Here is a 43,714-nt window from a genome sequence, read left to right on the forward strand (position 1 = left end):
GCCTGTATTTAATTTCTCGACAAATACGGGATCAGTTATCTTTGCTTCTGTCAAACTGTTACCATTCGCTGTTGTAATTGTGCCACGCCACTCAAAATTTCCTTTTGAATTTTCTTTTTGATATACTCTAAAACTCTGCACTTGAATCAACTGGAGAGTATAACGTTGATTGAAATTAAGGTTTTTCAAATAAGAAGGATTAACATATTTAATTGAATTGTGCAGTATTTTTGTTGGGGTTCTACAATACTTTCCCAAATTATTGATATTGAATCTACCTACACATTTCCACTCACCGGGTAAAACGGAAAAATTTTCCGATTCAAACCCAAAATCATTGCCAGTATCAGCCAGGGGAATTTCGAGAATATCTAAAACTTTTGGTTCTTTACCAGAAATTAGTCTAACTGCTCGTGGAACCCTGCCATCTTCTGGATAAAGAGAATCACACACAGGACGAACCCAATTTCCTGAACCAATATCAATTCCAGCGATACAGCGTTCATTTAATTTCCATGAATTAGCAAGACAGACAATTTTTTTCAGAGATGACATATATTGACATTCCCCCATTTCTCCTTTAAATATTCGGCCACTAAACGACGGTGACAATTATGAGGTTTTGCCTCACTACAGAGTAAACAAGCGTTATTAATTACATCTGGAGAAACTTTTGTTTCAATCCTCCGGCTACTAATAAGTTGTCTAAATTTTTGTTCGTATATTGTCCAATCAACTTTTTTCTTTTTATATTCATCAAGAATATCTTGAGTTGGAGCTAAGTCTAAAACATGAACATAGTCAATGCCACCGATGACTTTTAAAAAATATTCTAGGTCAGCTTTTTTACTAAATCCTGCTAATTGGGAAACATTATTTAAACGAGTATCTATAACTCTCTTAACACCAGCTTTTTGTAAGTCATCAAAGAACTTCTGTGCAGTCTTTTGAGTAAAGCCAATTGTAAAGAGATTGATTGTCCTGTTCATCATAATTACCACTTGTTTCTATATAAGCAATTGCATCACCCTGAAGCTTATAAGCTTTCTCCAAACATTCTGCTTTTGTGAGAAGATTGCTATTTGGCTCGACAAATAAAGAAAGCTGAATTTCTTTTTGACTACTGGCTGAAAAATCGGTCAAACTATGTTTGAACAGCATTCTTTCTTCCAAATGGTCATGAGATTCCAAGTCACCATTTTTTAGAATATGATAAATATCTAAATCGCAATGACGTAGATGTTGACAAACCAGAATCGCTCTATGACATTCAATCGGGTCTTTCTCCGCACACATAAGGGCAATTCGATGTTTTTTCACTCCCTGTAAAATTCGTTCAATTCCATGATTAAAATCAGATGTTTTAGCAATTTTTTCGTATAAAGCCTTACCATTGACATAACATTCTTCGCTGCTCGGTCTGGCTCCTAATTCTTTGCCCAAAAACACATAGTAAATGCCTTCACTTTTTAAAGCATTTGACAATATTGACTGATTAAAATGCTTGAGAAATCGGCTATAAGGATGAGAACGAACATCAGCAAGGGCAGTTATATTATGCTTCTTAAGTAGAAGCATAAATGAGGCAATTTCGTGATTAGAGTGACCGATGGTGAATAACTGCATCAATATTATTATTCCTTCGATGAAAGCCTACAATAATCATTGTAGATCAACGATTGCCTAGAGAGGGGAACAGACCATCGGGCTAGAAGTGACTCTATAGGCAGAATATCCCAACTTTTAACCCTGATTATCGGTCAGGGGTCGATGTTTCTCGATCAAATCGATCGCCTGGGTGACACTTTCCGGGAAAATTACCACTAAACCACCCTCGGAAACCGTGCTTAAAGCCTTCTCTAAAGCTTCCGTTTCATCGAGAATAACTTCTGGTCGCAAACTGGCATTTTCTTGGCTAATTCCCCGGAGAATTAAATCGGCCACTTCTCCTCGGCGGCGACCGCGAGTATCGTTATCTTCCTTAACAATAATTCGATCGAACATTTGGGCCGATAATTTCCCTAATAAAATTAAATCATCATCGCGTCGATCGCCCGGCCCCCCAACCACGCCGACTTTTTCCCCGGACCAATTGCCGACAAAACCGCCGACGGCTTCGTATCCGGCGGGATTATGGGCATAATCGATTAAAGCGTGATGGTGTCCCAAGTCAAACAGGTTCATCCTGCCGGGGGTCTGGGCCACGGAAGGTTTAAAAGTCCGCACCCCTTGGCGAATTAACTCGATATCGATACCCTGCACAAAAGTGGCTAAACAGGCGGCCAGGGCGTTAGCAATCATAAAAGGAGCCATTCCCTGCATAGTCACGGGAATATTGACCGCTTCCTCGATTCTCAGCGTCCATTCTCCCTCTAGAATCGACAGATAGCCATTCTCATAGATGGCGGCCATGCCACCGCGACGGATATGGTCGTGAATAATCGGGTTATCGGGACTCATGGAAAAATAAGCGACTCTTCCCTTGACTTTTTCGGCCATACTAGCGGTCAAGGGGTCATCGGCATTTAAAACCGCGTAACCCTCGGCGCTAACCACCTCGGCCACAACGCTTTTTACCTTCGCCATTTGTTCGATGGTGTCGATATCGCCGATACCCAAATGGTCGGCGGCCACATTTAACACCACTCCCACATCGCACTGATTAAAAGCTAAACCCGATCGCAGGATACCACCCCGGGCCGTTTCTAGCACGGCAATCTCCACCGTGGGATCCTTCAAAATCATACTGGCACTGTAGGGACCGGTGTTATCGCCCTTTTCTACCAGATAATCATCGATATATACGCCGTCCGTCGTGGTAAATCCGACTACTTTCCCCGTTTGCCGGCAAATATGAGAGATTAAGCGGCTAGTGGTGGTTTTGCCGTTAGTTCCCGTAATCGCCAGAATTGGCACGCGACTGGGAGTACCGGGGGGGAATAACATATCGATAACTGGAGCGGCGATATTGCGGGGTAAACCGCGACTGGGGGCGACGTGCATCCGAAAACCGGGAGCGGCGTTGACTTCTACGATTACCCCGTCCACTTCTTTCAGGGGTTTGCGGATATCATCTGTGACCACATCGATCCCGGCAATGTCTAAACCGATTAATTTTGCCACTCTTTGGGCGATCCAGACGTTTTCGGGGTGAATTTCGTCGGTACGATCCACGGCGATGCCGCCGGTGCTTAAATTAGCGGTGGCCCGCAGATAGGCGATTGCACCTTGGGGTAAAATGCTGGTTAATTCATAGCCCTGTTTCTCTAGCACATTAAGGGCGGTTTTGTCAATAGTTATTTTAGTTAAAACGTTGGCATGACCGTCACCCCGGTTGGGATCTTGATTAGTAATTTCGATTAATTCTTCTATAGTTGAGCGCCCATCACCGACGACGTGAGCGGGAATCCGTTCGGCCACGGCGGCAACTTTGCCATTTATGACTAAAATTCGGTGATCACTGCCTTTATAGTATCTTTCTACGATCACGCTGCGGGTTTTCGAGGCGGCACTGGCTAGATCATAGGCTTCCTCTGCTTCCTGTTGAGTTTTAACATCGATGCTGATGCCCCGGCCGTGGTTGCCATCGAGGGGTTTAATCACGATGGGAAACCCTCCCACTTCCTCGATTGCCGCTGACAACTCATCCAAGTATTGAATCACCGTACCCCGGGGGACTGGAATCCCACCATCCTTGAGGATAGTTTTTGTGCCTTCCTTGTCACAGGCCAACTCAACGGCTAAAATCCCCGAAAAACTGCTTAAAGTGGCTTGAATGCGCTTTTGGTGAACGCCATAGCCCAATTGCACCATGGCACGAGCGCTCAGGAGTAACCAGGGGATATTTCTAGCTTGTGCTTCTTTGACGATGGTTTCTGTACTCGGACCGAGGGAGGCATTATTGCATAAATCGCGTAAATCGGCTAAATCTTGGGCTAATTCTTGCTTAGGATAGGTTCCCGTATCGACAATCGATTGACACAACCGCACGGCAGCCCGACCCGCATAACGTCCCGCTTGCTCCTCAACGTATTCAAACACCACGTTATAGACTCCGGGGGTGGAGGTGCCTCTCGTGCGACCAAACCCGACGGGAGTTCCTGCCAATTCCTGCAATTCTAGGGCGATATGTTCAATGATGTGGCCCATATAAGTGCCAGTGCGGACTCGTTCAAAGAAACCACCGCGATAACCGGGGGAGCAGTAATGTTCGACTAAACTGGGGAGAACGTCGATTAATCCCTCGTAAAAGCCTGGGATTTCATTCGATGGCTTCTCTGCGAGATCTTCGAGATCTAGACGCATAACAATGAGCTTGTCGCGACGAATACTCCAGTAGTTGGGACCGCGCAGGGTTTGGGTTCTGAGAATTTTCATGATATAGCTGATGTTCGCTGTTGAGAAGCACAAAGAAGCCGTTGTTTATTGTCTGGTTTTCCGAGATGGGTAAACTGTTCATCGTGAACAGTTTTTCAGGAGTTTTTTTACCCCAATTTAGGGATCACTTGCTGTTTTTTGAGATGATAGCCATCACCGTAGGCAAGAATATGTACCCGCAGATTATGCAGACTCAGAGGTTCGTTTGCGGTGACGTGATGGTGGTTGGTGTGGGACATTTCCCTAGCATCAATTACCGTTACTGTACCGCAGCCGATTACCGTCATCGTGCCATCCCGTTCAAACATAGCGCAGGTATCCTCATCGATGCCAATTCCTAAACGTTCGGGATAACCAGAGATAGCGCTCATTAACCGAGCCATGCGGTTGCGATTGTGGAAGTGTTGATCGACAATGACTTCAGGAATGAGACCTAATCCCATGGCCATATCCACTAAGGCCCGATTAGGTGCTTCCCCGCTGCTGCCCCCAGCAATCATGTGATGACCCATAACGGCGGCCCCGGCGCTAGTTCCAGCTAGGGTTAATTCTCCCTGTTGCACTCTTTGTCTGATTCTTTCCATCAGGGGAGTATCGGAGAGCAAACCGCATAAACGCAGCTGGTCGCCTCCGGTCATAAATACACCTGTACATTCTTCGATGTAGGCCTGGAATTGGGGGTCTTCTCCCTGTACGCGATCACGAATATCGATAACTTTGACGTATTTTGCCCCCATTTCCTCGAAAATCTTCTGATAGCGATCGCCGATTAAAACTGGTTCTCTGGAAGCGGAGGGAACAATAGCGATCACTGCTTCGCTACCCCCAGCGCGATTCCAAAAGGTGTGCAGTATCTCTTTACCGTGGACTTTATCCTCGGCACCTCCAATGACTAAAATCGCCGTTTTGAGAGATATGGGGGCAGGATTTTCGTGGTGTTGGGTTTCTAGCTCGATGATCATGTCACTGAACGAATAGACATTTTTAGGGATGGAAGGTTTTTCGGGAAGATGGACAAGTATCTTGATGTTATTTTCCCTGAACGGTTGACGGAAAAAAATGCGGTTTGGGGATATTTTTCGGGACATCAAGCAATAGTAGAGGCGATTTTAGCAATTTTCTTCGATCCACTGGCAATCACGGACTTTTAGTTAACTTTAAGTCTAGGCTAGACTTCGATCACTCAAGCTAGAGCCAGAAAAACCCCTAGACAGTACAGCATAGTCTATCATGTTATTGAGATAGACTATCGCAAAATTAGCAAGATTTTAACCGATCGAGCCGTGACAAAATGATACATTAAACACTATTCCAGTCTAGGCCTTAATTTTTCCCGTGCAGTTTGACATTGTTACTCTCTTTCCCGATTTTTTTACTTCACCGCTGCAGTCGGGGTTGTTGGCAAAAGCTCTCGAACGCGACATCGCTAGGGTAAATTTGGTCAATCTCCGGGATTTTGCCCACGATAAACACCGTCGCGTCGATGATGAACCCTACGGTGGTGGTGTGGGAATGTTATTAAAACCAGAGCCAATTTTTGAGGCGATCGAGTCTTTAGAAATTTTACCACCCCGGGAGATCGTGCTGATGACTCCCCAGGGGGAACCTCTCAATCAAGCTTTACTGAAAACTTGGGCCAGTAGTTATCAGCAGTTAATTCTCATCTGTGGGCATTATGAAGGGGTAGATGAGCGGGTTTGTGAGCATTTGGTGACTAAAGAGGTATCTTTAGGGGATTTTGTCCTAACTTGTGGGGAAATTCCTGCTTTAGCGATTATTAACGGGGTGACCCGGTTGTTACCCGGTACAGTAGGTAAGGCGGAATCGTTGAAATTGGAGAGTTTTGAGGCGGGTTTATTGGATTATCCCCAATATACCCGGCCCCCAGTCTTTCGCGGTTGGCAAGTGCCGCCGGTTTTGCGATCGGGTAATCATCAGGATATCGCTGATTGGCGCTATCAACAACAACTCGATCGCACGAAGGAGCGTCGTCCAGATCTCTGGCAAAAATGGCTAGAGGAAGGGGATTAATCCCCAAAAATGCTCGCGTGGGAATTATGAATTATGAATTATGAATTATGAATTATGAATTATGAATTATGAATTATGAATTATGAATTATGAATTATGAATTATGGCTCTTCTGGTTTCTAGACTTTGATGGCAACGTTTCCAATCCACTTTCGGCATTTTAGGTCTCTTTTTCGTTCCCAGTCTCTAGAGTCTATCTGCTCTTGCCAAAAAATTCTAGTTCTCTAGCTGGTGGGGGTTTAATAGGCGCAACCATAGACAAAAGGTTATATAAATTCAACTAATCATTTACTTGAGTAATTGGTATTTTACAAATCGCTGAAAGCAAGTCACCATAGGAATTAAGCAAATGCAGTTCCGAATCAAATCCTGTGGGAGATAGAAATTATGGTGGCTTTAATCACTCCAAAACCCGCTAAAACCAGCCGTTTAACCACACAAATCCAAGAAATCGCCGAAAATACTTTTACCTTACGCTGTTTGGATTGGGACCGCGATCGTTTTGATATCGAGTTTGGTTTAGAAAACGGTACGACTTATAACTCTTTTGTTATTCAAGGGGAAAAAACCGCCCTAATTGATACATCTCACCGCAAATTTGATCGCCTTTATCTGGATGAATTAACTAAACTAATCAACATCAATCATCTTGATTATTTAATTATCAGTCACACCGAACCCGACCACAGTGGTTTAGTCAAAGAAGTTTTGGAATTAGTCCCAGAAGTTACCGTGGTGGGGGCAAAAGTTGCCATGCAATTCCTCGAAAACATGGTACACAGACCCTTTAAACAGTTAATCGTTAAAAGTGGTGATACTTTAGACTTAGGTAATGGTCATGTTTTAGAATTTGTTTCAGCCCCTAATCTTCATTGGCCTGATACTATCTTCACTTTTGATGCTAAAACTGCCACCCTTTTTACCTGTGATGCCTTCGGAATGCACTTTTGTGATGATCAAACCTATGATCTAGAAAAAGACCTGCTAGAAGCCGATTTTCAAACCTATTATGACTGTCTGATGCGACCGAATGCTCGTTCAGTTTTAGGGGCAATTAAAAGAATCGAGAAATTCGAGATTAATCTCATTGCCACCGGTCACGGTCCCCTATTAAAACACCATATTTCTGATTGGGTGGGACGCTATCAAGCTTGGAGTCAAGAACAAACTTCTGCCGATACTTTAGTGGCTATATTCTTTACCCAAGATTACGGACAAAGCGAACATTTAGCTACTATGATTAGTCAGGGTTTGACTAAAACTGATGTGGTGACAGAATTAGTCGACATGAATAATGCTGATCCCCACGAAGTCAGAGAATTAATCAATCAGTCTAAAGGAGTTGTCATCGGAATGCCTCCCCAATCTTCCCCGATTAACCAGACGATTTTAAGCACGATTCTTGCTTCGGTCAATGGCAAACAAGCGGTAGGATTATTTGAGTCAGGAGGTGGGGAAGATGAACCAATTTTTCCCTTAAGAAATAAATTACAGGAAATGGTCGTGATCGAAGCTTTTCCTCCTCTTTTAGTTAAAGATAATACCAATCAATCCCTCGATTTTATTGCCGATGAAGCAGGAACCGACCTCGGCCAATGGTTAAGCCGAGAAAAAACGATTAAACAAATTAAGTCGATTAACAACGACTTAGAAAAGGCTTTAGGCCGTATTAGTACCGGATTGTATCTAATTACTTCCCAAAAAGCCGATTTATCCAGTGCCATGATTGCCTCTTGGGTGACACAAGCAAGTTTAAATCCTTTAGGTGTGGCGATTGCAGTGGCCAAAGATCGGGCAATGGTATCATTTTTACAGCCTAGCGATACCTTTGTTTTAAATGTTTTGGCTGAGGATAATTACCAGAAATTAATGAAACATTTCCTCAAGCGTTTCTCTCCCGGTGCCAATCGTTTTGAAGGCATTAAAACCTATACTGCCAATAATGGATCACCAATTTTAGCCGATGCCTTAGCTTACATAGAATGTGAAGTCACCAGTCGTTTAGATTGCGGCGATCATTGGGTAGTTTATTGTACCGTTAATAGTGGACGAGTTGCCCGTTTAGATGTCTTAACTGCTGTCCATCATCGCAAAGTTGGCAACCATTATTAACAGTTATCAGTTATCAGTTATCAGTTATCAGTTATCAGATTTAAGTTTTCAGTGGATAGTGTTAAGTAGGAAGTTGCCGCTTTATTTTCACTGATTACTGTTTACTGCTCACTGATAACTGAAACATCCAATTCTATCAATCTTAGGAGGAATAAAATGTACGAACCAATTAAAAAACCTTCCCCAATGATGGTGCGGGTAGTGCAAGTCTTAGAAATGATTCAAGATTTAATTGTCATTTCTCTCTGTATTGGTTTATTTAGCTTCATGGTGTTAGAAGTCAGAGAAATGTTTATGTCGCTGCTGCCACCGATTCAATTTCGGATTATTACCGCCGATATTTTATTCCTCTTAATTCTAGTAGAATTGTTCCGATTGTTAATTATTTATTTGCAAGAAAAACGAGTTTCTATCGGTGTTGCCGTGGAAGTTTCTATCGTTTCGGTTTTGCGAGAATTAATTGTCAGAGGAGTCCTAGAAACTAATTGGACACAAGTATTAGCCGCCTGTGCTTTTCTAATAGTTCTCGGTACATTAATGGTGTTAAGAGTTTGGCTGCCTCCCACCTTTGAAGGTATCGATCCTGAACAAAAAGTTTCTGAACGTTATCGTCAACATTTAGTTAAAGAATTAACTGAAATAAACAGCAAAACTTAATCAGTTATCAGTTATCATTTATCAGTACAGCTAATAAACAACTTAACAATTATGACCACTAATACTTTAATTTCCAATCCTGCTATTAATAATCGCCCCCGCGATGTTCAAACCGCCGAAATTGCCGAGCAAACGTGGGTTTTTCGCTCGCGTACTTGGGAAAGATTAAAATTTGAAATAGAATATGCTCGTCAACGGGGAACCACCGCGAATTCCTATCTTATCCGGGGCGATAAAACCGCCTTAATCGATCCCCCCGGAGAATCCTTCACCGAAATTTATTTGGAAGAAATTCGTCAATATGTCCCCTTACATCGTCTCGATTATCTGATTCTCAGTCACGTTAATCCCAATCGTATCGTCACTTTAAAGGCATTATTAGACCAAACCCATCAAATCAGCATCCTCTGTTCTAAATCTGCCGTCAATACCCTGAAAAATGCTTTTCCCGATGCCCAAATTTTGGGCATACGAACCGATGAAATCCTTGATTTAGGGCAAGGTCATCAACTCAGTTTTATTAATGTCCCTACCCCCCGCTGGCCTGATGGTATCTGCACTTTTGACCAAAAAACCCAAATTTTATACAGCGATAAATTCTTTAGTGTGCATCTGTGCAGTGACGATATTTGGGATAAAAATTGGAAACAATTAGACGCAGATCGTCGTTATTATTTTGATTGTCTCCATGCCGTGCAATCCAAAGCGGTAGAAACAGCCCTCGACAAAATTAAAGAATTTCCCGCCCAATATTATGCACCCGCCCACGGTCCGATAATTCGCTATAGTCTTAGTCGTCTTGCCCACGATTATCGTTATTGGTGTCAAGAACAAAAAACTCGACCTCTACAAGTGGCTTTATTATATGCTTCTGCCTACGGAAATACTGCCACCTTGGCCCGCTCGATCGAACGAGGATTATTAGAAAATGATCTGGCCGTAGAATCAATAAATTGTGAGTTTGCCACCCCTGCCGAAATTAGTCAAGCGATCGAAAATTGTGACGGATTTATTATCGGTTCTCCCACCTTAGCCGGTCACGCTCCTACCCAGATCCAAACTGCTTTAGGAATCGTTCTTTCCACGGCAGCAAAAACTAAATTAGCTGGGGTTTTTGGTTCCTACGGTTGGAGTGGGGAAGCGGTAGATTTAATTGAAACTAAACTCAAAGATGCCAATTATCGCCTTGGTTTTGAATCCTTGCGCGTGCGTTTTAACCCCACAGAAACCAGTTTACAAGCAGGTTATTTAGCCGGAGAAACTTTTGCCCAGACCTTGAAAAAAACCAAAAAATTGCGGGTTCCCCAACAGGGAATGACCGAAACACAAATCGATCGCACTGCCCAGGCCGTTGGTCGGATCGTCGGTTCCCTCTCTGTTCTCACCACTCGTCAGGGCGAGGATCATGCTGGTTTCTTGACCTCTTGGGTATCCCAAGCCAGTTTTAACCCCCCGGGGCTAATTATCGCCGTTGCTGACGAGCAAGCCGCTGATCGCCTAATTAACTCGGGAACCGTCTTTATCTTGAATATTCTCAAGGAAGGGCGCAATTTACGCCGCCATTTTTCCAATCGCATCAAATCTGGCGGCGATGTCTTTACAGGATTAGAAACCCAAGTCGGGGAAAATGGCTGTCTGATTTTAAGCGAAAGTCTCGCCTATCTAGAGTGTACGGTCAAAGAGCGACAACTCTGCGGCGATCGCTGGTTAGTCTATGCTACCGTCGAGCGGGGTCAAGTTTTGGATAGTAACGGTGTCACCGCCATCGGTCATCGTAAATCCGGTAGTCAGTACTAAAACTGGACTAGCGGCGCAAAATTCCTGACTTTTCCCCTATCATCGGCCTAGATTTCTGGAAAGCATAGGTTATGTTAGTATGTGAGGCTGTCCGACCGGGCTATTTTGTCTTTGTTTCCCCATGAAAAAATTGCCGCTAATCCTATCGGTGGGGAGTGTCGCTTTATTGTTGGTGGGATGTCCAGCTTCTAACCAAGCTAATCAATCCCCACCGATTACCCAAGAAACCCCCACCCCCACCCCCTCTCCTAGTCCCCCAGCTGCCCAACCTCCTGCCTTTAGCGGTGCTGTGCAACCGGCTACCAAACCAGCCACCCCAAAAGTACCTGGATTGATTCCCGCCACCGATCCTGACCAAAAACGGGCGGAAATTAATCGCGGTCGCAGCGATCCCTTTGCCCCTTTTACCCTACAACCAAATATTACGATTACAGTGGCGGAAAAACCCCCGGCTGGGACTCCGGCGGCTACCGCACCCGCAGCAATGGGCAATCGTTCCACCCCCGCAGCCGCAGCCACAGGCAATCGTTCCACCCCCGCAGCCGCAGCCGCAGCCACGGGCAATCCTCCCACCCCCGGAGGATCGATAGTAAAAGCTCCACCACCACCACCGCAACCGACGGAAGCGGAAGAAGTGCAAGTATCGGGCATCTTCCAGTTACCTACCACTGCCATGGCGATCGTGAAAGCCCCCGGAGAAGCCACGGAACGCCGAGTTATCCCCGGTTCTACCCTCTCTAATGGTTTAATTTTAGTTAAAGCGATCGATACTAATCCCGATAACCTCTATATTGTCTTAGAACAATACGGTCAAACTATTACCCGTCGCTTAGGGGATGATGTCCCCAGACCAGCCGCAGCACCGCAAGCCTCGATCAGCTATAATATTTCCGAATCAGGAGAATAAAACCCGTGCGATCGATTGCTATTCAACAAAAACAAACCATTATTTATCCCCAAATGCCCTTGGCTATCTATCGAGAGTTAGCCAGCCATTTACAACAGGTTCAGGGTGTGGAAACCCATCTCACTCCCCAGCAGTTCCAACAATTCGATTATCACCAAAGTCAGATCGGTAGTCTAGAAATTAACTATACCGAGACTTTTCAGGAAAGCGATCGCGCTCTGGTGACGGCAATTCTCGATTATTATGCCCAACGTCACGGCTCCTATCAGCTTTCCTAAGCTTTCTCTCTTCACCTTTTCTCCGATTACCGACTTTCTTCTTAAAAACTAAAGGTATTTTATAGGAGTTATCTTAATGCTGGGGATGATGCCAAATCCCGTCACACTTCATCTATTAAGGGTAGGGTTGATTCATGAATCAACCCTACTATGAATCAACCCTACTATGAATCAACCCTACCTTTTATAAAAATTAAAATCTTTCTGATTTTAAGTCACCGACGACCAGAGGTAGTCACTGATAACTGATAACTGATAACTGATAACTGATAACTGAAATGACCCTACCCAATTCCCTAGAAGAAACTATCCTGCAAGCGAAAGCCGCCACCCAACTGGCTCTAGAATCGGGAGCTAGACGCATACAAGTGGAATTAGTCATCCCAGAAATTGCCCTGCAAGCGCAAGCTTTAGCCCTTGATTTTGCCTCTATTTTTGACAGTTATGGTTCTGGTTTAAGGGTAATTTTTCCCGATACTGGGGCTGCCATGTTAGCTCGAAGGGATTGGGGAGAAACAGTTTTTCAACTGGGAGATTTAGGTAGTCGTTTTATTCCTGTCGAAAACAAAATTAAGCCCGAAGATGAAGTTTTTTTAGTTGTTTGCCCCTCCTCGGTTGAGATTAATTCCGTAGAAAAACTCTGTTACCTTGCCGAAGATCGCCCCGTAGTTCTTCTAATTCCTCAATTGGAAGATGTATCGGTAGTGGGTATCGGTTACGCAGCCCGACAATTGCGAGAAAGATTTTTAAGTATCCTAGAAAGTTGTTATTATTTTCGTCCCTTGGAATCAGCGATCGTGTATCGTTCCTATCCTTCCTTGTGGCAAGTTTGGCTAGAAAAAGAAGACGGTTATGAGTTAATTTCTGAACAATCCACTAAACCCATGGGCGAAGCTTTAGAAAATCTGATTCTGAAAGCTTCTAGTAATACTCCTAATGATGGTTCTAATCCTGCTAATAAAGCCAAAAAGTCTGGTTTATTTGCTACTATGGGACGCTTCTTAAAAGCATTACAACAGTGACATACTCCCCCCGTAAAGCTAGGCTGTGACGGGGGATTTTTTCCCCATTGCTGTTAGAAATTCTTGGCTTCTACAGATTGACCTCGATTGCAACTTTTATCCTTCTATTTTAACCGATCATTTGGCAATGCTATAATAAGATTAGTCGGTAGTTTCCCTAGAGGTAAACTTTTATGATTGTCAATAAGCGAGAACTCAAACAAGCCTTAAATCGGGTTTACTTGAAAATCAAGCCTGATGAAACAATTCAGGTTTTTCAAGCTAATTTGACGCGCTTGTTGGAGCAATGTGACAGCAAAAAGTCTGAAGAGTTTAAGGCTCTTCGGTTTGTCTTATGCAACGGACAGGATTATAAGAGATGAAACCCTTATAGATAGAGAAAGATATTTGGCGATTTTTGTCAATTGTTTTTGATCTAGAGCGAACTAATCAATTAAATTTCTTGCCAGATAAGGATTTAGTCGATTTATGCCCCCCTATCGAACCATACCAAGTAACGAAGAGCCAAAAAGCTGAGGGCTGATAGCTAACTACTGACAGCTAGATTGCTGGTCTAAAAAAGTAGCTGCGCCGAGTTTTAATTTTATTGTTTTCAAAAGAGTACACATCAGCAAAACCCTCATTCAGTTGAGAGCCATTTTTATGTATGCCAATAAACTGTCCCCAGCATGAACCATACTTCTCTGCGACAACAATATGTTCAATAAGATGTTTACCAGATACAATGATTCTGTCATACTGATAAAAATGCAGAAGTTTATCAATACCAATCAAATCGTGATAACCTGGACGTTGATAGATAATATTTTTATCAAAATACTTGACTAATAATTTAAAATCAGAAGAATCAATAGCCTCAAATAAATTAACGATTAATTCTTCATTGGCTGTAATATTTTGAGAATTAATAGACTGATACATAGTTAATGTCTCCGTTACGTTCATTTACCAATTGCCTCCCAAAGTTGTTGTTTAATTAGGTCTAATTTGAAGAATTTCCTTCAGACCTTTAAGTAAAACCTGATTATCCGCAGATGTACCAATCGAAGCTTTAAAACAATATTCATCTAAACCAGCTTGCAAACCACAATCCTGAACAAAAATTTGCTTGTCCTGAAGTGCTTGAACCAACTGCTTTGATGGAATTCTCAATGAATGGGTTCCAATAAACAAGAAGTTGGTGGATGATGGATATACCAAACAACCCAATTGCGCTAGATTCTTTGCCATAATTTCTCTTTCTTGACAGATTTTTTCAATATTGGAATTTACATAATCTATATCTTTTAAGGCAACAACAGCAGCCGCAAGAGCGATCGCATTGACTGAAAATGGGTTAGCAACTCGATAAAGATAATCAATGATTGTTTCATTAGCAATACTATAACCTACCCTAAGCCCAGCCAGACCAAAACTTTTTGAGAAACTACGCAAAACGACTAAATTAGGATATTGATCAACTAGGTCTATTACCGTTTCTTGGCAAAATTCATAATAGCATTCATCCACCACTACAATGCAATCCACTTCATTAAGAATTTTGATAATAATCTCTCGTGAGACATAATTAGCGGTAGGATTATTCGGATTAGCAATAAAAATAAGTTTTACTTCAGGGGTGACTTTCTGTAAAAGACGAGGAACTTCTAACCCAAAGTCATCTAATCTATTAACAAAAATTGGATTACCGCCAACAATTTTTGTTGCGTGTTGGTAAACAAAAAATGTTGGAATCGGAATTAAAACATTCTCGCCGAATTTGACAAAAATCTTGAGCAGTAATTCAATGATAGCATCTGAGCCATTTCCTACAAAAATTTGTTCTTTTCTAGTATTCGTATAATTAGCTATTGCAGTCCGTAGAGAATGATGCAAAATTTCCGGATATCTGTTAACTGTCGTTGCGGCCTTGATCATTTCTTGGATGACGAGAGGAGACGGTCCATAGGGCAACTCACTTTTGTCCAAAAAAACGCCTCTGTCGTGATTCAATAAGTCAGCTTTAGGAGCATTTAATGCTCTAATATGTTCGTTGATCAGATGTTTCATTTTTAAAATTACCTAATGGAAGTTTTGGAATTAATCCAGACAAGAACTTGAAGAAATTGGGACAAGTAAGTGGGCTTAATTAGTTCTTAGAAGTAGAACAAGCTTCTAGCCTTTGGACGGGCAGGATGCCTATCCCACATTTTATATTTAATCACCCAGAAACGGGAGAAATTTTCCAAGTCGAATCTGGCAAAAGTTCTAGAACTGTTTGATGATAATCAAATAAACTTTCTCGATGTCCCACACTAATAAACGTTGTTTTTATTTCTTTTAACTGTTGATATAAATTCTTTTCATTGATCAAATCCAAAGCACTAGTTGATTCATCTAAGATAACAAAATGAGGACGGGTCACTAATACTCGGGCAAAAGCCAGACGTTGTTGTTCCCCTAGTGATAATATATTTTCCCAGGGGACTTCTTGATCAAAGCCTCCAACTCTGGTAAGCACATCTTGAAGGTTTACTTGTTGTAGAACTTCACTGAGTTCTTGATCGCTCACTTGACGATCTACATTCGGATAAAGTAATTGTTCGCGTAATGTTCCTAGAATGATATATGGACGCTGGGGTAAAAAGAGGATTTCTTTGCCTGGTGGTCGTATTAAACGTCCAGTGCCTGAATTCCATAAACCGGCGATCGCTCTTAAAAGAGAACTTTTGCCACGTCCACTCGGTCCAACAATTAATAAACCCTGTTCTGATGCTAACTCAATTGTTAAATTTTCAACGATTACTTTTTCATAATTAGGAGTTTGTAAGGTGACATGATCAAAAGCGAGGCGGTTTTCTTCAATGCTTTTAATGGTGCTTACACCCTCAACTTCCTGGGTAATCGTTTCTAAGGTTTCTGAAAAAGTCACTAAACGCTCAATATAACTAGAAAGTCGTCCTGAAGTTGCAAATTCAGTGATCAATGTACCCAAAGCTGTGGCAAAAAGATTGGCGGCTAAACTAGCCTGATTTACCTGTCCAAAATCAATTTCATCTCTAATATATAAAGGGGCGACGAGTAAAAAGGGAAACACGTTAATAATTGACTGATAGCCTCGATCAAAAAAGTTCTTATTTCTTTCCCAATTAATCTTTTGTAAAGCAGTTTGAATTAAAGAACTAAATCGTTTTTTAAGAATATTAAATTCTTGATCTTCTCCCTGAAAAAAAGCAATGGATTCGGCATGATTACGAACATGGGTAACAGCATAATTATAATTGGCTTCAACTTCGAGTTCTTCTTGATTAATGTTATTAAATTCTTGGCTTAAATAAAAGGCAATCAAATTACCGATAGTGGTATAAATAATCAAAACCACTCCAATGGTTTTAGAAATCTGCCAGAGAATCACGAAAAAAACTATCATTTCCAAGATTTTCTCGACACAAGTTGCAAAAAAACTGAGGGTTGTTTTGGCGATGGGTTTAATTTCTTGGGTTAGACGTTGATCAGGATTATCAATGTTTGAGTCAAAGTTAATCTTATAATAGGCACGATTGCTAAAATATTTCTGCAACATATAATCATTCAGCCATTCATACCAGTCAAGGGCTATTTTCTCTCTCACAAACTTAGAAAGTCCCGTTAAGAGAGTGATCAACACAAAGCTAACAACCAAAATAAAAAGATTGTTCGTAAACCCAGATAAATTTTTCTCATCAATTACATTAACCAATTGACGCAAAATAAAACTATTGAAGGCAGTAACAGCCACTAAACAGATGATTAATGATAGCAAAAGTATTAACATTCCCCAGGATTTAATAACCTCAGAAAAAACTCTACCATCTGCTTCCATTGGATACCAATAGGCTTCAAGAACTAACTTCAGTTTATTCCAAAATTCTAGAAAATTAAGCTTTGAATCAGATTTTTTTTGCGCTTGCTTAGGAATATGTTGTGATTGCATAGTTATAAATTAAGTAAATGAATTTTTCCAATAGGGTAGTTGATTAAATTACAGATCAGCAAGCAAAACTTTGCTTTAGGTTTCAGGTTGATTAAAATGCTCTTGTATTGATTTTTTAAGTTGATCAGCCAAAATTTTGACATTGGGTTCATAGAGCATTTGTCCATGATTTCCTGGTACGGAAATCACTTGCACAGGTTTGTTACTATAAGGTTGCCATCCCCAATCGGATTGCTGATAATGGGACATGGCTTGATGTTCTTGCACCACAATTTCTTTGACATCTTGGGCGCGAAATAAAACAATAGGGGCAGAAATTACAAAATTAGGTTGATAAGCCGCATAATTAAGAGTAACTCGTTTCATCACCTCAAGATTGGTTTTCAGCAAAGATAGGGTAGAGTGTTCTGGTAAAACATTGTGATGATATAACGCCTCCGCCGCAAGATACCAACGGTTTTGATCATCGGATTGGGCGGCTAATTGTTCATAGTTAAGACCTAAAGAAATTCCTTTAACAGCCTCAATTCGTTCAATCATATTCCAGATCCAATCTAGGTCGCTTCTTTTGGTAATATAATCAGGATTAGCCACCAGTCCCGCATCAAATATTCCCAGTAAACTGATTATTTCCCCTTGTTGTTCTAGTTGAAAAGCCATTTCTAAGGCAACAGAACAACCCGATGAATATCCTATTAAGATATAAGGCCCTTTCGGTTGTTTTTGTTGTAAGGTTTTGATCAGCGAACTGGCATGATCTTCTACTGAAATGGGGAGAGAATGAGAACCGTCCCTGCCTGGTGTTTCTAGTCCATAAACAGGATGTTCATCGGCAAAATTCATGGCAAAATCTCGAAAATAGAAGGCGTGTCCATTAGACCCAGCAACACAAAATATAGAGATTTTCTGCCCTGAAGGTTGCAATACTAATAAGTCAGAAATAGACGGTTGTACCTCAAATTGAGATAGTTGTTGTGCCAATTGAGCAATGGTGGGATTCTGAAACAAACTGGTTAAAGACAGTTCCTGGTTAAAGTTTTTTTGAATCTCATTTAGGAGCTTAATTGCTAGTATTGAATGGCCGCCTAAATCAAAAAAGTTATCATGAATGCTAATTTTTTCACATTCAACTATTAAAGACCAAATTTCGGTTAATTGTTGTTCAATGTTGTTACGAGGAGCTTCATATAGACTTTGGGATTCATGGTTAGGATGGGGTAAAGCTTGACGATCAATTTTGCCATTGGGGGTTAAGGGAAATTCATCTAACCTTATAATTTGGCTAGGAATCATATAATCAGGTAAATGAGTTTTCAGGTGTTGTTTTAATTGTTGGGAAAGATCATCAATTAGTTCGCCTGTGACATAGGCCACTAATTGCTGATTATTTTCAGTTTTATGTAAATTGACAATTACTTCTTTAATGGCAGGATGCTTTAACAACACTGCTTCAATTTCCCCTAATTCAATGCGAAATCCCCGCAATTTGATTTGATGATCAATGCGTCCTAAAAATTCAATATTGCCATCATTTTGCCATTTAGCTAAGTCTCCCGTTTTGTAAATTCGTTCGATTTTTCCTAATAGGTTAACTTCAATAAATTTCTCCGCCGTTAAGTCAGGACGATCCAGATAACCCCTGGCTAATCCTGCTCCTCCTATATGTAATTCCCCTGGTACTCCGATAGAAACTGGTTGTAAGTGAGAGTCTAAAATATAAACCTGCACATTGGGAATCGGACGACCAATGGTTATTTTCTCCTCAAAAGATGTATATTTTGCGATCGTTGCACAAACACTTCCCTCTGTTGGGCCATAACCATTAAAGAAATTTCGTCCTTGTGACCATTTTTTCACCAATTCAGGGGAACAAGCTTCCCCCGCAACAATGATAGTTTGCAAAGAGGGTAGATTTTCCCAGGGTAGCACTGCTAAGGCTGACGGCGGTAAAGTAATATGGGTGATAGCATCATCCCGTAATCGCTCAACTAAGGGTAAACCAGGCATTAAATTGTCTTTATTTCCCAAATAAAGCGTTGCTCCCCCTCCCCAAGCCATCAAAACTTCCCAGATAAAAGCATCAAAACTAAAGGAAGCAAACTGAAGCACTCGACTTGAGGGATGCACATCAAAAGTTTCAATTTCAACCAGAGCTAAGTTACACAACCCTTTATGTTCAACCATCACCCCTTTGGGTTGTCCTGTTGAACCCGAAGTATAAATCACATAAGCCAGGTCATTAGGCTTACTTTGAAGTGCTAAATTATGGCAGGGAAATGACTCAAAATTAAGCCGATCTAAATTAATTAACTGACCAGAAAACTCCGAGAAAAACCCAGATAATTTATCATTGATAAAACTTTGCGTTAATAAGAGCGAAATTTTACTATTTTCTAATATATATTTAATTCGCTCTTCTGGATAATTGGAGTCAATCGGAACATAAGCTGCACCTGCTTTAAGAACTGCCAATAAGGCGGTCGCCATGTCTAAAGAACGTTCAATACAAATTCCAATCAAGGTATCAGGTTTAATTTGATAATTTTGATGCAAGAAATGAGCTAACTGGTTAGCTTTTTGACTTAGTTCTTGATAAGTTAAACTTTGTTCTTCAAAGACTAATGCTATATTGTCAGGGGTTTTATTTACTTGTTCTTCAAATAAATCAACTAAGGTTTTATCTTGAGGATAATTTGTATTGGTTTGATTCCAAAGTTCTAATTGTTTTTGGTCAGCTTTGGTTAGCCAAGATAGGGTCGAAATTGTTTGCTGTGGGTTAGTAACAATTTGTTGTAATAAAACTTCCCAATGTTCTGCCATTCGCTGAATGGTTATTGTTTCAAATAAATCAGTTGCGTATTCCCAGTTACAATTTAATTGACCATCAGATTCTAAAGCTAAAAGGGATAAATCAAACTTAGCAAAGGGATAACTTGAGTCTATCCATTCAATCTTTAATCCTGGCAAATTGAGAGCTTCACTGTCATTATTTTCCACAGCAAACATTACTTGAAAAATAGGATTATAGCTAAGGCTACGAACAGGCTTTAATTGTTCGACAAGAAACTCAAAAGGAATATCCTGATGCTGATAAGCGTCTAAACAAGTTTGACGAGTTTGGTGTAAAAATTGTTGAAAACTTTGTTCCGACTTTATTTGATTTCGCAGCACTAAGGTATTGGCAAAAAAGCCGATTAATCCTTCAGTTTGAGGATGGGGACGATTGGCAATAGGGGAACCAATACATAAATCATCTTGGCGGCTATAACGAGAGAGTAAAAGATTAAAAACCGCCAATAAAAGCATATATAAACTCACCCCCTCTTGTTGGCTGAGGGTTTTTAATTGCTCAGTTAATTCAGGGGTTAAGGTATGGCTATAATGAGATCCTTTATAACTTTGTATTGGGGGACGGGGATAATCTGTGGGTAATTCTAATCGTGGTGGTGCGTCTTTTAGTTGTTTTTTCCAATAGTTAATCTGGGTTTCTAATACCTCTCCCTGTAACCAATTTCGCTGCCAAGTTGCAAAGTCGCTATATTGAATTGGTAAGGGTTCAAGGGTTGGTTTTTGTCCTTGGGAAAAGGTAAGATAAGCATGGCATAATTCACGAATAAAGATACCTATTGACCAGCCATCACTGCTGATATGGTGCATATTTAGCAGCAAAATAAATTGGTCGTCTTTTAATTGTAGTAATTTAGCTTTAAATAAAGGGCCAGTTTTGAGATTAAACGGTTCTTGAACATGATTATTGATTAAGGTTTGAACCATTATAGACTGAGTTGGTTGATCAAGATTGCTTAAATCTTGTACGCTCAAAATGTTAAAATTTTCTATATTTTTAATCCGAATTTTGGGTTGCCCTTCCACAGTGGGAAAATACATTCGCAAACTTTCATGGCGATCGATGACATAGGCTAAACTCTCAAAGAGAGCATCAACATTAAGTTTTCCCTCCAATTGTAAACTCATGGGCATATTATATGTGGCATTAGAGTTTTCAATTTGCCCTAAAAACCAAAGTCTTTGTTGAGCGAACGAAAGCTGTTTTAAGGCATTTGTAGGTAATTTAGGAATATCTTTTTGAGATGTAACAGCTTGGTCTTTAGCTGTATTTAAAAAAGCTAAAATTTCTGTTTTATTAATTTTTATTTGTTGGATTAATTCAGCTGGAATGTCATTTTTTGTTTTCCGAAGGCGTAAATTGTCGCCATCAGCGGAAATGCGACATCCGAGTTCCCGCAACCGGCCCATTAACTTAATAATTTGTTGATCATTACTCATAATTCAATTTCCTCTTCATCTAAAGGTTGAGAATCCTCTGAAGCATTAACCCATAAACAGGTATCAAGATAGTTCGCTAATTCCTTGAGAATGGGATATTCAAATACTTTACTTAGGGGTAATTCTATTTTTAATTGGTCACGAATACGGGCAATTAACTGGGTCGCTAAAAGTGAATGTCCTCCCAAATTAAAGAAATTATCTTGTCGAGAAATTACCTCATACTTAAGTAGTTTAGCCCATAAACCTGCCAGTAATTCTTCTGTAGGGTTTTCAGGTAATTCAATGTCAGTTAATAAGATAGGTGTATTCTGATCAGGAAGGGCTTTACGATCTATTTTTCCATTGGGCGTTAAGGGTAATTTCTCCAGTTGAACAAAATGACTGGGAATCATATAATCGGGGAGGGTTTGCCCTAAATACTCTCGGAACTGGGCAATTAAAGCGGGATCAACATGATTAGTTTCTAGGGTTAAAGGTTGGTTAGCATAATTTTCCCAGCTTAGGGAATCTAAGCTATTTTTAGAAGCAAAACGAGGCTGACTAAAAGGATAGTTTGTATTGCGTTGAAAAATGACTTGAAAAGTGGAAAATTCGCGATCACCATATTGAACAAATGGAGTATAGGGTAAGTCCTCCGTCAAGGTTCGTAATGCTTCAGGGTTGATACCAATTTCCATCTGGCTTAAAATGGCTTTCAATTGTTTAACGGTTCCCTCAAACTCAGGAATTTTTTCCAATAATACCATTTCTGAAATCAGACGAATATTGGGAATATTTTCAATCCCTAACAAATCAGGTTTTTGAGTGTCTAAAATACGTTGAATCTTTTCTAGACTGAGTTGTTCTACTTCCCAGTTTAACCATTGCCATTTTGTAACTAATGGTTGAGGTTGATCTAAATATAGAACAACATCGTAACGAAAACGATTCATTTCTGTCTGATTATAACCCCGTTTTAATTCAATTTGGACTTGACTAATACGAGGATATTTTTGTTTTAGGAAAATAAAGAAATCTGGATCAATCAGTAATTCTTCTTCTGTCCTCAGACCGTTTCTAATTCGTTGACGTAATTCTTTAATGGATAGGTCATCATCCGCACGATAAAATTCAACGGCTGTATGGAAAGCCTCTAGAAGTTTAAGGTTTCTCATATCCCCAATTAAGATTTTACCCCCTGTCTCTATAGAGTTGATTACCCCATCTAAAACACCCAATAGGTAATCAACTGAGGGGAAATATTGAATCACAGAATTGAGAATAACTAAATCATAACTTTGGGGAGTAATTCCCTCAAATTGGTTCGCTGAACTTTGCTTTAATGTAACCTTTTTCTCAAGATTTTGTAATGTTAAGTTTTCCTGAACATACTGTAAAGCTTTGGTTGAAAAATCCGTCCCGAAAAAGGTTTGACAATGGGGCGCAATTTTAAATAATAACATCCCTGTTCCACAACCAATTTCCCAAACTCGTTTAGGTGCTAATTCTAGAATTTGTTCAACAGTTTTGTCTCGCCATTCTTCCATCAAATTTTGAGGAATCGGTTCTCCTGTATAGCTATCATTCCAACCTGCTAAATTAAGGGTAAAATCTTTTTCAGGAGTCTGGGGTTGAAAGTAAGCTCTATTGAAAACTTCTTGCCACATTTCCACCTGTTCTCCTTGTAAATATTCAGTTTCTGAGTCTTTTTTAGAGAGAACAATATAAGCCACCAAATTGGCATCAAAATCTGTATTTTTTCGTGCAATAACAACAGATTCCTTGATGTCGGGATGTTTGACTAAAGATGCTTCAATTTCTCCTAATTCAATGCGAAATCCTCTAATTTTAACTTGATGATCAATGCGACCTAAGTATTGTAAATTACCATCTAATAGCCAACGAGCAAGATCACCTGTTTTGTAAATTCGCTCAGTTTGGTTAAATAGATTAAGATTAATGAATTTTTCCGCGCTAAGATCGGGACGATTCCAATAACCTTGAGCTAAACCTGAACCTGCAATGCAAAGTTCTCCAGGAATACCAGGGGCCACAGGTTGATTATAACTGTCTAGAATATAGAGGCGAGTATTCGCGATCGCTTTACCGATAGTTGGTTCTTGTTGAGCATTTCTGAACACTTTTGTAAAGGTAGAATAAGTTGTATCTTCCGAGGGGCCATAAAGATTATAAATCAATTTGGCGGATGTCTGTTTATATAAAGCTTGTACTAAATTATTTTTTAATGGTTCACCTGCTAAATTTATCACTTGGACTGTTGCTGGAATAGCATTCATATTAAGCAATTCAGCCGCAGCACTTGGTACTGTATTAATTAAGGTAATAGGCACAATACTGTTACGAATTTGCTCAGTATCCAGAGCATTTTTAACTATGATAATACTACCCCCTTGAGTTAGGGGAACAAACATTTCAAAGATGGAAAGATCGAAACAAATTGAGGTTGATGCTAAGACCCCTGAGAGTTGTTCTGCACTGAAGACGGAATGCGCCCATTCAAGCAGCACTGCGGTACTAGAATGGGCAATAGCAACCCCTTTGGGTTTCCCTGTAGAACCAGAGGTATAAATAATATAAGCTAAATCATCAGGATTACTTTGACGAGGAGGATTATTAATTGATTGATTTTGCCATTTTTTCTGATCTAATGAAATGATAAAACAAGAATTATCTTGTTGTTTAAGCGATAACTTTTCTTGAAATAAATCAGTTGTTATTAATATAGGTACTTGACTATCTTCAAGTATAAAGTGAATGCGATCACGGGGATAATTAGGGTCAATGGGAACGTAGGCACTACCTGTTTTCAGAATAGCTAATAAACTGATGATCATTTTAGGCGATCGCTCAACACAAATTCCTATTAACGAATTATCTGGTAATTGATGTTGTTTTTTGTAATCTAATAAATAATTAGCTAGTTGATTAGCTTTTTCGTTCAGTTGCTGATAACTTAAGCTTTGTTCTTTAAATACAACAGCAATATTGTCAGGGGTTTTTGTTACTTGATATTCAAACAAAGTGACCAAAGTTTGATCTTTTGGATAATCAATATCGGTTTGATTCCAGATTTTAAATTGTTCAATTTCTGTCGTTGTAATAAACGGTAATTTATAAATAGATTGTTGAGGAGAATCAACAATTGCTTCTAGCAAAATTTCCCAATGTTGTGCCATCCTTTGAATGGTTTCCCCTGCAAATAAATCTGTGGCGTATTCCCAAACACAATGAAGCTTATTATCATACTCGGATAAATCTAATTTCAAATCAAACTTAGCAAAGGGATAATTCTGTTCAAACCATTTAATCTCAAGTTCTGGCAAACTAATTTTAGTACCTACCTCTGAGGTATTTTGCAAGACTAACATAACCTGAAATAAGGGGTTATAACTGAGACTTCTTTCTGGTTGTAATTGTTCGACTAAATACTCAAATGGGATATCCTGATGAGCATAAGCATCTAAACAAATTTGTCGAGTTTGTTGCAATAAATCTATAAAACTGTTATCAAAATTAATCTTATTTCTTAATACCAAAGTATTGACAAAAAAGCCCATCAAATCTTCAGTCTGACGATGGGTGCGGTTAGCAATAGGAGAACCAATACACAAATCACTTTGACCACTGTATCGAGACAGTAAAACACTAAAAGCAGCTAAGGCAGTCATAAAAAGGCTAACGCCCTGTTTTTGGCTTAAATTTTTAAGTTTATAAGTTAATTCTGCCGTCAACTCATATTCATAGAGAACCCCTTTATAACTCTGCTGTGGAGGACGAGAATAGTCTGTGGGGATTTCTAGTAAAGCAGGTGCATGGTTGAGTTGATTTTTCCAATAGTTTAATTGGGTTTCTAAAATATCTCCTTGTAGCCAATTTTGTTGCCAAGCTGCATAATCAGTATAGTCAATCGGTAAAGGTTCCCATTGAGGAGTTTGACCTTTAACTAAGGCACGATAAACTTGTTGCCATTCTCGCTTAAATACTCCCATTGACCAACCATCACTGATGATGTGGTGCATATTAATTAAGAGGACAAAATCCCTTTCCCCTAATTGTAATAATTTGGCTTTAAATAGAGGGCCAGTATTTAAGTTAAAAGGTTCTTGTGCGTGGTTATTGACTAATTTTTGTAGGATTTCTTTTTGCGTTTGAGAATCAATATTTTGTAAATTTTCAATGGTTAAGACTTCTATTTTTTCGGGATTTTGAATGATGACTTGAGGTTTTCCATCAACGGCGGGAAAATAAGTGCGTAAAATTGAATGGCGTTCAATTAAATAGAAAAAGCTTAATTTTAAGACTTCTAGATTGAGATTTCCTTGAAGTTGTAATGCCATAGGCATATTATAAATTGCCGATATTCCCAATCCTTCAAGTTGGGCTAAAAACCAAAGTCTTGATTGAGCAAAAGAGAGAGTTTTTGGGGCATTTTGGGCTTGGGGAATAATGGGGGGTAAACTAACTGCTGATGATACTTGACTAATTTCTGTAGCTAATTCTGATAATTGGGGATGTTCAAATACTTTACGAACGGCTAATTCTACCCCAAAACTATTACGAATACGGGTGACTAATTGGGTAGCTAATAGGGAATGTCCCCCCAATTCAAAGAAGTTATCTCGACGACCTACAGACTTAATTTTCAAGAGGTCTTGCCATAAACTGGCTAATAATTCTTCTGTGGGAGTAACAGGCATTTTGCCATCGGTGAATGTGTTTAAATCAGGGATCGGTAGGGCTTTTTTATCTAATTTTCCATTAGGGGTTAGGGGAAGAGTTTCCAAGATCATAATCTGACTGGGAATCATGTAATTGGGCAAACGGCTTTTCAGTAAGCTTTTCAATTCATCCCTAATATCACGGTGTTTTTCTTGCGGGATAATATAAGCTACTAATTGCTGATTATTTTCAGTTTCATATAGGTTAACAACAGCTTGTTTAACGATGGGATGCCCTAATAAAACCGCCTCAATTTCTCCCAATTCAATGCGAAAACCCCGCAGTTTTACTTGCTGATCAATACGTCCTAAAAATTTCAGATTTCCATTATCTCCCCATTTTGCTAAATCTCCTGTTTTATAAATTCGTTCAGTTTTCCCCAATAAGTTAACTTCAATAAACTTCTCAGCCGTTAAGTCTAGACGATTGAAATATCCCCTCGCTAAACAGACTCCTGCAATACATAATTCTCCAGGTATGCCTGGTGGTAAGATTTGCTGATTCCCATCTAAAATATAGGCACGGATATTATCTAACGGTTTACCAATATTGGGTTCTTGACCATTTGCCTGACAAAGAGAAAGTGTCGCTGTCACCGTCGTTTCTGTAGGGCCATAGCAGTTAAAAAACTGTCTTTGGTTTGCCCATTTCTCTACCACTTCAGCCGAACAGGCTTCCCCCCCAACAGCTATATTTTCTAAATGGGACAATTTGGCTTGAGGTAAAACAGATAGGGCTGAAGGCGATAAAAAGCTATGGGTTATTTTGTTAGTTTCTAGAAATTCTACTAGGGTTTGAGTCGGTAGTAATGTTTCTTTTTGGGCTAAGTATAAACAAGCACCATGACTAAGATTAGCCGCAATTTCTCCAATGGATAAATCAAAACTAAAAGACCCAAATTGAAGTAAACGACTTTGCGGTTTAATGTCTAATAATTTGCCCCAATTTAAGCAAAGATTAACAATTGATTGATGTTCAATCATTACTCCTTTAGGTTGTCCTGTTGAACCGGAAGTATAAATCACATAAGCTAGGTCATTAGGCTTACTTTGAACTTTTAAATTATGGCTTGAAAATAAGTCATAATCAAACCGGTCTAAATCAATAAACTGGCTTAAAGATTTTAGGTGAGATAGGGATAATTTATCTTGAACAAAACTCTGGGTTAATAGGAGTGAAATTTTACTATTTTCTAAAATAAATTTAATTCTATCTTCTGGATAATCGTAGTCAATCGGAACATAAGCAGCACCCGCTTTTAAAACCCCTAATAAACCGATAACCATTTCTAATGAACGTTCGGTACAAATCCCAATTAAGTTATCTGGTTTAATCTGATAGTTTTCTCGTAAATAATGAGCTAACTGGTTAGCTTTTTGATTGAGTTCTTGGTAGGTTAAGCTTGTCTGTTCAAAGACTAATGCTATATTATTAGGGGTTTGATTAACCTGTTTTTCAAATAAATCAACTAAAGTTTTATCTTGGCAATAGTTACTATCCGTTTGATTCCAAATTTCCAGTTGTTTTTGGTTAGATTCCGTCAGCAAAGGTAAAGTATTAATTGACTGTTGAGGATGATCAACAATTCCCTGTAATAAGACCTCTAAATGTTTTGCTATTCCTTGAATGGTCTTGGCTTCAAATAAATCTGTCCGATATTCTAATTCTGCGATTAACCCCTGGGGAGTTTCCCGACAAATCAACCCTAAATCAAATAACGTTGTTTTGTTTTCCCAATCAAAATTACTGATAGTTAACTCTGACAATTCTAAGGTCTCTTGAGATTCATTTTGTAAGGTAAAAAATACTTGAAATAGAGGATGATTGCTCGGCGATCGCTCGATTTGTAATTCGTCAATTAATTTCTCAAAGGGTAAGTCTTGATGATCATAAGATGCCAGGGTTTTATCCTTAACTTGTTGCAACAATTCCAAAAAAGTAAGATGACTTTGTAAATTAGTTCGTAAGGCTAAAGTGTTCACAAAAAAGCCCATTAATGGCTCTAACTCTTGGCGGTTTCGATTAGCGATCGCCGTTCCAATGACGATATCTTCCTGTCCACTATAGCGATAAAGTAGCACCGTAAAGGCAGTAAGAAGGGTCATAAACAGAGTTGTCCCTGATGTTTGACTTAACTCCTTCAATTGCTGTGTTAAGGTCAGGCTGAGGTGTATAGATTGACTAGAACCTTCATAGGTTTGTACAGAGGGACGAGGTTTATCAACGGGGAATTCTAAGAGAGGGGGAGCATTTTTTAACTGTTGCCGCCAATAATCGAGTTGGGTTTCTAGTATTTCTCCCTGTAACCATTGTCGCTGCCAATGGGCAAAATCAGCGTATTGAAGAGCTAATTTTGGCAAAGAAGCAGGTTGATTCAGACGAAAAGATCTATAAAGAGTAGATAATTCTTGATGAAATAGAGCGACTGACCAACCATCAAAAATGATGTGATGAATAACCAACAATAAAATATGAAATTGAGGATTGATTTCGAGTAATTTTACGCGTAATAAAGGACTCGTTGATAATTCAAAAGGGGTTTGCAGTTCTTCGGATGCTAATTGTCGCGCCTTCTCTAATTTAATATTTTCTGTCTCTCCTTCTAAATTAATCACTGGTATAGTTAACTGATAAGGAGGATTAATAACCTGTACAGGAGACTCGTTAACCACAGAAAAAGTCGTCCGTAATATTTCATGACGGTTAATAATTTCCGAGATCGCTTGCTCTAGTGCTTTTAAATTAAGACTTCCCTTAATTTCCCAAAAAATAGGCACATGATAAGGAGAATTTTCTTGATCAAATTGAGCTAAAAACCAGAGTCTCGTTTGAGCAAAAGACAGAGGAATATCTTCTTCCCTTGATACAGGAATCAATGATGATTTTTGCTTCTGTTGATTATTATCCGTTTTTGACTGCTGCTGCTTCAGCTTTTGCAGCACTAATTCTCGTTTTTCAGGAGAAAGATTTTCTAAACGTTTTAGCAGATCACTCATAGGATTTGTAGGTTCTCTGGAAATTGGGTTTATAAATTTATCTTATCTAGTCCAAGGGCGATCACAATCCGCCCCTACACAAGGTTTTTGGGGAATCATAGGGGTGCAAGCTGCGCCCAAAAGCAGCAAATTTGACAATTGACACAATTTATCCAAGAGAGCCAATTTTTAGTGGCCACATTTTGCATTCCTCGTTTTACCTACTCCTAAAATTATAGCAGTAGTTGACTTGAAAATCACAAAATTAATTGTTGTGCCGCTTCATCTTCAGATAATTCGTCAATCTCCCCCAAGATTTGCACCAACTCATCACTCTTTACTTGTTCAATCTGTTGGTTAACAACTTTATTTGCTAGTTGGCTAATGGTAGGATTTTCAAACAAGCAGCGGAAAGGAAACTCAATTTCAAAGGTTTCTTTTAATCTAGAAATCAGTTGGGTTGCCAGTAAGGAATGACCTCCTAATTCAAAAAAATTATCATATATCCCTACCTTTGTCAACTGTAGAACTTCAGTCCAAATTGTTACTAATTCCCGTTCTGTAGAAGTTCGAGGAGCAACAAATTCAACTCCGAAATTCTGCTGGGAAATATCGGCAGCAGGTAAACCAAGACGATTGATTTTACCATTAGCAGTGAGAGGAAATTTGTCTAAAAAGACAAAAGCATTCGGAATCATATAATTAGGCAATTTTTGACTCAGATAACTTCTGACATCACGGGCTACTAATTGATAATTCTGGGGAACCAGATAAGCAACTAAAGATTTATTCCCAGGAACATCTTCTCGTATTGTAACAATAGCTTCCCTTATTTCAGAATAATTAGTTAAAACCGTCTCAATTTCCCCTAATTCAACGCGGAAACCGCGTATTTTTACCTGATTATCAATGCGCCCCAAAAACTCCAGATTTCCATCGTTCAGACGACGCACTAAATCCCCTGTTTTATAAAGACTATCCTCAGCTAAAAAAGGATTATCAATAAACTTTTCATGGGTTAAAATTGGCTGATTCAAATAACCTCTGGCAACACTTTTTCCGCCTATGTAAACTTCGCCAGGAACCCCGATAGGAACCCGTTGTAAATTATGATCAAGTAAGTAAACTCTTCTATCCCCAATAGGTTTACCAATGGGAATTGAGTTGACATTTTGATCGAGTTGTTTGGGAATCACATAACAAGAGGTAAATACGGTACATTCTGAAGGTCCATAACCATTAATAATTTGTGTTTGTGGTAATAAATCTAAAGCACGACGAACATGAGAAACAGACAAAGTTTCTCCTCCTATGATCAGTTGTTTAACTTCTAATAAAGCTTCTGGAATTGTATCAATAATTAGGTTAAATAAAGCACAAGTCAGCCAGAGAATATTCACCCCTTCTTCTTTGATAATTTTACTCAAGTTTTCAGGAGTGGGAACATTGTCTGGGAAAAGCACACAACGCCCCCCATAAAGCAATGGTGGCCACAATTCTAAAGTTAAAGCATCCCAAGAAATTGAAGAATGTTGTAGCCAAATATTGTCAGCATCAAGCTTAATATAATCAACCCCAAACATAAAACCGATGAAGCTACGATGAGGGACTTCGGTTCCCTTTGGGGTTCCCGTTGAACCTGACGTATAAATAATATAAGCTAAGTTATCAGGAGTAACTTGAGTTAATAAATTGTCAGAGGAATATTGACTAATATTTTCCCATTCTGACTCAATATTAATGACCTGTTGAATATCATTAACTGGTAGTTGATTAGATAAATGAGTTTGAGTTAAGAGTATGGGGCATTTTACATCTTCGAGCATGAAAGTTAATCTTTCTACTGGATAAGCAAAATCCAAAGGAACATAAGCCCCTCCTGCTTTAAGAATCCCTAAAATTGCGATTACCATCAAAGGCGATCTTTCAATACAAACCCCTACTTTATCCTCTAATTTTATGCCTAAAAATTTTAAATAATGGGCTAATTGATTAGCTCTTTGGTTTAACTCTTGATAGGTTAATTGTTCATTCTTATAAATGATTGCGATCGCATCAGGAGTCTTTTCTACCTGTTTCTCAAATAACCGATGAATACATTGATAGTCAATATCTTTGTTTAGAGAATCATTTTGATTTTCTGCCAATATTAATTGTTCTTCCTCCGCTTTAGTTAATAATGAAAATTCAGAGAGATGTAGTTCTGGATGATTCGCCATTCCTGCTAATAAGGTTTGCAAATGTCCAATCATACGCTCAATGGTTTCTGCTTCAAAGCGACGGGTATCATAGACAATTCTTCCTGATAGTTCTACATTAGGAATAATCACAACTGTCAAAGGATAGTTTGTTCTTTCTAAACACCGAATATCAGTAATTTCTAAGGTTTTTTCCGAAGCATTTTTCGAGGAATCTACTGGATAATTTTCAAATACCAAAATACTTTCAAATAAAGATATTTTAGGCGGAATATCACTATTTTTCTGAATATCAGCTAAGGAATAATAAATATAGGGTTCTTGTTCAAATTGCTGACTTTGTAATGCTTTTAACCAAGGAATCAATTGCTCTTTGCCAGAAATTTGTAATCGCACTGGTAAAGTATTGATAAATAGCCCCACCATTGCATCAATATTTGGCAACTCACTCGTGCGCCCAGATACCGTTGCGCCAAAAACAATATCCGTTTCTCCACTATAACGAGAAAGCAGTAAACCCCAAGCTCCTTGTACTAAATTATTAAGGGTTAAATGATGTTTTTGTGCCAATGATTGTAATTGATTCGTAATCTCAAAAGATAACTTAAAAGAAATTTCTTGATAACTTTCTTGTTGGGGTTGATTCTCAATCAATTTATCAACAACCAGAGGTATAGGTGCTTCAAACCCTTTAAGTCTTTGTTGCCAAAATTTCTTAGCTTGAGAACTATCTTGTTGCTGTAACCAACTAATATATTCTCGATAGGGATGACAGAATTTTAATTGTAAAGATTCACCTCGATTATAACTTTCATATAAGTCAAAAACCTCTTGAAGAATGATCTGCATTGACCAACCATCAAATAGAATATGATGATGACTCCAAATAAATTGATAACTGTCGGTTTCTAACTGTATTAAAGTAAACCGCATTAAAGGTGCCTGAGCAAGTTCAATTCCTGAAGCGCGATCACTTTTCAAAAACGACTCTAATGCTTCTTTTTGTTGTAAATTATCCCAATGTTTCCAGTCATAAACCATCCAAGGTAATTCTACTTTCTGACTGACCATTTGCAGAGGCTTTTCAATTTCTTCCCAATGAAAAGAAGTTCTTAATACAGGATGTTTAGCAACAATTTCTTGCCAAGCCTCTTGAAAAAATGAAAGATTCAATCGTCCTTTTAAGGTACAAACTAGCTGCTCAAAATACACCTCAGACTCTGGGGAATAAAGGGTATGAAAGAGCATACCTTGTTGCATCGGAGAAAGGGAATAAATATCTTCAATGTTATTCATTAAACCTACCTCGTTTTACCTTTCTTTTGATTGATTTTTGACAGGAACTTATCTAGCTGTTCTTGGCTAACTTGAGCAGCAGAAAAGTCTGATGGTGTATAACCTTTATCCTTGCATGACTGACAGTGAAGAATTAGGCTTTTTAAGACGCTCATAAATCCATTTGCCAATTTTTCAATGGTCTCTCGTTGATGAACTTTCTCACTATAAACAAATTGCATTTCTAATTTTTGAGAACGAATTAATCCACTAATTTCTAGCAAATGACTGCGGTTTCCCACAAGACTTCGTTCCGTTTTCCATTCTTTGACTTCTCCTAAAACCCCTGATGCGGATAGTACCTGATCAAATTGACCTAAATAATTGAAACTAACTTGTGCTTTCATCAAGTCCTCAAATTCTTTTTTAACCTCTTCATCTTTAGACAAATACTTTGAAACACCATAACCAATACCACGATTGGGTAAACGACGCAGTTGCTCTTTAACTGATTTTAAGGTTTCTGGAAGTTGTCCCGTTTTACTCCCTTCTAGTCGCACTGGAAATAAGGTGGTAAACCAACCAACAGTACGAGATAAGTCTATTACTTCAAATAAATCTTCCCGCCCATGGCCTTCTAAGTCAACCATTAAAGATTTTTCTCCTGTCCATTGGCTAAAACTTTCCAGTAAAGCAGTTAACAAGACATCGTTAATTTGGGTATTATAAACACCAGGAACATCTTGCAATAATCCACGGGTTTCTTCTTCATTCAAAGATAGGTTAATGACTTTAGCAAAGCTTAACTGATTGCTCTCTTTTGTCCAAGGATAATCAATAGGTAAGGAAACAATTTCTTCGGTTAATTGGGATAGCCAATAATCTTTTTCTTGTTTCAATTTTTCAGATTGACTATAGGTGACTAATTGGTTAGACCAATCTTGAAATGAAGTGGTTTTTAACGGTAATTTAATTTCTTGACCTTGACTAATTTGTTGATAGGCTGTAGCTAAATCTTCAAGTAAAATGCGCCAAGAAATTCCGTCTATCGCTAAGTGATGAATGACGATAAGTAATTGACTGGGTTGTTCATTTCCTAAGTTAAATAAAACAACTTTGACAATATCTCCTGTGGCTAGGTTTAGACTCCTTTGAGTTTCTTCATCTTTGGCTATAATGGCTGTTTTTTGCTGATCGGGAGACAGTTGTGATAAATCAATTACCTCTAAAGGTATTGCTTCTTTTGTGCTATCACTAATTTGAGTTAGATTTTCATCTTCTTGAAGATAATGCAACCGCAAAGCATCATGATGATTCAGTAATGCTTGTATAACTTGCTTTAACGGTTCTGGATTTACTGTTGCTGGAACTTCAATTAATGCTGATTGATTAAAGTAATTAACATCAGGTAAATCCTGCTCAAATAACCAATGTTGAATGGGCGTTAAAGGGATAATTCCTGTCACCAATTCTTGATTAGCTTTTATTTGCTGATCTGTTCCGACAACGGTAGCTAATTCGGCAATGGTTTGATACTGAAAAAGTTGCTTAGGACTTAATTGTAATCCCATTTGATTCGCTTTGGAAATCATCTGGATACTAATAATTGAATCCCCTCCTAGTTCAAAGAAGTTATCATGAATACTAACTTTTTCCAGTCTTAAGACCTCAGCCCAAATTGCTGTCAAACGTTCTTCTATCGGGGTTTTAGGGGCAGCAAACCCACTTTCTAAGGAAGTCGTTTCTGGAATCGGTAAAGCACGATGGTCAACTTTGCCATTATGAGTAACAGGAATTTCCTCTAGGAAAACAAAAGCAGAGGGAACCATATAAGGCGGTAATTTCTGCTTAAGATAGTGGCGGATTTCTTCGACTTTGTTTTCATGTTTATTACCTACAACATAAGCAACTAATCGCTTAATCCCTGGGCTATCCTCCCTGGCAATTACGACTGATTGTTTGATGGATGAATATTGATTTAAAACCGTTTCAATTTCAGTCAATTCAATGCGAAAACCCCGAATCTTAACTTGAGAGTCAATGCGCCCTAAAAATTCCAAATTACCGTTGAACTTATAGCGAACTAAATCCCCTGTCTTATAGAGTTTTTCCCCCGTTTTAAAAGGGTTATCTATAAATTTTTCAACCGTTAATTCTGGTTGGTTTAAATAACCCCTTGCTATCCCTAAACCCCCGATATGAAGTTCTCCAGGTACGCCAATAGGCATCGATTGTAGGTATTGATCTAAGATGTAAACTTGGACGTTATCAATGGGTTTTCCGATGGGAATTTCTGGTTGACTAATAGGGCTTTCTTCTAGATAGTGTAGGGTAGAGACAACGGTGGATTCTGTGGGGCCATAACTATTAACCAGTTGGGGATATTGTCCCACATATTCCTGCCACATTTTTACCCTTTCTGGTAACACTCGCTCACCTCCTAAAATTACCAGTCTCAAAGATGGCGGTAATCGGAGATTTTCTTGAATAATTTCACTGACTAATAAATGCCAGTAAGCGGTGGGTAAATCCCAAATTGTTACTGCTTTTTTCTGAGATTCTTGTATAAATGCTGAGACAGATTTCATCATTTCTTCTGTTCTCAAAACTAAGGTTCCCCCACAACTTAAACAGGGATAAATTTCTTCTGCTGCCGCATCAAAATTAATAGAAGCGAATTGTAAGACGGTATCTTGTGCGGTTATTTCATATTTTTTTATCGCACTTTGGGTAAAGTTAATCAAAGATTGATGTTCAATTAATACCCCTTTTGGTTGTCCCGTAGATCCTGATGTATAGATAACATAAGCAAGGTTTTTTTCATTTAATAAAAGTTCAGGATTCTGGCTACTTTCTTGAGCAATAGTGTCTTTTTGACTATCTAAACAAACCCATTGAAGTGCCTGTTGAGTTTTTAGATTTGCCCATTTTTCTAAAGTAACCACAATAGAAACTTGAGCGTCATTAACCATATAAGCCAGTCTATCTTCTGGATAGGTGGGATCTAGGGGTAAATAGGCTCCTCCTGCTTTGAGTATTCCTAATAGTCCAATGAACATTTCTAAGGAACGTTCCAGAAAAATGCCGACTAAGTCGTCAGGTTTAACTCCTAATGTTTTGAGATAATGAGCAAGTTGGTTTGCCTGTTCGTTTAATTGTTGATAGCTGAGGTATTTATCCTCAAATAGAACAGCGATCGCCTCTGGTGTTTTCTTGACTTGTTCTTCAAAGAGTTGATGAATTCCCTTAACTTTCGGATACTCAGCTTGAGTGTTATTCCATTCCACTAATAACTGATGTTTCTGTTGCTCTGTTAACAGAGAATATTGAGATAGTTTTTGATTGGGATTCGCTAAAATTCCTTGTAATAGGGTTTGATAATCTTCGACCATTCTGTTGATAGTAGATTCATCAAAAAGGTCAGTATTATATTCCCAAACCATCGTAATTCCTTCGGTCTCAATTCCTTTTGTTTCCGAAGTCGAATTACGTCCAACCCGTTGCTCAGAACGAGGAATAACCACAATATCTAAGTCAAATTTTGCCGAATTATTAGCAAGGGCATCATTCGGTTTAATGCTCAATCCAGGCAAATTCAAATCAGGTAACTGAGCATCATGGAAACTAAACATCACCTGAAATAAAGGATTATAACTTAAATGACGAACGGGTTTTAACACTTCGACGACTTTATCAAAAGGTAAGTCCTCATTGGCATAACCTTCTAGGGTAACTTGACGTACTTGCTCTAACAGTTGTTTAAAAGTGGGATTTCCCGAAACATCAGTACGAAGCACGATATTATTGACAATCATGCCAATAAGTCCCTCTGTCTCCCGCAACCGTCGGTTAGCCACTCCAGAACCCACACAGATGTCTTCTTGGCCTGTATAGCGATAAATTTGCGCCACAAAGACTGCAAACATACTCATGAAAAGCGTTACCCCCTCTTGGCGGCTTAGGCTTCTTAGAGGTTGACAAACATCTAAAGGAAGATCTACCCGTACTCTTGCTCCCCCATAGGTTTGCTCAGTTGGCCGAGGACGATCATAGGGTAATTCCAATAGAGGAGGAATACCCGCTAATTTTTGATGCCAATAGTTGAGTTGTGCTGTTGCTTCCTCTGTTTTCGTCCATTCTCGTTGCCAATGAGCAAAGTCCACAAACTGCAAGGAAGGTTCACTTAATGGAGAAGGTTTTCCTTGAGAAAAGGCTTGATAAAGGGCGACTAATTCCTTTAAAAATAAATTAAATGACCAGCCATCATGTACCATGTGATGTTCCACATGAATTAACACCCATTCTTGCTCATTTAATTTTAACAATGTCCAATGTATTAACGGTAATTGACTAATATCAAAGGGTTTGTGGATTGCCTGCTCAGTCAGTTTTTGAACCTCTTCTTGCTGTTTATCTTTGGAAATATTTTGTAAGTCAATAATGGGTATTGTAACGGGTTCGGGTGGATGAATGACTTGTACCAGTTTCCCCGCTACAGAGGGAAATGTGGTGCGGAATATTTCATGACGACGTAGAATTTCACTGATACTTTTTTCTAAAATAGATACATCTAAAAAGCCTTTAATGCGTAAACTTTCTTGAAATTGATAGGCGGTGATCGAGGGGGCTAATTGTTCAATAAAATAAACCCTTTCTTGAGCAAAAGAAACAGGCAAATAACCGTCCCGTGCAATAGGCTTGATTGTTTTAAAGCTAGTTGTTTTTTTATCTTGCTGTTGCTCTGTAATTGTTTGACTTAAATCTCCAATTGTGGGATTCTCCAACAATTTTTTAAAGGAAACTTCAATCTCAAAAATATCCCGTATTCGAGATAAAATTTGTGTGGCAATTAGGGAATGTCCCCCCAAGTGAAAAAAGTTGTCATTGACCCCAATTTTTTCTAATCCAAATACTTGATGCCAAATTTTTGCTAATTTTTCTTCTTGGTGATTACGAGGGGCAATAAAGGGAGTTTGACGCTCGTTCCCGTCATAATCTGGTACGGGTAAAGCTTTACGATCAATTTTTCCATTGGGACTAAGGGGCAACTCATTTAATACAACAAAAGTCGCAGGAATCATATAGCTCGGAAGCTTATTCTTCAAAAATTGTTGCAGAGTTACGGTTAAATTTTCCTCGGTTGAATGGGGAACAAGATAAGCAACTAATCTTTTATTTCCCAGAGGATCTTCTCGATCAATAACAACGGCTTGAGCGACTTGATGATGTTGCAGTAAAACGGTTTCAATTTCTCCTAATTCAACTCTAAAACCGTTGATTTTAACTTGATGATCGACTCTTCCTAAATACTCTAAATTACCGTCGGCTAAATATCTGCCTAAATCTCCGGTTTTATATAATCTTTCTGAGGGGCTAAAGGGAGCTTGAATAAATTTTTGAGCAGTTAATTCTGGACGATTCAAATAACCCCTGGCAAGCGCAGTACCCCCGATATAAATTTCTCCTGGTGTTTCAGGAGGAACGGTTTTTAAGGTTTCATCTAAAACATAAACTGAAATATTTTCTCCTAAACTCTTTCCAATAGGAATTTCTGTCCTGTTGCGTTGACTTTGTGTTAATTGTGATAGGCGACAAAGGCTTACCGCAATTGTCCCTTCCGTAGGGCCATAAACATTAATTAATTCAGGAAAATTTCCTACATTTTTAAACCACATTCTCACCAATTCTGGTTGAACTCTTTCTCCGCCGATAATGACTAATCGCAAGCTGTCTGGTAATGCTATTTTACTCTTAACTAATTCATTGACTAATAAATGCCAGTAAGCGGTGGGTAAGCTCCAAACAGTTATTTGCCAATCTTGGGATTTTTGAACAAATGAAGGAATAGAACTGATCATTTCTTCAGTTCGTAAGATTAAGGTAGCACCAGAACAAAGAGTAACATAGATTTCCTCTGCGGCCACATCAAAACTGATAGAGACAAATTGAAGAGTGCGATCGCGTTTAGTTATCTGGTATTGAGCGATCGCTAGTTTAGTAAAATTTACCAAGGATTGGTGTTCAATCATCACCCCCTTCGGTTTTCCCGTTGATCCCGATGTGTAGATGACATAGGCTAAATTCTCAGGATTTACAGTATTAACCAGATTCTCCTGACTATGACTGGCAATTTTTGGCCATTGACTATCTAAACAAACTACCTGTCCTTTATAGTCGGAAATTAAGTTAGACCATTGCGCTTGCGTGACCAATACAGATATTTGAGCATCCTGCACCATGTAGGTCAATCTTTCCCTGGGATAAGTCGGATCGAGCGGTACATAGGCTCCCCCTGCCTTAAGAATGCCCAATAAGCCAATGATCATCTCTAGGGAACGATCAACACAAAGTCCCACCAATGTCTCGGACTTAACCCCCAAGGTTCGCAAATAATGGGCTAGTTGATTCGCTTTAGTATTTAATTCCTCATAGGTCAATTGCCCTTGTTCTGACAGGACAGCCACCGCTTCGGGTGTGCGTTCAACTTGGATTTCAAATAATTGGTGAGTGCATTGATTGAACATGGGAAAAATACCTAGAGAAGTCGGTGGCTAGAAGTCCTAGTCTTGAACAATAACATAGAAGATCGCTAAATTACAAGGCGATCACTTAAAAAAATCTGTATTTGACGGGGTGACAAGAGCCTCTGATAAATATGGCACTTATCGGTATCTCGACGTACAGTTTTTTTTACAAAGCTTGCTGAGTAAGGATTTTAGCTTTTTGTCTGCACGGTTTAATTAAGCAAAGTGCTGTATATTCTTATCAACCTCAATTGTCAACATTCCACATTGGCAGTAATATCAATACTGTAAGTCATTCAATTTATCGGCGGGACTTTGTGGCAATTTGGCTCTTCTGGCTTACTAGCTTAAATTGTATCATAGCGATACAAAAAAACGGGTGTTAATCATGGAATCCTTAACGTAAAAGGCTTTTATCCAGTATTAGCTTTATTTACCATTGTAAAACCAGATGAGTCAGCAATTTTAATGAATTAATGAATTAGAGGAAAAATGGAAACTCTTCCTATTAAAATTTCAGATACGACCTTACGAGATGGGGAACAACAAGCTGGATTGTTCTTTCCCCATAAAATGAAACAGGAATTTGCCCATTTAATTTCTCAAACAGGGGTATCTGAGATCGAAATAATGCCTTGTGTTTGTGATGACGAAACGAAATTAGTCAAAACCTTAGTAGCAGAAGGATTAAAGCATCAAATTGTTGCTGCCACACCGATCAAAAAGGATTTTATAGATATAGCTAAAGACTGTGATCTTGGTCAGATCGTACTTTTTAAAGGGCTTTCTGATCGCTTACTTTTTCTACGCGATCATGAAATCTCTCAGATGAAAGAGTTTCAAGGCAAGACCATTGATGATGACATTCCGGATCACATTATTAACCGAATCCGTCAAAATGCCATTGATGAAATTGTTAACCATTTACGCTATGCAACTCAGGAAGCAGGATTAAGGGTAAAATTTGCGATCGAGGATGCCTCAAGGGCCGATTTTGACTTTTTGGTTGAGTGCTTGCGTACCTTCAGTCCTTATGTTGAAGACTTTTACCTCTCTGATACCGTTGGGGTTTTGACTCCCGAAAAAAGTTATATTTGGGTTAACGATCTCTTGCAAAGCACTACAGAGGTCAATCTAGGAGTACACTACCATAATGATTTAGGCTTGGCTTTAGAAAATACCTTACAATCAGTTATGGCAGGCGCGACCATCGTTTCGGGAACCTTTGGCGGCATTGGTGAGCGTTCAGGAAATGTTGCCATTGAGCAGGTATTAAACGGCTTAAAAATTCGCTTTGGCATTGAAGTCGAAGGCATTAACTATGAGGCGATCGCCCCAGTTCTGGATTATATGGAACAAAAAGGCATTCGTCCCGCCGCTCCTTACTCCCAACAAGCACAACGCCATGAATCTGGCATTCACGTCAATTCGTTGTTAGTAGATCCCAAAAGTTATGCCGTGTTGCCCCACAACACGATTGAAATTCTCTTTGGAAAATGGAGTGGTGCCAGCAATTTCCGTTATCTATTTGAAAAAGAACTCAATCATCCCCAACCCAAGGAACAATATGAGAAAATGCGCTCTGTGATCAAAACCTTAGCTGTAGAACAAGAACGATATTTTACCGCCGAGGAGGTGGTGGAGTTATGGAAAAATGGCATCTTTGAATAAATCATCCTATCGTATCGTTGCCATCCCAGGAGAAGGTATTGGGCCTGAAGTCGTCGAAGCGTCCTTAACCATTCTGCGCCAAGTTGCCCAACTTGAGGGATTTGCCTTAACTATAGACTATGGCTTGCTCGGTGGCATGGCCTTAGAAAAATTAGGTAGTACTTTTCCCCCAGAAACTAGCCAACAGTGTGAAGGGTCTGATGGCATTGTTTTTGGGGCAGTGAGTCAAGGGGGACTTCTAGAACTACGGAGGCACTTCGACTTTTTTATTAATCTGCGACCCATTCGCAGTTGCCCAGGTTTACTGCATACATCCAGTCTGCGACCTGAGAAAGTACAAAATCTCGATATTTTAATCGTTCGAGAACTGGTCAGTGGCATCTATTTTGGCTCGGCGGGGCGGGGTACGGATGAAAAAGGGGCCTACGGCTATCACACCATGTGCTATTACGATCGAGAAATTCGTCGTATTGCCAAGGTAGCCCTCCAAAAAGCTCAGGAACGTCGAGGTTTACTGACCGTTGCCCACAAAGAAAATGCCCTACCTCAGATTCCTTGGACTCGATTGGTACAAGAGGAAGCTACCAATTTTTCTGATGTGGTGGTGTCCCCAATGCTCGGTGATAACTTAGCCATGCAACTGGTTCTCAATCCTCAACAATTTGATGTGATTTTGGCAGGGAATATGTTTGGGGACATTCTCAGTGATATTGGTGGAGCGTTGGTGGGTTCCATTGGATTATTGGGATCAGCCAGTCTCAATGACCAGGGTTTGGGGATGTATGAAGCCATTCATGGAACTGCCCCAGATATTGCTGGCAAGGGCATTGCCAACCCTTTGGGTACTCTAGCGGGTTGTGTTTTGATGCTACAACAATGGGGAGAAATCAAGGCCGCCCAACGGATTCTTAATGCCCAGGAGCGACTTTTAGGCAAAGGATACCGCACTGCCGATTTGTTCCCTCAAAACCAGGAAACTTTGGTCAATACGGCTACCCTCGTTGACCTATTCCTTGAAGAAATTTCCCTTGAACAACCTACTGAATGAGGAGTTTAATCCATGACTGATGCTAACAAAATCCTCTACCTGGGAAATGATATTAATACTGACGATATTATTCCCGCTAAAAGAGGGACGAACGATGATCCAGACCACTTAAAACAATATGCTTTAGAACACATCATTGGCGTGGGAGAACTACTCAAGTATGATGAGATCGAAGCAGGGGATAATTTTGGCTGTGGCTCAAGTCGGGAAATTGCCCCCATTGCCCTCAAAGCGGCTGGAATTAAAAAGGTTAAAGCGCGATCGTTCGCCGAAATTTTCTATCGTAATAGTATTAATATTGGACTACCCTTGGAAATTATTGGGGAAACGGAACGCAACCCTGTGGTAGAAGCGATCGCCAACGAGGGCGGCTTAATGGCCTTTAATCAAAAGCGTCGTCAAGGCAAGGTTAAAATTCCGCCCAGTATCACCCCTGCCCGTCCCATGACCAGGGTAGAAAAGATGTTAGCAAAAGCTTCGGGCAATGATTATGTCAAACCAGGGGAAGGGGTGTTTGCCAAGATTGATCTGGCTTTATCCCATGACGCGGTGGCTAGTTCGGTCGCGAAGGTATTTTATGACAATTATGGAAAAACCGCCCAATTATGGGATCCGCAACGGGTGGTATTAGTCGCTGATCACTTTATCCAAATTAATGACATTCGCCTTGATAACAAAGCCCCGGTTATGTATGAGCAGATGGTCAAATTTGCCCAAGCTCAAGGCTGTCATCTGTTGGATGTCGTGTCTCCAGGGGAAGCGGCTGGTATCTGTCATGTGTTGCTCCCAGAACAGGGATTTATTCGCCCCGGAATGATCATTGCAGGAACGGACTCCCATACCTGTACCTATGGAGCCTTAGGAGCCTTTTCCACAGGGGTGGGAACCACAGATATGGCCAATATTTTTGCAATGGGGGATATGTGGATACGAGTCCCACCCACTTTGGTGTTTGAGTTATCGGGAACCCTTCCTCCTCAGATTAGTGCCAAGGATATTATCTTATTTATTCTGGGCAAATTGGGCTGTGGGGGAGCCACCAGCAAAGTCATGGAATTTCGCGGCTCTATCATTGAACAATTGCCCTTAGATGAACGCCTGACCTTGGCTAATATGGCCATTGAATGTGGTGCCATGTGTGGTTTAATTGCGGCGGATGAAGTGACAAACGATTATGTTACCAGTCGCACACCAATCGGGTTTGAAGACGCGTGCGCGAAGCGTGCCTTTGGCATCGCTGACCCCGATGCCGAGTATGAGGCTATTTATCAATTTGATCTGAGCCATTTGGAACCCCAGGTTGCCCGTCCCCCTAAACCAGATCAGGTAGTTAACATTACTCAATTAGAAGAGGTTCCTATCACCAAAGCTTTCATCGGCTCTTGTACCGGCGGAAAACTCTACGATCTCGCTCAAGCGGCGGCGGTATTAAAAGATCGTCAGGTTGCCCAGGGGGTAGATTTATTCGTGGTGCCAGCTTCGATGGAAGTACGTCAAAAAGCTGAAGAATTGGGCTATCTTGCCATTTTTGAGAAATCTGGAGCGCAAATACTAAAATCTGGCTGTGGAGCTTGTATTAACTCAGGAAAGGGAGTATTAGACAAGGAAGAAACGGGAATCTATGCCACCAATCGTAATTTTAAAGGACGCAGTGGCGACCCTACCGCTAAAAACTATTTGGCTTCCCCCAGAACGGTCGCAATTTCGGCTGTCAAAGGAAAAATTACTGCCAATCTTGATTAATAGTTACTAATTCTGTACGCAAATATTGCATCTAGAATTAGCTTTGTACGCTTTGACCCGTACTGGGTTAACTACGAACCTCTCTATCGGATTCCCGCTAAAGGCGGCCTCTCCGACTACCTTTCTTCCAATATTTAA

The 43,714-nt window shown here is 39.6% G+C and carries 23 protein-coding genes and 3 pseudogenes; 14 read left to right on the forward strand and 12 right to left on the reverse strand.

Annotated features, from left to right (window positions below; genetic code table 11):
- The 5 genes from PX484_RS01880 to PX484_RS01900 form a co-directional block, all read right to left on the reverse strand.
- On the reverse strand, nt 1-555 hold a 555-nt coding region (locus PX484_RS01880), incomplete at its 3' end, for a dual OB domain-containing protein (RefSeq protein WP_288102725.1).
- A complete protein-coding gene (locus PX484_RS01885) occupies nt 543-989 on the reverse strand; it encodes a DUF488 domain-containing protein (RefSeq protein WP_024969514.1) in 447 nt (148 codons plus the stop codon). The genes PX484_RS01885 and PX484_RS01880, both read right to left, overlap by 13 nt.
- Nucleotides 925-1,626 carry a DUF488 domain-containing protein gene (locus PX484_RS01890; protein WP_287766314.1) on the reverse strand — a complete coding sequence of 234 codons (702 nt, stop codon included), beginning with the start codon at nt 1,624-1,626 and terminating at the stop codon, nt 925-927. The genes PX484_RS01885 and PX484_RS01890 overlap by 65 nt, the downstream gene beginning before the upstream one ends.
- Before the next feature lie 117 nt (nt 1,627-1,743).
- Nucleotides 1,744-4,377 carry a cyanophycin synthetase gene (cphA, locus tag PX484_RS01895; protein ID WP_002804175.1) on the reverse strand — a complete coding sequence of 878 codons (2,634 nt, stop codon included), beginning with the start codon at nt 4,375-4,377 and terminating at the stop codon, nt 1,744-1,746.
- 107 nt (nt 4,378-4,484) lie between these two features.
- On the reverse strand, nt 4,485-5,339 hold the full coding sequence (locus PX484_RS01900; protein ID WP_149976600.1) for a cyanophycinase: 855 nt from the start codon (nt 5,337-5,339) through the stop codon (nt 4,485-4,487).
- A gap of 48 nt (nt 5,340-5,387) precedes the next feature.
- Here PX484_RS01900 and PX484_RS01905 point away from each other — a divergent pair, with 48 nt between their 5' ends.
- From PX484_RS01905 to PX484_RS25935, 10 genes and pseudogenes are all read left to right on the forward strand, one after another.
- Nucleotides 5,388-5,528 carry a hypothetical protein gene (locus tag PX484_RS01905; protein WP_157404799.1) on the forward strand — a complete coding sequence of 47 codons (141 nt, stop codon included), beginning with the start codon at nt 5,388-5,390 and terminating at the stop codon, nt 5,526-5,528.
- Between the two features lie 184 nt (nt 5,529-5,712).
- The gene (gene trmD, locus PX484_RS01910) at nt 5,713-6,408 is read left to right on the forward strand and encodes a tRNA (guanosine(37)-N1)-methyltransferase TrmD (RefSeq protein WP_002804174.1); all 696 of its coding nucleotides are present in this window, start codon (nt 5,713-5,715) and stop codon (nt 6,406-6,408) included.
- Between the two features lie 387 nt (nt 6,409-6,795).
- Nucleotides 6,796-8,520 (forward strand): diflavin flavoprotein, encoded by a 1,725-nt coding sequence (locus PX484_RS01915; RefSeq protein WP_287766317.1) that lies wholly within the window; start codon nt 6,796-6,798, stop codon nt 8,518-8,520.
- Between the two features lie 156 nt (nt 8,521-8,676).
- Nucleotides 8,677-9,177 (forward strand): phosphate-starvation-inducible PsiE family protein, encoded by a 501-nt coding sequence (locus PX484_RS01920; RefSeq protein ID WP_002769278.1) that lies wholly within the window; start codon nt 8,677-8,679, stop codon nt 9,175-9,177.
- Nucleotides 9,178-9,228: 51 nt separating this feature from the next.
- A complete protein-coding gene (locus PX484_RS01925; protein WP_287766320.1) occupies nt 9,229-10,974 on the forward strand; it encodes a diflavin flavoprotein in 1,746 nt (581 codons plus the stop codon).
- 121 nt (nt 10,975-11,095) lie between these two features.
- The gene (locus tag PX484_RS01930; RefSeq protein ID WP_287766323.1) at nt 11,096-11,881 is read left to right on the forward strand and encodes a hypothetical protein; all 786 of its coding nucleotides are present in this window, start codon (nt 11,096-11,098) and stop codon (nt 11,879-11,881) included.
- Nucleotides 11,882-11,886: 5 nt separating this feature from the next.
- Nucleotides 11,887-12,159, forward strand: coding sequence for a hypothetical protein (locus PX484_RS01935; protein ID WP_002804170.1), 273 nt, complete (start codon nt 11,887-11,889; stop codon nt 12,157-12,159).
- A 278-nt stretch (nt 12,160-12,437) separates the two neighbouring features.
- Nucleotides 12,438-13,181, forward strand: coding sequence for a DUF1995 family protein (locus tag PX484_RS01940; protein WP_287766326.1), 744 nt, complete (start codon nt 12,438-12,440; stop codon nt 13,179-13,181).
- 173 nt (nt 13,182-13,354) lie between these two features.
- Nucleotides 13,355-13,495: pseudogene (locus PX484_RS25930) on the forward strand (DUF7149 domain-containing protein); the annotation flags it as partial.
- A 13-nt stretch (nt 13,496-13,508) separates the two neighbouring features.
- Nucleotides 13,509-13,704 (forward strand): annotated as a pseudogene (locus tag PX484_RS25935) (hypothetical protein).
- Between the two features lie 17 nt (nt 13,705-13,721).
- On the opposite strand, the gene PX484_RS01945 reads toward PX484_RS25935, so the two are convergent.
- The 7 genes from PX484_RS01945 to PX484_RS01975 form a co-directional block, all read right to left on the reverse strand.
- Nucleotides 13,722-14,102, reverse strand: a complete 381-nt coding sequence (locus PX484_RS01945; RefSeq protein ID WP_223211207.1) for a nuclear transport factor 2 family protein — start codon at nt 14,100-14,102, stop codon at nt 13,722-13,724.
- 51 nt (nt 14,103-14,153) lie between these two features.
- Nucleotides 14,154-15,230: a histidinol-phosphate transaminase gene (gene hisC / locus PX484_RS01950; RefSeq protein ID WP_287766327.1), complete on the reverse strand. Its 1,077-nt coding sequence runs from the start codon at nt 15,228-15,230 to the stop codon at nt 14,154-14,156.
- Nucleotides 15,231-15,381: 151 nt separating this feature from the next.
- Nucleotides 15,382-17,133 carry an ABC transporter ATP-binding protein/permease gene (locus PX484_RS01955; RefSeq protein WP_287766329.1) on the reverse strand — a complete coding sequence of 584 codons (1,752 nt, stop codon included), beginning with the start codon at nt 17,131-17,133 and terminating at the stop codon, nt 15,382-15,384.
- Between the two features lie 75 nt (nt 17,134-17,208).
- The gene (locus PX484_RS01960) at nt 17,209-21,420 is read right to left on the reverse strand and encodes a non-ribosomal peptide synthetase (RefSeq protein WP_287766332.1); all 4,212 of its coding nucleotides are present in this window, start codon (nt 21,418-21,420) and stop codon (nt 17,209-17,211) included.
- Nucleotides 21,417-29,138, reverse strand: a complete 7,722-nt coding sequence (locus PX484_RS01965) for a non-ribosomal peptide synthetase (protein WP_287766334.1) — start codon at nt 29,136-29,138, stop codon at nt 21,417-21,419. The genes PX484_RS01960 and PX484_RS01965 overlap by 4 nt, the downstream gene beginning before the upstream one ends.
- A 236-nt stretch (nt 29,139-29,374) precedes the next feature.
- On the reverse strand, nt 29,375-32,611 hold the full coding sequence (locus PX484_RS01970; protein ID WP_288102726.1) for a non-ribosomal peptide synthetase: 3,237 nt from the start codon (nt 32,609-32,611) through the stop codon (nt 29,375-29,377).
- Between the two features lie 5 nt (nt 32,612-32,616).
- Complete coding sequence (locus PX484_RS01975) at nt 32,617-39,114, reverse strand: non-ribosomal peptide synthetase (RefSeq protein ID WP_287766341.1); 6,498 nt, start codon at nt 39,112-39,114, stop codon at nt 32,617-32,619.
- A gap of 492 nt (nt 39,115-39,606) precedes the next feature.
- Between PX484_RS01975 and PX484_RS01980 the strand changes: the two genes are divergently transcribed.
- From PX484_RS01980 to PX484_RS01995, 4 genes and pseudogenes are all read left to right on the forward strand, one after another.
- The gene (locus PX484_RS01980) at nt 39,607-40,785 is read left to right on the forward strand and encodes a hydroxymethylglutaryl-CoA lyase-like TIM-barrel protein (protein WP_287766344.1); all 1,179 of its coding nucleotides are present in this window, start codon (nt 39,607-39,609) and stop codon (nt 40,783-40,785) included.
- Nucleotides 40,769-41,833: an isocitrate/isopropylmalate dehydrogenase family protein gene (locus PX484_RS01985; protein ID WP_287766347.1), complete on the forward strand. Its 1,065-nt coding sequence runs from the start codon at nt 40,769-40,771 to the stop codon at nt 41,831-41,833. The genes PX484_RS01980 and PX484_RS01985 overlap by 17 nt, the downstream gene beginning before the upstream one ends.
- Before the next feature lie 159 nt (nt 41,834-41,992).
- A pseudogene (locus tag PX484_RS01990) lies at nt 41,993-42,145 on the forward strand (3-isopropylmalate dehydratase); the annotation flags it as partial.
- 132 nt (nt 42,146-42,277) lie between these two features.
- Nucleotides 42,278-43,576, forward strand: coding sequence for a 3-isopropylmalate dehydratase large subunit (locus tag PX484_RS01995; protein WP_287670347.1), 1,299 nt, complete (start codon nt 42,278-42,280; stop codon nt 43,574-43,576).
- Nucleotides 43,577-43,714: the final 138 nt, after the last annotated feature.

The sequence above is a fragment of the Microcystis sp. M49636_WE2 genome (assembly GCF_030065375.1).
GTDB lineage: Bacteria > Cyanobacteriota > Cyanobacteriia > Cyanobacteriales > Microcystaceae > Microcystis > Microcystis aeruginosa_C.

Coding starts and splice junctions, on each gene's coding strand:
- PX484_RS01885 (WP_024969514.1), bottom strand. CDS start 989: ATGAACAGGACAATCAATCTCTTTACAATTGGCTTTACTCAAAAGACT.
- PX484_RS01890 (WP_287766314.1), bottom strand. CDS start 1,626: ATGCAGTTATTCACCATCGGTCACTCTAATCACGAAATTGCCTCATTT.
- cphA (WP_002804175.1), bottom strand. CDS start 4,377: ATGAAAATTCTCAGAACCCAAACCCTGCGCGGTCCCAACTACTGGAGT.
- PX484_RS01900 (WP_149976600.1), bottom strand. CDS start 5,339: ATGATCATCGAGCTAGAAACCCAACACCACGAAAATCCTGCCCCCATA.
- PX484_RS01905 (WP_157404799.1), top strand. CDS start 5,388: ATGGACAAGTATCTTGATGTTATTTTCCCTGAACGGTTGACGGAAAAA.
- PX484_RS01915 (WP_287766317.1), top strand. CDS start 6,796: ATGGTGGCTTTAATCACTCCAAAACCCGCTAAAACCAGCCGTTTAACC.
- PX484_RS01920 (WP_002769278.1), top strand. CDS start 8,677: ATGTACGAACCAATTAAAAAACCTTCCCCAATGATGGTGCGGGTAGTG.
- PX484_RS01925 (WP_287766320.1), top strand. CDS start 9,229: ATGACCACTAATACTTTAATTTCCAATCCTGCTATTAATAATCGCCCC.
- PX484_RS01930 (WP_287766323.1), top strand. CDS start 11,096: ATGAAAAAATTGCCGCTAATCCTATCGGTGGGGAGTGTCGCTTTATTG.
- PX484_RS01940 (WP_287766326.1), top strand. CDS start 12,438: ATGACCCTACCCAATTCCCTAGAAGAAACTATCCTGCAAGCGAAAGCC.
- PX484_RS01945 (WP_223211207.1), bottom strand. CDS start 14,102: ATGTATCAGTCTATTAATTCTCAAAATATTACAGCCAATGAAGAATTA.
- hisC (WP_287766327.1), bottom strand. CDS start 15,230: ATGAAACATCTGATCAACGAACATATTAGAGCATTAAATGCTCCTAAA.
- PX484_RS01955 (WP_287766329.1), bottom strand. CDS start 17,133: ATGCAATCACAACATATTCCTAAGCAAGCGCAAAAAAAATCTGATTCA.
- PX484_RS01960 (WP_287766332.1), bottom strand. CDS start 21,420: ATGAGTAATGATCAACAAATTATTAAGTTAATGGGCCGGTTGCGGGAA.
- PX484_RS01965 (WP_287766334.1), bottom strand. CDS start 29,138: ATGAGTGATCTGCTAAAACGTTTAGAAAATCTTTCTCCTGAAAAACGA.
- PX484_RS01970 (WP_288102726.1), bottom strand. CDS start 32,611: ATGAATAACATTGAAGATATTTATTCCCTTTCTCCGATGCAACAAGGT.
- PX484_RS01975 (WP_287766341.1), bottom strand. CDS start 39,114: ATGTTCAATCAATGCACTCACCAATTATTTGAAATCCAAGTTGAACGC.
- PX484_RS01980 (WP_287766344.1), top strand. CDS start 39,607: ATGGAAACTCTTCCTATTAAAATTTCAGATACGACCTTACGAGATGGG.
- PX484_RS01985 (WP_287766347.1), top strand. CDS start 40,769: ATGGCATCTTTGAATAAATCATCCTATCGTATCGTTGCCATCCCAGGA.
- PX484_RS01995 (WP_287670347.1), top strand. CDS start 42,278: ATGACCAGGGTAGAAAAGATGTTAGCAAAAGCTTCGGGCAATGATTAT.